This window comes from Microbacterium sp. LWO12-1.2 (assembly GCF_040675875.1).
GTDB lineage: Bacteria > Actinomycetota > Actinomycetes > Actinomycetales > Microbacteriaceae > Microbacterium.
On the sequence record NZ_JBEGII010000001.1, the window covers coordinates 1575365 to 1631719 of the forward strand.

Below are 56355 nucleotides of genomic sequence, written 5' to 3' on the forward strand. Positions count from 1 at the left end.
GGCGCTCAGCACGTCGGCGGCAAGGAGCTGGTGAGGCGACTGATCGCCTCAGGACTCAGGGTCCCCGCCCGCGACCGGCGCTGAGCTCTCGCCGTTCACCGACACCGGGGTTCCGGTGAGGGCAGCCGTGCTGACCCGACGACGTCCACGACCCTGACCGGGCGCCTTGGGCTCGGGGAGAGCATCCAGCACCGAGTCGAGCAGCTGTTCGGCGGGCGACTTCGGTCCGTTGCGGTCCGCTCCCCGCTTCTTGCGAGCCTTCTTGGGGCGCTCGGCCTTGGCCGGAGCCTCGGTCGCGACATCGGGGAGCTCGACCGCGACCTCAGCGACCTCGGCGTTCGGGGCGAGCGTCGAAGCGGCGATCTGCGCGAGCGCGGACTTCGCCCCCTCGGGGATGCTGTGCGTCACCGTCGCCGCGGGCGGGGCGCTCTGGTTCTGACCGCCGCCGTTGCCGTTCCCGGAGCCGCCGCGCTGGCGGCGTCCGCTCTGATTGTTCCCGTTGCCCTGGCTGCTGCCGTTGCTGCTCCCGTTGCCGTTGGAGCGGTGCTTCACGACGGGGTCGTGGTGCACGATCACACCGCGACCGGCGCAGACCTCGCAGGCCTCGCTGAAGGTCTCCAGAAGACCCAGTCCGAGCTTCTTGCGCGTCATCTGCACGAGGCCGAGCGAGGTGACCTCGGCGACCTGGTGCTTCGTGCGGTCCCGGCTGAGGCACTCGATCAGTCGACGCAGCACGAGGTCACGGTTCGACTCGAGCACCATGTCGATGAAGTCGACGACGATGATGCCGCCGATGTCGCGCAGACGCAGCTGGCGGACGATCTCCTCCGCAGCCTCGAGGTTGTTCTTGGTGACCGTCTCCTCCAGGTTGCCGCCGGAGCCGACGAACTTCCCGGTGTTGACGTCGACCACGGTCATCGCCTCGGTGCGGTCGATCACGAGCGAGCCGCCGGAGGGCAGCCAGACCTTGCGGTCGAGGGCCTTCTCGATCTGCTCGGTGATGCGGAACGCGTCGAAGGGGTCGGTCTCGTCCTCGTAGGAGTCGACACGCTCGAGCAGGTCGGGAGCGACGCTCTCGAGGTACGCGCGGATGGTGCGCTGAGCCTCTTCGCCCTGGATGAGCATCTTCGTGAAGTCCTCGTTGAAGACGTCACGGACGATCTTGACGAGCAGGTCAGGCTCGGCGTGCAGCAGCGCAGGGGCCTGCTGGTTCTCGACCTGCTTCTGGATGTGCTCCCACTGGCTGGTGAGACGCTGCACGTCGCGGGTGAGCTGGTCTTCGGTCGCGCCCTCGGCCGCGGTGCGGACGATCACGCCGGAGGACTCCGGCAGGACCTCCTTCAGGATGCGCTTGAGGCGGGCACGCTCGTTGTCGGGGAGCTTGCGGCTGATGCCGTTCATCGATCCGCCGGGCACGTACACGAGGTAGCGGCCGGGCAGCGAGATCTGACTCGTCAGACGCGCACCCTTGTGGCCGACGGGGTCCTTGGTGACCTGCACCAGCACGCGATCGCCGGGCTTCAGAGCCAGCTCGATACGGCGGGGCTGGTTGCCGGTCTCGACGCCGTCCCAGTCGACCTCGCCGGAGTACAGCACCGCGTTGCGGCCGCGACCGATGTCGACGAACGCGGCCTCCATGCTCGGCAGCACGTTCTGCACGCGACCGAGGTAGACGTTCCCGATGAGCGATGCGTCCTGGTTGCGGGCGACGTAGTGCTCGACGAGGACGCCGTCTTCCAGGACGCCGATCTGGGTGCGGCCGTTCTTGGAGCGGACGACCATCATGCGGTCGACGGACTCGCGACGGGCGAGGAACTCGGCCTCGGTCACGACCGGACGACGACGACCGGCATCGCGACCGTCACGGCGGCGCTGCTTCTTCGCCTCCAGACGCGTGGATCCCTTGATGGCCTTGGGCTCGGTGATGTACTCGACAACGCGCTGACGCGGGCGCGGCTCTTCGCGCTGGTCGTCTCCGTCGGAACCTCCGCGGCGGCGACGGCCGCGGCGAGCCGAGGTCGACTCCTCCTGCGGCTGCTCGCGATCGGCGATGCGGTCGAAGATGCGCTCGGAGCGCTCGGGGCGCGCAGGCAGCGGGACGATCGCCGGTGCGTAGAAGTGGAGCTGGGTGGAGACCTGCGAGACGAAGACCTCGGGCAGCAGACCCAGCGAGACCGCGGTGACCGGAGCAGGAGCGGCAGGCTCCTCCACCGGCGCGGGCGCCTCTGCGGCCGGAGCCTCTGCTGCCGGGATGTCCTCCGCAGGAGCCTCCTCCGCAGCGGGAGCTTCTTCAGCGGGAGCTTCTTCAGCAGGAGCTTCCTCAGCAGCAGGAGCTTCCTCCGCAGCGGGAGCGGCATTCTCCTCGACGGAGGCGCTCACCTCTTCGACGGTCGCGCCGGAATCCGCGGAGCTTTCCGCCGCTTCTTCTGACACGCCCTCGGCCTCGGGAGCCGTGGGCTCCGTCAGCTGTTCCGCGGCGTCAGCCGGGAAGTCGAGGGTAGGGGTGTTGTTGTCATTGTTCTCGTCGGCCATCTCTGGCTTGCTCCCTGCGCGGGCACTAGGTGCTCCGCGAAATCTCATGCGTCACCCGCGGGTGTCGCGAACTCATTCGGTCTGCGACCGGCTCATGGCTCTGATCGCTGGGGCATGGGGCCCCGAAGTCTGCGTCAATACGTGTGACGGCGGCGCCGCTCATCGCATCACAGGCCATTATCGCACCATGTGGCCGTGATCGTGGCATCTCGTCTCCGACTCGGTGTTTTCTCCGGTGCGTTCACGCCACATCCATAGCAGCCGCTGAGATAATCCACATATGAGCGAGCAGCGCACCCGCCCCGTCATCTATGCCGTCTGGCTGATCATCGCGAGTGTGATCGGCTGGTTCGCCGCCTTTCAACTCACGGTCGAGAAGTTCGCTCTCCTGGAGAACCCGCAAGAAGCCCTCTCCTGTGACCTGAGCCCGTTCATCCAGTGCAGCACCAACCTCCAGTCCTGGCAGGGCTCGGTGTTCGGATTCCCGAACCCGATCATGGGGCTCACCGGCTGGATGGCGCCACTGGTCGTCGGCGTCGCGATCCTGGCGGGCGCGCGCTTTCCGCGCTGGTTCTGGGCGGCATTCGGCGTGGGGATCACCTTCGCCTTCGGGCTGGTCTGCTGGCTGATCGGACAGAGCCTGTACGAGCTCTTCGTCCTGTGCCCGTGGTGCATGGTCACCTGGGCTGTGACGATCCCGACGTTCTTCGCGACGATCGTCCACCTGACCCGCAACGGCACATTCACGAGCAACGAGAGGGTGCGGGCAGGTGCCGACAAGCTCATGCCCTGGGTCCCGCTCGCGACGATCGTCGCCTATGCCTTCATCATTTTCCTCGCGCAGCTCCAGGGTCTCGACTTCCTCGGCGAGATGGCCAAGCTCCTGTTCTGATCCGCCCCTGAACGACGAAGGCCCGCCCACTTCGCAGTGGGCGGGCCTTCGTGTGAATGGGCTCAGTCGAACCAGATGCCGAGCTCGCGCGCGGCGGACTCGGGGCTGTCGGAGCCGTGCACCAGGTTCTGCTGCACCTTGAGGCCCCAGTCGCGACCGAAGTCGCCACGGATCGTTCCGGGTGCGGCGGTGGTCGGGTCGGTCGTGCCGGCGAGCGAACGGAAGCCCTCGATCACGCGGTTGCCCGCGAGACGGATGGCGACCGAGGGGCCGGACAGCATGAACTCGAGGAGAGGCTCGTAGAACGGCTTTCCCTCGTGCTCGGCGTAGTGCTCGGCGAGCAGGTCGCGATCCGGCTCCACGAGACGGATGTCGACGAGCGCATAGCCCTTCGCTTCGATGCGGGCGAGGATCGCGCCGGTCAGGCCGCGCGCGACGCCGTCGGGCTTGACGAGGACGAGGGTTTCTTCGGTGGCCATGTCATTCACTCTCTGTCTGAGTCTCTGTCGAGGGCTCGGCGGGACGTCGTGCGTCCAATCGGGCCCCTCCGATGGTGGCATACGCCCACATGCCGCCGAAAATCACGACGACAAGCAGGATGGCGGGAACGAGGATGGCGGAGAGGGCGACGATCACCTGGATCACCCATCCGGCGGTGATCGCCCAGGGTTTCGCCGCCATACCGGCGACGGCGATGCAGGCGAGCGCCAGGACGGCACCGCCCACGATCCCCCACCACTGCTCGATGCCTGCAGGCAGTGCCTTCAGGCCGAACACCGTGAGCCCGGCGAGGAACACGACGATCGCCTCGAAGCCGAGGACGATCGGCGCCAGCTTCTGCACGAGGGTGCGCGGCGGGCGAGGAGCCCGGGCGGGAGTCGCATCCGCGCTCATGCGCGCCACCCCGATTTCCAGTCCTCTTCCTCCGACAGCGCGATCGCCTCACCGGCGAGCACGACGGAGCCGGCGATGACGACCGCACGACGATCGGAGGATGCGGCCCACTCGCGGGCGGCATCCGCGGCCTCGGCCAGGGTGTGGTGCACGGTGGCGCGGCGGCCGGTCTGCTCGACGAGGTCGGCGATGGCATCCGCCTCGCTCGCCCGGTCCGAGTCAGGTGCCGTGGCGAACACGTGCGCGACGCCCGGCGCGAGCTGCGCGACGATGCCCGCCGCGTCCTTGTCGCTCAGGACGCCCAGCACCAGGCCCCACTCGTCGAAGTCGAAGCTGTCGTCCAGCGCCTGCGCGAGCGCGTGCGCACCGTGCGGGTTGTGGGCGGCATCCACGACCACCGTGGGAGCGATGCCGAGCAGCTGCAGACGTCCAGGGGACGTCGTCCCCTGCAGCCCGTCCGAGATGATGTCGCCTGCGATGCGCTGGGAGGCGCCACCGATGAGGGACTCGACCGCGGCCACCGCGAGTGCCGCGTTGTGGCCCTGATGCGCGCCGTACAGCGGCAGGTACTCCTCGGAGTACTCACCCGCGAGTCCGCGGATCGAGATGAGCTGACCGCCGACGGCGAGCTTCTGATCCGTGAGACCGAACTCCCCGCCCTCGAAGGCGATGGTCGCGTTGCGCTCGGCGGCGACGCGGCGCAGCACCTCTGCGGCCTCTGCAGGCTGCTGGGCGGAGACGACCGCCGCTCCCTCCTTGATGATCCCGGCCTTGACCTGCGCGATCTCGGTGATCGTGTCACCCAGGCGATCCGCATGGTCGATGTCGATCGGCGCGAACACCGCGACGTCGCCATCCGCGGTGTTCGTGGAGTCCCACTCCCCGCCCATGCCGACTTCGAGCACCAGCACGTCCACGGGCGCATCCGCGACCGCGACGAAGGCGAGCACCGTGAGCAACTCGAAGAACGTCAGCGGTTCTTCGCCGTCCGCCTCCAGCTCGGCGTCGACGATCCCGACGAACGGTTCGATCTCGTCCCAGGCGTCGGCGAACGCCGCATCGGCGATCGGCTCGCCGTCGATCAGGATGCGCTCAGTGAAGCGCTCCAGGTGCGGGCTCGTGAACAGTCCGGTGCGCAGCTCGTGCGCCCGCAGCAGGCTCTCGATCATGCGCGCGGTGGAGGTCTTGCCGTTCGTGCCGGTGATGTGCACGACGCGGTAGGTGCGCTGCGGATCGTCCAGATACGCCAGGATGCGCGCAGTGCGCTCCTTGCGCGGCTGCACCCACCGCTCCCCCGCGCGGCTCAGGAGAGTCTCGTAGACGGCATCCGCCCTGTCCTTGTCGCTCATGCTCCTGCTCCGATCCGGCTGACGGCGATCGTGAAGTCCTCGCGGTTGGCGTACGTCCCCTTGGGGATCACGGCCGTGAACTCGGCGAACGGCAGTTCCGCGTCGCCGCGCAGCAGCGAGTGCTCCAGGGCGAGCGTCTCCCCCGCGACCTCGGCGATCTCGAACGCGGCCGCGACGGCATCCGCATCCTCATCGCTCGCGAAGCGCAGGTCCAGACGGATGCGGTCGCTCACGTCGAAGTCCGCGTTCTTGCGGGTCTCCTGCACGGCACGGATGACGTCGCGCGCAAGGCCCTCGGCCTCCAGCTCTGGAGTCGTCTGCGTATCGAGCAGCACGAAACCGCCCGTCGGCACGATGGCGAGAGCCTCGCCCTCCGGCCGTCCGGTCGTCTCGAGCACCAGCTCGTACTCCGACGGCTCCAGCGTGATGCCCCCGGCTGTGACAACACCGTCGGTCTCGGACCAGTCGCCGGCCTTGGCCGCCTTGATCACGGTCTGCACGTTCTTACCCAGACGCGGACCTGCCGCGCGAGCGTTGACGCTCAGACGATGGTCGATGCCATACGACACCGCAGTGTCGTCGGCGAGCGGCACGAGCTCGACGGACTTCACGTTGAGCTCCTCGCGGAGGATGTCCTCGAACTGTCCGAGGGAGGCCGCGAGCGGCGAGACGACCGTGAACCGGGCGAGAGGAAGCCGCACGCGCAGCTTCTCCTTCTTGCGCAGCGCGTTGCCGACGCTCGACAGCTCGCGCACTGCATCCATCGCGTCGCGGATCTCGTCCGCTGCGGGGAACTGGGAGTCATCCGGCCAGTCCGTCAGGTGCACGCTGCGGCCACCGGTGAGTCCCTGCCAGACGCGCTCGCTGATCAGCGGTACGAGCGGCGCGGCGACACGGGTCAGCGTCTCGAGCACCGTGTACAGCGTGTCGAAGGCTTCACGGCTCTTCGGATCCTCGGTCACGCCGACCCAGAACCGATCGCGCGAGCGGCGGATGTACCAGTTCGTCAGCACCTCGGCGAAGTCACGCAGACGAGCCGCAGCGGTCGTCGAGTCGAGACCCTCGAGGTCGATGCGCACCTCGCGCACCAGATCGCCGAGCCGGGCGAGGATGTAGCGGTCGAGCACGTCGGTGGAGTCGGTGCGCCACTCGGCCTCATACCCGCCGCTGGGCTCGGTCCCTGAGCGTGTCGAAGGGTCCGACGCATTCGCATACGTCGCGAAGAAGTACCACGAGTTCCACAGCGGCAGCAGGAACTCCCGCACACCGGAGCGGATGCCCTCCTCGGTCACTGCCAGGTTGCCACCACGCAGCACCGAGCTCGACATCAGGAACCAGCGCATCGCGTCGGAACCGTCGCGGTCGAGCACCTCCGACACATCCGGATAGTTCCGCAGCGACTTCGACATCTTGTAGCCGTCACTGCCCAGGACGATGCCATGGCAGCTCACGCCCGTGAAAGCGGGGCGATCGAACAGCGCGGTCGACAGCACGTGCATCACGTAGAACCAGCCACGGGTCTGACCGATGTACTCGACGATGAAGTCGGCGGGCGCGTGCGTGTCGAACCACTCCTGGTTCTCGAACGGGTAGTGCACCTGGGCGTAGGGCATCGAACCCGAGTCGAACCACACGTCGAAGACATCTTCGATGCGACGCATCGTGCTCTTGCCCGTGGGGTCGTCGGGGTTCGGGCGCGTGAGGTCGTCGATGTACGGCCGATGCAGGTCGACCTCGCCCTCGGGGTTGCGGGGCAGCGTCCCGAAATCGCGCTCGAGGTCCTCCAGCGAGCCGTAGGCGTCGACGCGCGGGTACTCCGGGTCGTCGCTCTTCCAGATCGGGATCGGCGAACCCCAGTAGCGGTTGCGGCTGATCGACCAGTCGCGTGCGCCCTCGAGCCACTTGCCGAACTGCCCGTACTTGACGTTCTCCGGCACCCAGGTGATCTGCTCGTTGTTCGCGAGCATGTCGTCCTTGATGTCCGTCACACGGATGAACCAGCTCGACACGGCTTTGTAGATCAGAGGGTTCCGGCAGCGCCAGCAGTGCGGGTACGAGTGCTCGTAGCTCTGCAGGCGGATCAGACGTCCGTTCTCGCGGATCAGGCGCACGAGCGGAGTGTTCGCGTCCATCCAGAGCTCGCCGGCGACATCGGTGACGTTCGGGAGGAACCGTCCACCGTCGTCGAGCGACAGGATCGTGGGGATGCCTGCCGCACCCGCGACGCGCTGGTCATCCTCACCGTAGGCCGGAGCCTGGTGCACGATGCCGGTGCCGTCGCTGACCGTGACGTAGTCGTCGACCAGGATGCGCCAGGCGTTCTCGGTGCCGTAGGTCTCGGTGTCGGCGTAGTAGTCGAACAGGCGGTCGTATGTCACATCCTGCAGTTCCGCGCCACGGACCGTCGCATCGACCGCGGCGAGCGCGTCGTCGACACTCTCGTAGCCGAGGTCCTTGGAGTACCCGCCGAGCAGTTCGCGTGCGAGCAGGTAGCGGTGTGCCGATGCCTCGACCGCGGCATCCGTCGTCCCTGCCGCCTGGTGCACATCGGCCGCGCCGTTCGGACCGGCCGGCAGCACCACGTACTCGATCTCGGGCCCCACGGCGAGCGCGAGGTTGGTGGGGAGGGTCCACGGCGTGGTCGTCCACGCGAGGGCGCGCACTCCGGTGAGGCCGAGCGCCTCGGCCTTGGCCCCGGTGAGTGGGAAGGTGACCGTGACGGACGGGTCCTGGCGCATCTGGTAGACGTCGTCATCCATGCGCAGCTCGTGCGCGGACAGCGGAGTCTCGTCGCGCCAGCAGTACGGGAGCACCCTGTAGCCCTCGTAGGCGAGGCCCTTGTCGTACAGGGTCTTGAAGGCCCAGAGCACGCTCTCCATGTACCCGAGGTCGAGTGTCTTGTAGCCGCGCTCGAAGTCGACCCACCGCGCCTGGCGGGTGACGTAGTCCTGCCACTCGTGCGTGTAGGTGAGGACCGAGTCCTTGGCCTTCGCGTTGAAGACGTCGATGCCCATGGCCTCGATCTCGCTCTTCTCGGTGATGCCCAGCTGCTTCATCGCCTCGAGCTCGGCCGGAAGACCGTGGGTGTCCCACCCGAAGACCCGGTCGACCTTGTGGCCGGTCATGGTCTGGAAGCGCGGGAACACGTCCTTGGCGTACCCGGTGAGCAGGTGGCCGTAGTGGGGCAGACCGTTGGCGAAGGGAGGACCGTCGTAGAACACCCACTCGGGCGAGCCCTCGCGCTGCGCGATCGAGGCGCGGAAGGTGTCATCCTTCTCCCAGAACTCGAGCACCTCCTCCTCGATCTGGGGGAAGCGGGGGCTGGGCGCGACGGAAGCGGCGGCGGGGCCGAAGGAGGAGGTCCCTGAGCTGGCCGAAGGGCGGGGGTAGGTCATCGTGTCTCGCAGTGGTCGTCGTGGCGGATGCTCCTGCGAGGACGACCCTCGCGGACCGCGGTACCACCTCGCGTGCCACGCCTTGCGACGCGACCACTCTCACTGCGGCTGTGACGGGCCTGCCCCGCTCGGTTCTACTGGGTCCGTTTCCGGACTGTTCTTCCGAGAGCTCCCCGGTGATGCCGGATCGATGCTCGTGCTTCCAGTGTACGCGCGTGTCGCGCTTCGGAGTTCTGCCGCATTCAGGAAGGTTTCGCAGCCGGTGGTCCGAGATGCTGCAGAACTCCGAAGTCACGCCCGCGGCACGCGGTGGAGTCCTTGCGCGACAGCGTGCATGATCACGTCCTGCACGACGTGCCACTGCTCCATCACCTGCTGATACCCCACGCGGATGACGTGGTAGCCGAGCATCTTCAACTCGGCATCGTGGCGGATGTCTTCGGACCGCTGGGCGCCGACGTGAGTCGAGCCGTCGATCTGCAGCACCAGGCGATCGCCGATTAGGGCATCCACCCGATGCCCTGCTATCCACGTCTGGAAGTACAGAGGAATCCGCAACCAGCGCAATCGGAGGCGCACGTATGTCTCGAGTCCTGCGTCAGCGAAGGGCCAGGCATCTGCGAGCAGATCTCGAGCGACTGCCTTCAGCGGCAGCCTCTCGAAGGCGGCACGCTCCACCAGTCCTCTGTTGAACGCAGACTCCCACGTGGCGAGGGCGCGCTCTCTCCGCTCACAATCCGCGACGATGGCGAGTACGTTCTCGATGGAGTCGACGAGCGAATCCGGATCGCGCGGAATCAACGGCCGCGCCCAGTGAACGCGCACTCCATGGTCCTTGCGCACGGCGGCTCGGGGCGCCGCTCCGACATGGCAGAAGCCGTCGTCTTCGTGCACCCAGAGGCCCAGCCGGCGGGCCTGCGTGACGCAGGTGAGCACCACTCCTCGTCTTGCCGCCTCGATCAGCATCGGATCTGCCTGCGGAAGAGCAATCCAACCCTGTCGCACCGCGAACACCGCCGAACCGGCCACTGCATGCGCGATGTCGTATCGGCTGATTCCTCGCGCACGAAGCGCGGAGGTCTGGGCGACACCGCCCAGCTTCATGACCTCCTGGATGAGTCGGGGTGTTCGTGTCGGCATCCATCGACCATGCCGCGTCCTGATTCACCTCCCGTACCCGTATGCCGCACGTGGCACACCCGCAGCCCTAGCCGCTTTCTGTGCAGGACAAGTGATTCTCGGACTTCTGCCGTATCTCGGAGGACTTTGGGCGTGGCGGTCCGAGATGCTGCAGATCTCCGAACCCACGCAGCAGCTGCCCGTGTCGGCGGCGCCCCGTACGCTCGGAGCATGGCCCGCACCACCGAATCCCCCGCTGCACCGCGGGTCTCACCACCCGACCTTCCCGACGAGTTCACCCCGGCCCTCCCGGCCCGGAATGCCGACCTCATCGCAGCGGTACTCGACGTCAGCGGCACCGTCGACCTCGCCTATGCCTCCCTCGAACAGTGCAGGGTGACCGCGGATGCCGATGCCGTCGACCTGACCGGTGGCACGATCCTCGATGTCGAGCTCACTGACGCCCGAATCGCCTCACTCCGTCTGCGCGGCGCCGGTGTGCGTCGTCTGCGTATCGTGGGAGGACGCATCGGTACCCTCGATCTCAGCACGGCACGCATCTCCGAGCTCGAGCTGACGGGTGTGCGCATCGACTACCTCAACCTCGGAGCGGCACGCGCGGCCGACGTCGAGGTCTCGGACTGCCGTATCCGCACGCTCGACATCCCGCAGGCCGAGCTCACCCGCGTGCGCTTCACCCGCACCACATGCGACGAGGTGGATCCGCGAGGCATGCGCGCCACCGACGTCGACCTGCGCGGACTCGATGCCGTGTCATTCCTCGATGCGAACAGCCTCCGGGGCACCACCCTGACGGAGTTCCAGGTACAGCAGCTGGCCCCCGTGCTCGCGGCAGGCCTCGGCATCCAGATCAAGGGGTGACGAACGGGTCCGTTCCCGAAGGAGGGATGCCGACGCCGTTCGCGGCGAGCAGCTCTCGTGTGAACGGATGCCGGGGCGCGTCGAACACCTCGGCGATGCTGCCCTGCTCGACGATGCACCCGTCCTGCATCACGAGCACCTCATCCGCCACTGCCCTGACCACGTCGAGGTCATGCGAGACGAAGATCATCGTGAGCCGGCGTTCGCGTTGCAGACGCAGCAGCAGCTGCAGCACCCGCTCTCGCACCGACGGATCGAGCGCGGACACCGGTTCGTCCAGCACCAGCACGTCCGGATCAGCGGCGAGCGCTCGGGCGATCGCCGCGCGCTGGCGCTGACCGCCGGACAACGCGACCGGACGCCGTGCCGCGAGCGCTGGGTCGAGGTCGACCTCGGCGAGAAGCTCCTCGACGCGGCGCAGTCGCTCCACCCGCGGCACACCTCCCGCGGCGAGCGCCTCCCGCAGCGAGCGACCGATCGACCAGCGCGGGTCGAAGGCGCCAAGGGGGTTCTGATGCACGAGCTGCACCCGATGGCCGGGCTCCCAGCGCAACTCGCCCGCTTCGGGACGTTCGACGCCTACGATCATGCGCGCCAGAGTCGTCTTGCCGGAACCGGACTCCCCCACGATGCCCAGTGTGCGACCGTGCGGAACAGCGAACGAGGCATCGACAACAGCCGGAACACCGGCGAACGCCTTCGACACCGCGGACGCGGTCAGCACGGGCGCTGCCGGGGCGGGTTCCGAGATCCGCGGCTCGTGGATCGTGGCCGCGATGAGTTCCCGCGTGTACGGATGCTGCGGCGACTCCAGCACGTCCGCCACGGCACCGGACTCCACGACCTCACCCCGGCGCATCACCAGCACCCGGTCCGCGAGGCGCCGCACGGCTGCGAAGTCGTGACTCACGAACACGACCGCGGTCCCGGCATCCGCGATCTCTCGCAGCAGGTCGAGGATGCGGGCTTGTACGGTCGCATCGAGCGCGGTCGTGGGCTCATCCGCGACGAGCACTGCCGGCGCTGCGGCGAGCGCCGAGGCGATGAGTGCGCGTTGGCGGAGGCCCCCGGACAGCTCATGCGGGTATTGCCTCGAGCGGCGTTCCGGTTCCGGCATCCACACGCGCCTCAGGAGCGCCTGCACACGGTCGCCGATCGGCGCGCCGCCCAGGGCCGCAGGATGCAACCGCAACGGCTCCGCGATCTCTGAACCGATCCGCTGCAGGGGGTCGAGCGCGACGAGGGCATCCTGCGAGACCAGGGCGATCTCCGCGCCCCGGATCCGTCGCCATGCGGACTCCTTCCAGCCCCGCACATCCGTTCCCTCGACACTCAGACGATCCGCCTGCACGCTCGCGCTCGACGGAGTCAACCCGAGCAGGGCGCGCGCGGTCAGCGACTTGCCTGCCCCCGACTCCCCCACGATGGCGACGCATTCCCCCGCAGACACGGTGAACGAGACTCCGTCCACCACGGGTGGTGCGGTGTCGAAGCCGATGCGCAGGTTCTGCACGTCGAGCACGGGAAGTGAGATGTCGCTCATCGCGTCGTCCCTTCGGAGCGGGCCCGCAACATCCGCCCGACGATCGTCGCCGCCATCACGGTGAGCGTGATGGCGATGCCGGGGAACACCGAGATCCACCATGCCTGCCCCAGCACGTTCCGGCCGCCGGCGAGCATCAGCCCCCACTCGGGCGTCGGCTCCGCAGGCCCGAGTCCGAGGAAGCTCAGCCCAGAGGCGGCGAGGATGGCCGAGCCGATGCCGATGGTCGCGAGCACGCTCAACGAGCCGAGCACGCCCGGGAGAACATGCCGCACGAAGGCGGGTACCGCCGGCACGCCGAGGATCCTCGCGGCCTCGACGTGCTCGGCCACCCCGAGCGTGCGGGTCTGCACGCGCGCCAAGCGGATGTACACGGGCACGGCTGCCAACGTCACTGCGAGGGCCACGTTGATCGGCCCGGGGCCGAGGATCGCGATCACCACCAGCGCGACGAGGAACTCGGGGAAAGCCATCAGCACATCGTTGACGCGCATCAGGGTGACATCCACGCCCCTCGGCGCGATACCAGCGAGTGCTCCGACCGCGAGCCCGACGACGACGGCGATCACGGTCGCGAGCAGTCCCACGCCGACCGACCGCCCGGCGCCGTACACCACGCGGGAGTACACGTCCCGGCCGCTCTGGTCCGTGCCGAACAGGTGTCCGTCACCCGGAGGCAGCAGCGCGCCACGCACGTCGGTCTGCAGCGGGTCGTGCGTCGCGAGCACGCCGGGGAACGCCGCCGCGAACGCGATCAGCAGCAGCACGGCGATCGAGCACCACAGCAGCACGCGCTGCGCCCGCCTCATCGTCGTGCTCCCGAGACGGCCCGAGTGCGGCGCAGGCGCGGGTCGATGAGCGGATGCACGAGCTCGACGATCAGGTTCACGATCACGAACACGAGGGCGCTGAGCAGGATGATGCCGGAGATGACGGGGAGATCGCGGTCGCTGATGGCGGCGAGGGTGACGCGCCCCAGACCAGGGCGGGCGAACACCGTCTCGACCAGCACGGCGCCACCGAGCACCGATCCGGTGAGATACGCCGTGAGCGTCACCGCGCTGGACGCACCGTGCCTCAACCCGTGGCGCAGCGTGAACCACCCGCGACCGGCGCCGCGCGCACGTACGGTCTCGGCGAACGGCATCCGCTCCGCCTGGGTCAGCCCGTCGCGCAGCACCTGGCCGAGCAGCGCCGCCACGGGAAGGGCCAGCGTGACCGCCGGCAGCACGATCGTCGCCGGATTGCGGCTGCCCGACACCGGGAACCAGCCGAGACCGAAGGCGAAGACGCTCAGGAGCACCAGCCCGATCCAGAACACCGGCGACGACAGCACGATCAGCTCGATGCCGGCGGCCACCGCCCTGGCGACCTCGCCACGCGCGAGCAGCGCGACGGCGAGGGCGAGCACCACGGCGATCCCGAGCGCGAGCGCCGACAGCTGCAGCGTCGCGCCGAGCTGGCGGCCGATGACCTCGGTCACGGGCAGCCGCAGCTGGTACGACTCACCGAGGTCGCCGCGCATGAGCTGTCCGAGGTATGTCAGGTACTGCTCGAACGGTGGTCGGTCCAGGCCGAGATCGGCACGGATGCCGTCTTTGACGGCCTCGCTGACCTGAGCCTGCGGACCGAGCATGACCGACACCGGGTCGCCGGGGATCACCCGGAACGCGAGGAACGCGACCGTGGCTGCGCCCCACAGCACGACGACCACGGAGGCGACCAGCCCGGCGATCCGCAGGAGCACAGCTTTCACCGCTCCCCCTCCAGGCCGCGGAATCGCCCCGCGCTCAGCCGACCGTCACATCGTAGAACAGGGGTCGTCCGTACAGGTCGTAGTCGAGACCGTCGATGCGCTCGCCCACGGCCGTGATCGCAGACGGGCTGTACAGCGGCACGATCGCTGTGTACGTGGCGTTCCACTCCTGCAGCTGCGTGTACAGCGAGTTGCGCTCGTCCTGGTCGCTGGTTGCGACGGCCGTGTCGAGCAGCGTGTCCAGCTCGGGGTCGGACACCTGCGAGGCGTTTTGGAAGCCGTCCGTGTGCAGGTGGCTGCGCAGCAGATCCGGGTCGACGCCCGAGAAGCCCCAGTCCGTCAGGTCGAAGGTCTTGGGCTCGTACTGCTCGTTGTAGGCTCCCGGCTCGAGCACCTCGCGGACGACGTCGAAGCCGATGTCCTTGAGGTCGGACTGGATGGCGTTGGCCAGTGCCGCACGGTCGTCGGGTACCGGGGTCCAAGCGATCCAGCGCACCGAGAGACGCGTGCCGTCCTTGGTGCGGTATCCCTCGTCATCGCGTTCGGTCCAGCCCGCTTCGTCGAGGAGCGTGTTCGCGGCCTCGGGGTCGAACGCCCACGTGCCCTCGAGGGACGCGTCGTAGCCCGGAGTGGTCGATCCGAGCACGCTCCATGCGCGCGGGAACTGCCCGAAGAAGATCTCCTCGACGGCCGCGTCGATGTCGATGCCTCTGGCGAAAGCCTGACGCACCTTCTCGTCCGAGAAGACGCCGTACTTCTCGTTCAGGTACAGCGAGTACGGGAGGCCCGGGTACTCGATCGAGTCGACGGTGATCCCGTCACCGAGGTCCTTCGCGAGGTTCGGCGGGATGTTGCTGGCGAGGTCGGACTCCCCGCTCTCGATCACTCCCGCGCGCACCGAAGCCTCTGGCTGGATCTCGACCCGGAGCGTCTCGAACGCCGGAGCCGTCTCGCCGTGGGGGCCCCACGCGTAGTCGTCGTTGCGCGTGTACACGAGTTCCTGATCAGGCGTGTACTCGGTGAGCTCGAAGGGCCCGGTACCGACCGTGACACCGGGGCCGCCGGCCTTGAGCTTGTCAGCAGACTCCGCCAGCACGGCCGGCGAATAGAACCCGAGTTGCGGCGTGCTGGCCGCCTGCAGGAAGGGCGCGTACGGCTGAGAGAAGCTCACCTTCACGGTGTGGTCGTCGATGACCTCTGTGCCCTCGTAGAAGTCGGCGCCGAGCATGCTGGCCGCCTGCGCGGAGGCGGTCTCGGGGTCGACGATGCGGTCGAAGTTCGCCTTGACCGCCGCGGCGTCGAAGGGCTCTCCGTCGTGGAAGGTCACGCCGTCGCGGAGCGTGAAGGTGTACTCGGTGCTGTCATCCGAGATCTCCCACTCGGTCGCGAGCCAGGGCGAGAAGGTGCCGTCATCCTCCTGGAAGACGAGCGAGTCGAGCACTGCCCGCTGCACCATGCCGGACACGTCGAGCTGGCTGACCTGCGGGTCCATGTGACCGGCCGAGAGGTTCGCCCCTTCGATCGACCAGACGAGCTCGGCGTCGGAGTCTCCGCCGTTCTGCGCCGCCGGAGTGGCGCAGGCGCTCAGCACGAGCGCGGTGGTCGCGGCGAGCGCGGCGAAGGGCAGGAGACGACGCACGGATCTTGCGGGCATGGCGATTCCTCAGAAAGAACGGATCGGGATGCTCCCAGTCTAGGGCGGATTCTTGGACTCGGTCGAAGAGTGACGGCATCCGTCCGTGTCGGAGCCTCGATAGAATGAGGCGCACAACCCACACTCAGGCACGCTCACACAGTGCCGCATACATCGCTCAAGGAGACCCTCATGTCCGTGATTCCAGACAAGCCCGCACTCGAAGGTCTCGAAGCGAAGTGGGACACCACCTGGGCAGAGCAGGGAACGTACCTGTTCGACCGCCTTCGTGCCGCGCAGTCCGGCCGTGAAGGCGTGTACTCGATCGACACCCCGCCGCCGACCGCATCCGGCAGCCTCCACATCGGCCACGTGTTCTCGTACACGCACACCGACGTCAAGGCGCGCTTCGAGCGCATGCGCGGCAAGACCGTTTTCTACCCGATGGGATGGGACGACAACGGCCTGCCCACCGAGCGCCGCGTGCAGAACTACTACGGCGTGCGCTGCGACCCCACGCTCCCCTATACCGAGGACTTCACGCCGCCGTTCGAAGGCGGAGACAACAAGTCCAGCCGTGCCGCCGATCAGGTGCCGATCAGCCGCCGCAACTTCATCGAGCTGTGCGAGCGCCTCACGATCGAGGACGAGAAGCAGTTCGAGGCACTGTTCCGCCAGCTCGGGCTGAGTGTGGACTGGACCCAGACCTATCGCACGATCTCCGACGAGACGATCCGCCAGAGCCAGCTCGCGTTCCTGCGCAACATCGAGCGCGGCGAGGCCTACCAGGACCTCGCGCCCACCCTGTGGGACATCGATTTCCGCTCCGCGATCGCACAGGCCGAGCTCGAGGACCGCGACCAGCAGGCCGCCTACCACACCATCGAGTTCCCCTTCTCGGACGGTTCCGGATCGATCGCGATCGACACGACGCGTCCCGAGCTGCTGCCCGCGTGCATCGCGATCGTGACGCACCCCGAGGGTCCGCACAAGCACCTCATCGGCACGAAGGTGCGCACCCCGTTCTTCGGCGCCGAGATCGAGATCCACGGACACCACCTCGCACAGCCCGACAAGGGCACGGGAGCGGCGATGGTCTGCACCTTCGGTGACGTGACCGACATCGTGTGGTGGCGCGAGCTGCGCACCGTCGCCGACCAGCACCTCCCCAACATGACCACGATCGGGCTCGACGGTCGATTCCTGCCGACCGCGCCGGAATCCGTCGCGAACGCGGAGGCCATCGACTGGTACGTCGAGAACCTCGCAGGCAAGACGGTGTTCAGCGCGCGCAAGGCTCTGGTGGAGAAGCTGCAGGAGACCGGCGACATCACTGCGGTCGGCAAGCCGTTCAACCACGCCGTGAAGTTCTTCGAGAAGGGCGACCGGCCGCTCGAGATCGTGTCGACGCGCCAGTGGTACATCCGCAACGGCGCCCGCGACGTGGCGCTGCGCGATGAACTCATCGCCCGTGGACAGGAGCTCACGTGGCACCCCGACTTCATGCGCGTGCGCTACGAGAACTGGGTCGGCGGTCTCACCGGCGACTGGCTCGTATCACGCCAGCGCTTCTTCGGCGTGCCGATCCCCCTCTGGTACGGCCTCGACGAGAACGGCGAGCGCGACTACGACCGCGTGCTCACGCCCGACACCGCAACGCTGCCGATCGACCCAACGATCGACGTGCCGGCCGGGTACACCGAGGACCAGCGCGGCGTGGCCGGGGGCTTCGACGCAGAAGCCGACATCCTCGACACCTGGGCGACGTCGTCGCTGACCCCGCAGCTCGCGGGTGGGTGGCAGCGCGATGAGGAGCTGTGGCAGCTCACGGCGCCGTTCGACCTGCGCCCTCAGGGACAGGACATCATCCGCACCTGGCTGTTCTCCACCATGCTGCGCTCGACGCTCGAGGACAGCCGCGCCCCGTGGCGCAGCGCCGCGATCTCCGGCTTCATCGTCGACCCCGACCGCAAGAAGATGTCGAAGTCCAAGGGCAACGTGGTGACCCCGGCCGACATCCTGGACGCCCACGGTTCGGATGCCGTCCGCTACTGGTCGGCGTCGAGCCGCCTGGGCACGGACGCGGCCTTCGACCCGCAGAACCCCACGCAGGTGAAGATCGGCCGCCGCTTGGCGATCAAGGTCCTGAACGCCGCGAAGTTCGTGCTGTCGTTCCCGGTCCCCGAGGGCGCGCAGGTCACACATGCCCTCGACGCGTCGATGCTCGCATCGCTCGACGGCGTGATCGCCGACGCGACCGCCGCGTTCGAGAAGTATGACCAGGCCCGGGCGCTCGAGATCACCGAGGCGTTCTTCTGGACGTTCTGCGACGACTACCTCGAGCTCGTCAAGGAGCGCGCGTACAACCAGAACGACGTGGGACAGGCCTCGGCCGCACTCGCGCTGCGTCTCGCGCTGTCGACGCTGCTCCGACTGCTCGCTCCCGTGCTGTCGTTCGCGACCGAAGAGGCATGGTCCTGGTTCGAGGAGGGGTCGATCCACACCGCATCCTGGCCCGAGGCTCTCGGCATCGACGGCGACCCCGCTGTCCTCGCCGCAGCCAGCGAAGCTCTGATCGGCATCCGCCGCGCCAAGACCGAGGCCAAGGCCTCGCAAAAGACTCCGGTCTCGCGCGCGGCCATCGCGGCTCCTGCCGGCAAGCTCGACGCCCTGCGCGCCGCCGCCGACGATCTGCGCGCCGTCGGTCGCATCGCGGAACTCGAGTTCAGCGAGGCAGAAGCGTTCGCCGTCACGGCGATCGAGCTCGCCCCGGTCGAGGCATCCTGATGCAGTTGGGCACGCGCTGGGCGACCGGTACCGCGGCTCCGGCCTCGGTCCCCGCATCGCTGCGACCGGCGATCGCCGAAGTGGAGGGTCGCGGACTCGTCGGCCACTGGACGCTCACCTGGCTCGAAGGCCGGGCGATCGCCGAGCTCGATGCCGGCTGGGAGGTCCTCCAGTCGGCATCCGGCGAGATCATCGCCCGCCCGTTCGAAGACTGACCCCCACGGCTCTCCCGACGTCGAGACCCCCGTTGGTCGTCGAGACCCCCTCCTGCACACGTCGGCAGGAGGGGTCTCGACATCAGGCGGGGGTTTCGGCGTCAGGCGACCGACGCGCGCGCGGCGACGAACGCCGCGACGCAGCGTTCGACCTGCTCGGGCGTGTGCGCGGCCGAGAGCTGCACGCGGATGCGCGCCAAGCCTCGTGGCACCACCGGGAAGCTGAACGCGGTCACGTAGACGCCCTGCGCCTGCATCTCCCGAGCGATCCGCGCCGTGAGTGCGGCATCGCCAAACATCACCGGGACGATCGGATGCTCGCCCGGAAGCAGCTCGAACCCCTCCTCGGCCATCCGACGCCGGAAGAGAGCCGCGTTCTCGCGCAGTGCGGCTCGCAACTCGGCTGACCCCTCGACCAGGTCCAGCGCCGTCAGGGTGCCGGCGACGATCGCGGGAGCCAGCGTGTTCGAGAAGAGGTACGGGCGCGACCGCTGGCGCAGCAGCGCGACGATGTCGGTATGTGCGGCCACGTAGCCGCCTGAGGCGCCGCCCAATGCCTTGCCGAATGTCCCGGTGTAGATGTCGATCCGGTCAGCGACCCCGCAGAACTCCGGCGTCCCCCGGCCGTTGTCGCCGACGAAGCCGACCGCGTGGGAGTCGTCGACGAACACCAGCGCGTCATACCGCTCTGCCAGATCGCAGATGTCGGCGAGCGGCGCGATATAGCCGTCCATCGAGAACACTCCGTCCGTCACCACGACGCGGAAGCGGGCATCGGATGCCGCGCGCAGCTGCTCCTCGAGGTCGGCCATGTCACGGTTGCGGTACCGCAGCCGACGCGCCTTGGAGAGGCGGATGCCGTCGATGATCGACGCGTGGTTGAGCTCGTCCGAGATGATGGCGTCTTCCGCGCCGAAGAGTGTCTCGAACACTCCCCCGTTCGCGTCGAAGCAGGAGGAGTACAGGATGGCGTCGTCGGTGCCGAGGAAACCGGCCAACCGTCGTTCGAGCTCGAGGTGCTGCTCCTGCGTGCCGCAGATGAAGCGGACGCTGGCGAGGCCGTATCCCCACTCCTGCAGCGCGGTCGTCGCCGCGTCCAGGATCCGCGGGTCATCCGCCAGCCCGAGGTAGTTGTTGGCGCAGAAGTTCAGCACCTCCGCGCCGTCGGCGACGATCTCGGTGCTCTGCGGGCCACGGATGCCGCGCTCGTGCTTGGTGAGCCCCGCCTCCTCGATACCGGCGAGTTCTGCCTCCAAGTGCGTCTGAAAAGTCCCGTACATCACAGCTCCGTCCAATCGAGGATGATCTTGCCCGTGCCGGCGGACTCCGCCGCCGCGAATCCGCGCTCCCAGTCCCGTGCCGGAACGACCTCCGCGATGACGCGACTGATCGCCGACCGCAGCGTCTCGCTCGTCTGCAGCATCGCACCCATCGCGTTCCAGGTCTCGAACATCTCGCGACCGTAGATGCCCTTGATCGTGAGCATGTGCGTGACGAGCTTGCCCCAGTCGATGCTGAAGTCCGCGCTGGGCAGACCCAGCATCGCGATGCGACCGCCATGGTTCATGTTGTCGATCATCGACGGAAGCGCGGATGGCGCGCCGCTCATCTCGAAGCCGATGTCGAAGCCCTCGCGCATCCCGAGCGACTGCTGCGCATCACGGATGTCCCTGGCCGAGACATCCACCACCTCATCGGCCCCCATCTGGCGTGCCATCGCCAGCCGTGGCGCGCTCACATCGGTCGCCGCGATGAACCGGGCACCGGCGTGACGGGCCACGGCGATCGCCATCAGTCCGATCGGGCCGCATCCTGTGACCAGCACGTCCTCGCCGACGAGCGGGTAGGTCAGCGCCGTGTGCACGGCGTTGCCGAGCGGGTCGAAGATCGCTCCGAGCTCCGGTGAGACCTGGGCGTGATGCACCCACACGTTCGCCGCCGGCAGCGCGAGGTACTCCGCGAAGGCACCATCGCGCTGCAGGCCCAGTCCGATGGTGCGGATGCACATCTGGCGCCGACCGGCACGACAATTGCGACACGTGCCGCACACGATGTGTCCCTCACCGGATACCCGATCGCCCACGTTGATGTCGTGCACGAGGGCTCCGACCTCCACGACCTCGCCGTAGAACTCGTGGCCGGGGATGAGCGGTGCAGCGATCGCCGACGCCGCCCAGTCGTCCCATCGACGGATGTGCAGATCGGTGCCGCAGATACCGGTGCGCAGCACACGGATGACCACGTCGTCCGCACCGCCCACGGGATCGGGCCGGTCGACGAGGGCCAATCCGGCACCCGGTGCATCTTTGAACAGAGCCTTCATGTCTCGATCAGACCGCAGATCCGGGTGTAGAGCAATCACCACCATCTGCATGATCGATGAAGTTGTCCTTCATCTAGAATCGTCCGATGGAACTCCATCAGCTCCAGATCCTGCGCGAGCTCGGCGCATTGGGCAGCGTGACCGCAGTCGCCGAAGCGCTGCGGGTGACGCCGTCCGCCGTCTCTCAGCAGCTCGCCACGCTGCAGCGCGGTGTCGCCACCCCGCTCACCCGGCGCGCGGGGAGGACACTCGCGCTCACGCCGGCTGGCGAGATCCTCGCCGCCGCCGGCGCGGAGGCGATCGACGCCATGGCCGCCGCCCGAACCGCACTGGACGATTTCGAAGGCTCCCCCACCGGGGTCGTGAGCATCAGCGGGTTCCACAGCGTGGGTCAGGTGCTGTTCGGCACGCTGCTGCGCGAGCTCCAAGCACTCGAACACGCTCCGACCGTGCAGCTCACCGATGAGGATGTCGCCCAGAGCGACTTCCCCGCCCTGACCGCGCGCTACGACCTCGTGCTCGCCCACCGCATGGAGCACTCGCCGAAGTGGCCGACACAGGGCGTACGCAGTCTCACCCTGGTGCGCGAGCCCCTCGACGTCGCCGTCGCGTCCACCCATCCACTGGCGTCGCATCGATCGTTGACTCCCGATGACGTCGCCGGTGAGCTGTGGGTGACCAGCAGGATCGGCTACTCCCCCGACGACGTGCTGCGCGCGATCACCGCCGTCGCGAATCGTCCCGTCGACGTGCAGCATCGCATCAACGACTACGGAGCCGTCGCGGCGGTGGTCGCCGCCGCAGGTGGCGTGATCGGCATGCTCCCGCGGTTCACCTCGCGCAGCATCCAGGATCGAGACATCATCCGGCTCCCCTTGGAGGGCGTCAGCACGCATCGCATGATCGACGTCCTCGCGCGCCCTGAGAACCTCCGACGCCGCTCGGTGCGCGTCGTGGTGGATGCCCTGCAGCGGGTCATGACGCGCCTGAGCGAGTGAGTCTCATGCCGGCGGGCTCCGCCGATGGTTAGGCTCGGAGGATGACCGATACCGCGAACCCGCTGCTTCAGCCGTCGACCTTGCCGTACGGCATCCCCGACTATCGTGCGATCCGTCCCGAGCACTACATCCCCGCGTTCCGCGCCGCGTTCGAGGAGCACCTGCAGGAGATCTCCCGGATCACAATGGTGCGCTCCATGCCGACCTTCGAGAACACGATCGAGGCGCTGGAGCGCGCAGGAGAGACGCTCGATCGCGTGGCGCACGCGTTCTATACCGTCAGCTCGGCCGATGCGACGCCCGAGATCCAGGCAGTGGATGAGCAGCTCGCCCCGTTGATGGCCGCGCACACTGATGCCGTGTCGCTGAACGGCCCGCTCTACTGGCGCGTGCAGCAGGTGTTCGATCAGCTCGACTCCCTCGACCTCGACCCGGAGCAGCGCTACCTCGTCGAGCGCCATCACCGAGAGATGACACATGCAGGAGCCGCTCTCGATGACGAGGCGAAGGCCCACCTGACCCTGCTCAACCAACAGCTCTCGACGCTGAGCAACACCTTCGAGCGCAACCTCCTGAATGACACGAACGATCTGGCCGTCGTGTTCGACGCCGCCGAGCAGCTCGACGGATTGAGCGCCGGCGAGCTCTCCGCAGCCGCCCGCTCGGCCGCCGAGCGCGGGCTCGACGGACACTACCTCGTCTCGCTCACCCTGTTCACCGGGCACCCGTACCTGGCGCAGCTGCGCAACCGCAACTCCCGTCGCGACATCATGGCCGCGTCGCAGGTGCGCGGGTCCCGTGACAACGCGAACGACAACCGCCCGGTGCTGCGCGAGATCGTGCGCCTCCGCGCCGAGCGTGCGGCGCTTCTCGGATATGACTCGCACGCCGCCTACGTCACGGCCGATGAGACCGCCGGAAACCCCGGGGCCGTCGAGGACATGCTGCGCGCGCTGGCTGCACCGTCCGCCGTGAACGCACGCGCGGAACGGGAGGCGCTGCAGCTGATCGTGGACCGCACCGAGCCGGAGCCGTTCCCCGTCGAGGCGCATGACTGGGCGTTCTACACCGAGAAAGTCCGTGAGGCCCTGTACGACATCGACACGAGCGCGCTGCGCCCCTGGTTCGAGGCCGAACGGGTGCTGCAGGACGGCGTCTTCTTCGCGGCGACCAGCCTGTACGGCGTGACCTTCGCCGAGCGCCCCGACCTGGTCTCGTATCATCCCGGCGCGCGGGTCTTCGAGGTCAGCAACGCCGACGGCTCGCCCCTGGGCCTCTACATCCTCGACCTCTACACCCGCGATTCCAAGCGCGGCGGCGCGTGGATGAACCCGGTCGTGAGCCAGTCGCGCCTGCGCGGCACATCCCCCGTGGTGGTCAACAACCTCAACGTGCCGCTGCCCGGAGACGGCGAACCGACGCTGCTGACTCTCGACGAGGTCACGACGCTGTTCCACGAGTTCGGGCACGCCCTCCACGGACTCTTCGCGACCGTCACCTACCCGCATTTCGCAGGGACGAACGTGTTCCGCGACTTCGTCGAGTTCCCGAGCCAGGTGAACGAGATGTGGATCCTCTGGCCCGAGGTCCTCGACAACTACGCGCGGCATCACGAGACGGGCGAGGCGCTGGACCCCACGATCGTGGAGCGCCTCCGCGCCACCGAGACCTTCGACCAGGGCCACGCGACGAGCGAGTACCTTGCTGCAGCATGGCTCGATCAGGCCTGGCATCGCGTCGGGACGGATGCCGAGATCGACGATATCGCCGGTTTCGAGGCTGCGGCACTGGCCGACATCGGCTTGAACGATCCGGTGGTGCCGACCCGGTACTCCTCGACTTACTTCGCCCACGTCTTCTCGGGCGGGTACAGCGCCGGGTACTACTCCTACATCTGGAGCGAGGTGCTCGACGCCGACACCGTCGACTGGTTCCGCGAGAACGGCGGGCTCACGCGCGAGAACGGCGATCGGTTCCGGCAGCTGCTACTCGGCGTCGGCGGATCGAAGGACCCGCTCGAGGCGTACCACGACTTCCGTGGACGTGTCGCCGACATCGCGCCGCTGCTCAAGCGCCGCGGGCTCGAGGCCTGAGCGACGTCAGCCGACGAGTCTTGCCTGTGCCTTGAACCAGGTGAGCTGGTGAAAGCTCTGCGCGAGCTGCTCGCCGAGCTCGACGAGAGGCAGGATGCGCACGTCGATGGTCTCGCCGGCGTCGAGCTCCTGGGGGCGTTCGTGTCGGCATCCGCGGGCGAGGAAATGGTGAACCCTGTTGTCCTGATTGCCCCAGTTCGCCCAAGTCCAGCCGAGGTCGATCATCTCGGCGGCGACGTAACCGGTCTCCTCCATCAGCTCTCGTAGCGCCGCATCTCGGGGAATCTCGGACGCATCGACCGCGCCGCCGGGCAGCCCCACACCGACCACCTCTGCGCCGTGGTGGTACTCCTCTATCGCGACGGCCGAACCGTCGTCGGTGAGCGCCAGGATCGAGACCCATTCGGTCTGCTCCAGCACGTAATACGGCGCGATGATCCGTCCAGTGGCATCGACGCAGTCGTCCGCGCGCAGTCGGATCCAACGGTCCTCCACGACCATCGACCGCGCAGTGGTCCGCCAGGCATCAGGAGCCATGGTCGTCCCGTGTCAGGCGCTCTTGCGCTTGCGCTCCAGAACGATCGTGGGAGGCGCACCTTCGTCGACCGCTGCGCGGGTGATGATCACCTTCGCGACGTCGTCTGCCGAGGGGATCTCGAACATGATCGGGCCGAGCACGTCTTCCAGGATCGCGCGGAGCCCCCGCGCACCGGTCTTGCGCTCCACGGCCAGGTCCGCGATCGAGCGCAGCGCGTCCTCATCGAATTCGAGCTGCACGCCGTCGATCTCGAACATGCGCTGGTACTGCTTCACGAGCGCGTTGCGCGGACCCGTGAGGATGTCGATGAGCGCGGCCTGATCGAGCGGCGACACCGAGGTCACCACGGGCAGACGCCCGATGAACTCGGGGATCAGGCCGAACTTGTGCAGGTCCTCCGGCAGCACCTCGCTGAACAGATCGAGGTCCTTGCCCTTGTCGTGGAGCGGGGCGCCGAAGCCGATCCCGTGCTTTCCCACACGGGCCGAGACGATGTCCTCGAGCCCGGCGAACGCGCCGGCCACGATGAACAGCACGTTCGAGGTGTCGATCTGCAGGAACTCCTGATGCGGGTGCTTGCGTCCGCCCTGCGGCGGTACCGAGGCGACCGTGCCCTCGATGATCTTCAGCAGCGCCTGCTGCACTCCCTCGCCGGAGACGTCGCGCGTGATCGAGGGGTTCTCGGCCTTGCGGGCGATCTTGTCGACCTCGTCGATGTAGATGATGCCCTGCTCGGCGCGCTTGACGTCGTAGTCGGCGGCCTGGATCAGCTTGAGGAGGATGTTCTCGACGTCTTCACCGACGTAGCCGGCCTCGGTCAGCGCGGTGGCGTCGGCCACGGCGAACGGGACGTTCAGCTGCTTCGCGAGCGTCTGCGCGAGATAGGTCTTTCCGCAACCGGTCGGGCCGATGAGCAGGATGTTGCTCTTCGCGATCTCGACCTCGTCGGCCTTCTGCTCGGCGGTCTGGAGCGTGCCGCGTGCACGGATGCGCTTGTAGTGGTTGTAGACGGCCACGGCGAGGGCGCGCTTCGCGGGCTCCTGGCCGACGACGTACTCCTCGAGGAACGAGAAGATCTCTCGCGGCTTGGGCAGATCGAACTCGGCGACACCGTCGGCGGAAGACTCCGCCATGCGCTCCTCGATGATCTCGTTGCACAGCTCGACGCACTCGTCGCAGATGTACACACCGGGGCCAGCGATGAGCTGCTGCACCTGCTTCTGGCTCTTTCCACAGAATGAGCACTTGAACAGGTCAGCGCTTTCACCGATACGGGCCATGCGCGTCCTCCTAGGGGATCCAGAGATCGTCTTCCGAGCCTAACCTCTGCATCCGACACCGGGACGCATTGGCGCGTACTCTCCTCAACCGAGTCCGAGACGATACGGAAGGACCCGCAGCGCATCCTGCGCGCTGCGGGTCCCTGTCCTTGTGAGCCGATCAGACCATGCTCTTCGTGTGCCACACCGTCTTGATCTCGGTGAAGGCACCGATCCGCTCCGGCGAGGCCACGACCTCTCCCGGCGGGAGCACGCGCGTGAGCGTCTCGGCGGCGGCGATCTGCAGGTCGATCCAGTCGATGTCGCCGGCGCCGGCGAGGTCGAGGGCGTTCACGTCCTGGTGGGAGGCGAGCCACGGCGCGATCTCGGCCGGCGACCCGGTGAGCACATTGACGACTCCCCCGGGTACGTCGCTCGTCGCGAGGACTTCGGCGAGGCTGATCGCCGAGAGCGGGTGCCGCTCGCTGGCGATCACGACGACCGTGTTGCCCGCGACCAGGGCCGGAGCGACGACCGAGACGAAGCCCAGCAGCGCCGAACTCTGCGGCGCGACGATCGCAACCACCCCGGTCGACTCAGGGACCGAGATGTTGAAGTACGGACCGGAGACCGGGTTCGCGTTGCCCGCGACCTGCGCGTACTTGTCGCACCATCCGGCGTACCAGACCCAGAGGTCGATCGCGTCGTCCACCTGGGAGCCCGCGACCGCAGGCGACACGCCCTCCTGTGCGACGATCTCGTCGATGAACTGGGCACGGCGTCCTTCCAGGACCTCCGCGACGCGGTAGAGCACCTGTCCGCGGTTGTACGCGGTGGCGCCCGACCACCCCTTCACAGCGGCGCGGGCCGCCACGACGGCGTCGCGAGCGTCCTTGCGCGATCCCTGCGCGGCGTTCGCGAGGAACGCACCCTTCGCCGAGAGCACTTCGTAGGTGCGGCCGGACTCGCTTCGCGGGAAGGCCCCGCCGATCGCCAGCTTGTACGTCTTCGGCACGCTCAGTCGCTTGCTCACGAGGAGGCTCCCTTCAGGTACGCGGTGAGACCCTGTCGTCCGCCTTCGCGGCCGTATCCGGACTCCTTGTAACCGCCGAACGGGCTCGACGGATCGAAACGGTTGAACGTGTTCGCCCAGATGACACCGGCGCGCAGGCGGTCGGCGACGGCGAGGATCCGCGATCCCTTGTCCGACCAGATGCCGGCCGAGAGACCGTAGGGCGTGTTGTTCGCCTTGGCGATCGCCTCGGCCGGGGTGCGGAAGGTGAGCACCGACAGCACAGGTCCGAACACCTCGTCGCGGGCGATGCGGTGCGAGGCCTCGACACCGGTGAAGATCGTCGGCGCGAACCAGAAGCCCTTCTCCGGGATCGCGCAGTCGGCGGTCCAGCGCTCAGCGCCCTCGGCCTCTCCGATATCGCTGAGCTCGCGGATGCGCGCCAGCTGGGCGGCCGAGTTGATGGCGCCGATGTCGGTGTTCTTGTCCAGCGGGTCACCCAGACGCAGCGTCGACAGGCGGTTCTTCAGCCGATCGATGACCTCGTCGTGGATCGACTCCTGCACGAGCAGACGGCTGCCGGCGCAGCACACATGCCCCTGGTTGAAGAAGATGCCGTTGACGATGCCCTCGACGGCCTGGTCGATGGGAGCGTCGTCGAACACGATGTTCGCGGCCTTTCCCCCGAGCTCGAGCGTCAGCTTCTTGGGCGTGCCGGCGACGGCGCGGGCGATGTCGCGCCCGACGCCTGTGGAGCCGGTGAAGGCGACCTTGTCGACGTCCGGGTGACGGACGAGGGACGCGCCCGTCGAACCGGCACCCGTGATGATGTTCACGACACCGGCGGGGAGATCGGCCTGCTGCAGGATCTCGGCGAAGATCAGGGCCGTCAGCGGCGTGGTCTCGGCGGGCTTGAGCACGACCGTGTTGCCGGCCGCGAGAGCGGGAGCGACCTTCCACGCGAGCATGAGCAGCGGGAAGTTCCACGGGATGATCTGCCCGGCGACGCCGAGCGCACGGGGGTTCGCACCGAGTCCGGCGTGATCGAGCTTGTCGGCCCATCCCGCGTAGTAGAAGAACCAGGAGGCGACGAGGGGCACGTCGACGTCGCGGCTCTCCTTGATCGGCTTGCCGTTGTCGAGGCTCTCGGCGACGGCGAGCTCGCGAGCGCGTTCCTGCACCAGGCGAGCGATGCGGAACAGGTACTTCCCGCGGTCGCGGCCGCTCATCTTCGACCAGGTCTTGTCGTAGGCACGGCGGGCTGCGGCGACGGCGCGGTCGACGTCCTCATCGCTCGCCGAGGCGATCTCCGCGATGCGCTTCTCGCTCGACGGCGAGATCGTGGTGAAGCTGGAGCCGGTGCCGTCGACGAACTCGCCGTCGATGAACAGGCCGTAGCTGTCCTTGAGGTTCAGGACCGCCGTGGACTCGGGGGCCGGAGCGTATTCCAGGAAAGACATATGAGGGTTCCTAGTCGATCGTGACGTAGTCGGGGCCGGAGTAGTGGCCGGTTGTGAGCTTCTGGCGCTGCAGCAGCACGTCGTTCAGAAGGCTCGAAGCGCCGAAGCGGAACAGGTGCGGCTGAAGCCACTCCTCGCCGACCGTCTCGGCGACCGTGACGAGGTACTTCACCGCGTCCTTGGAGGTGCGGATGCCGCCGGCCGGCTTCACGCCGATCTTCTCGCCCGTGCCCTGGTGCCAGTCGCGCACCGTCTCGAGCATCAGCAGCGTGGTGGGAAGGGTCGCAGCCGGCTGCACCTTTCCGGTCGACGTCTTGATGAAGTCGCCGCCGGCGAGGATGCCGAGCCACGACGCCCGCTTGATGTTGTCGTACGTGTTCAGCTCACCCGTCTCGAGGATGACCTTGAGCGAGGCGTAGGAGCCGTCCGCGCGGCGGCAGGCGTCCTTGACCTGAGAGATCTGGTCGAACACCAGTCCGTACCGTCCGGAGAGGAACGCCCCGCGATCGATCACCATGTCGATCTCGTCTGCACCCGCGGCGACCGCCTCGGCGGTGTCGGCGAGCTTGATCGCGAGGGAGGAGCGACCGCTGGGGAAGGCGGTGGCGACGGCGGCGACCGAGATCAGGCCGTCGTCGGGGTCGCCGTGCAGTGCGCCGAGGGCGGCGACCGCATCCGGCACCATGTCGCCGTAGACGCAGACGGCGGCGACCTTGGGTGTCGATGGATCGGCGGCATCGGGGTTCTTCGCCTTGGCGACGAGCGAGCGCACCTTGCCGGGGGTGTCTGATCCTTCGAGCGTGGTCAGGTCGATCAGCGTGATGATCTTGTCGAGGGCCCAGGCCTTCGACGTCGTCTTGATCGAGCGCGTGCCGAGCCCGGCGGCGCGCTGCTCCAGGCCGACGGCGTCGACGCCAGGAAGGCCGTGCAGGAAGCGACGGAGCGTGGCGTCATCCGGCTCACCGCCGAGGACATCCACCGCCGTCCTGCGGCTGAGTTCTGTGGTCGTCACTGTTCCTCCAACAATGCTCGTGCTGTGGTCTCATCGGTCACCAGAACGCTGCACAGGCCACTGGTGACCACTGTGCGCGCGATGTCGTGCTTGGCGCGGCCGGCGGTCACGAAGATCGCCCGCTCCGCGCCACGAAGTCGGTCCAGCGCGACGCCCACGGTGCGGGCGTCGAGCTGGGAGTCGACGATGTTGCCCTCGGCGTCGACGTAGCGACCGAGCACATCTCCGACGGCTCCTCGTCGCGCGAGCTCTTCGACATCCTCTGCACTGAGGTAGCCGTTCTCGACGTGAGCGGATGTCGCGTCGCACGGGCCCGCCGTGAAGAGGAACGCCTGCGCTTCCGCCGCCTCTTCGAGAATCGCAGCCACGGTGCGGTCCGACTCGATGGCCTGCTTGGTCTCGACGCGCTCCAGGATCGCGGGGCTCGGCAGCAGTGAGACGTGTCCGGACGCGCGCTGCGCGATCGTCACGGCAAGGCCGGCGGCTCCCCCGGATCGACGGTTGAGGCTGACGCCTCCGTTGAGCTGCACGACGGTCACCCCGCTGGCCCACCCGTCCGGCAGCGCTTCGGCGACCGCGCGCAACGTACGACCCCAGCTCACGCCAAGGGTCCGAGGCACGGGGCGCAGCGCCGTGAGGTAGTCCGCCGCGGCCTGCGCCACGCGCTCGAGCGTGCCGTCGTCGCCGTCCGGCGCGGGCACCACAACGGCTTCGGCGAGGCCGTGGCGCTCGACGAGGAGCCTCTCCAGACCCAGACGCCGAGCGCGCGGGTGCACGATCTCGATGCGGACGATGCCGCGTTCCCGCGCCTGGGTCAGCAGACGCCCGACCTTCCAGCGCGACACCTTGAGGAGGGCGCCGATCTCGTCCTGGGTCTTGTCCTCGTCGTAATACAGCTCGGCGATGCGGACCATGAGCAGTTCGTCTTCCACGGCAACCTCCTTCCGTGTACAGCGTACGGCTGTTCCCCCGGAGGTGCACGTCTTTGCTCATATGAGCATCCCGCCCACGGGGCCCTGCGCATCTGCCGCTCAGACACACAGAAGGGGCGGCAGTCGCGATGACTGCCGCCCCTTCTGGGTGATCGCTACGCGCGCTTGCGCGAAGTGAGCACCTGGTCGACGATGCCGTACTCGAGCGCCTGCGCGGCCGAGAGGATGTTGTCGCGGTCGATGTCGCGGTTGATCTGCTCGGCCGGCTTGCCCGTGTGCTTGGCCATGGTCTCTTCGAGCCAGGTGCGCATACGGAGGATCTCCGCCGCCTGGATCTCGATGTCGGACGCCTGTCCCTGGCCCGCCTCGCCCATGGCGGGCTGGTGGATCAGAACGCGTGCGTTCGGCAGGGCGAGACGCTTTCCGGGAGCGCCGGCCGCGAGCAGCACGGACGCGGCGGAGGCCGCCTGGCCGAGCACGACGGTCTGGATCTGCGGCGCGACGTACTGCATCGTGTCGTAGATCGCCGTCATCGCGGTGAACGAGCCACCGGGCGAGTTGATGTACATCGTGATGTCACGCTCGGCGTCCTGGCTCTCCAGCACGAGGAGCTGCGCCATCACGTCGTCCGCCGATGCATCGTCGACCTGGACGCCCAGGAAGATGACGCGGTCTTCGAACAGCTTGTTGTACGGGTCCTGGCGCTTGAAGCCGTAAGCCGTGCGCTCCTCGAACTGCGGGAGCACGTAGCGGCTGGAAGGGAGGTTCCCTGCGGATTGGAAAGTGGGGGTGTACATGGTGTCCTTTCGAATCCGGGTTACTCTGCGGCGTCCGCAGTGCCGCCGCCACCGGCGACATCGCTGGCGTGCTCGCGGATGTGGTCCACGAAGCCGTAGGCGAGCGCCTCTTCCGCCGTGAACCAGCGGTCGCGATCGCCGTCTTCGTTGATCTGCTCGACAGACTTTCCGGTCTGTCCTGCCGTGATCTCCGCCAGACGCTTCTTCATCGAAAGGATGAGCTGCGCCTGGGTCTGGATGTCGCTCGAGGTGCCGCCGAAGCCACCGTGGGGCTGGTGCAGCAGCACGCGCGCGTTCGGCGTGATGTAGCGCTTGCCCTTGGTGCCGCTGGTCAGCAGCAGCTGACCCATCGATGCGGCCATGCCGATGCCGACCGTGACGATGTCGTTCGGCACGAACTGCATCGTGTCGTAGATCGCCATGCCGGCGGTGATCGATCCACCGGGCGAGTTGATGTAGAGGTAGATGTCCTTCTCAGAGTCCTCTGCGGCGAGAAGAAGAATCTTCGCGCAGATCTCGTTGGCATTCTGGTCTCGCACCTCTGAGCCCAGCCAGATGATGCGATCTTTCAGCAGTCTGTCGAAGACGCTCGTTGCGACGAGGGGTTCTGCAGCCATGTCAGCTCCTGATTCCGTGTTTCAGTGATTCGAATCTACCGGCGACAACGCAGGCCCCAGGCCGTGTTCGCCGTCGGCATATCAGCGTGGCGGAGCGGTCAGCTCGCGGGCATAGGCGGAGACGGAGCGCGTGTACCGGGGCAGGTGCGGTGCCAGCGCTTCGAGCGCCACCGCAGCGCCCGCGCGCGCATCGCCCTGCGAGACCAGCGCCAAGGCGTAGAACGCGGATGCCGCATCGGCGAATGCCCCTCCGCGCTCGCGCTCGGCGCGCAGCATCTCGACGGCCTCATCGATGCGACCGAGGTTGCGCAATGTGCTGGCCAGCTGAATCACTGCCTGAGGACGGTGCTCATCGTCCAGGCCGGCCCTCAACGCCTCCCGGTACAACGACTCGGCCTCCGCTTCGAGCCCCGCGGAATCACGCGCGCCCGCTCGCTCGAACAGGGCGCGCGCGTCGGCAGCCGGCCGCTCGCGCGCCAGATCGTCGATGCGTTCGATACGTTCGGCGTCCGTCAGAGCGCCGTCCTCCCAGACCGCGTCGATCCGTGCGTCCCAGGTGTCCATGATGGTCCTTCGTCTGACGAGAGAAGGGGCGGATGCCGCAGCATCCGCCCCTTCTGGTGATTCGATCCGCGATCACTCCGCCTTGTCGGCGGCCTTCTTCGCGGGGGCCTTCTTCGCAGCCGGCTTCTTGGCCGCAGGCTTCTTCTCGGCGGGCTCCTTCTCGGAGTCCTCAGCCTCGTCAGCCTTCTTGGCCGGAGCCTTCTTCGCGGCCGGCTTCTTGGCCGGAGCCTTCTTGGCCGGAGCCTTCTTGGCCGGCTTCTCCTCGGCCTCGGCGTCAGCTGCCTCGTCGTCGACGACGATGAAGTCGGACAGGTCGACGGTCTTGCCGTTGCTGTCGACGACGTTCACCTTGCCGAGAGCGATCGCGAGCGCCTTGTTGCGCGCGACCTCTCCGACGAGCGCGGGCAGCTGGTTGGAGGACTGGAGCGCCTCGACGAACTCCTGGGGAGCCATGCCGTACTGCGCAGCGGACTGCACGAGGTACTGGCTGAGTTCCTCCTGCGAGACCTGCACGTCGGCCTGCTCGGCGATCGTGTCGAGCAGCACCTGCGTGCGGAACTGCTTCTCGCTCGCCTCGGTGACCTCGGCGCGGTGCACATCGTCCTCGAGACGACCTTCGCCCTCGAGGTGGTTGTGCACCTCGTCCTCGATGAGCTTCGGCGGAACCGGGATCTCGATCTGCTCGAGCAGCACCTCGACGAGCTTGTCGCGAGCGGCGGAGCCCTGGGTGAAGACGCCCTGCTGTGCCACACGCTCTGCGAGGCTGTCGCGGAGCTCGGCGATCGTGTCGAACTCGCTCGCGATCTGCGCGAAGTCGTCGTCGGCAGCAGGAAGCTCGCGCTCCTTGACAGCCTTGACGCTCACGGAGACCTCGGCCTCGGAACCGGCGTGGTCGCCGCCCACGAGTGCGGAGCGGAACGTGGTGTCCTCACCGGCGGTGAGCGACTCGATCGCGTCGTCGATGCCTTCGAGCAGCTCGCCGGAGCCGATCTCGTAGGAGACGCCCTCGGCGCGATCGATCTCGGCGCCGTCGATCGTGGCGACGAGGTCGAGCTCGACGAAGTCACCCTTCGCGGCGGGACGGTCGACCGGGATGAGCGTGCCGAATCGTGCGCGCATGTTGTCGAGCTCGGCGTCGAGCGCAGCCTCATCGGCTTCGACGGCGTCGACGGTCACGGTGATGCCGTCGAACGAGGGAAGCTCGATCTCGGGGCGCACGTCCACCTCGATGTCGACGAGCAGGTCTCCCGTGAAGTCCTTCTCGTTCGGCCACTGCGTAATGTCGGCAGCCGGACGTCCGACGACGCGCAGCTTGTGCTCGACCGTGGCCTCACGGAAGAACTTGTCGAGACCCTCGTTGACGGCGTGCTCGATGACCGCGCCGCGACCGATGCGCTGATCGATGATCGGAGCAGGGACCTTGCCCTTGCGGAATCCGGGGATCTGGACGTCCTGAGCGATGTGCTCATACGCGTGAGCGATGCTCGGCTTGAGGTCGTCCGGGGTGACCGTGATGCTGAGCTTGACCCGGGTCGGGGTCAGCTTCTCGACGGTGCTGTTCGCCATGCTGGTGTGTTCTCCTTGTGGTTTCCGCGCTGACACGCGGCTTGAAGGCTTGTCGAGCCGTGTCGGGGCGACAGGAGTTGAACCTGCGACCTCCCGCTCCCAAAGCGGGCGCTCTACCAAACTGAGCTACGCCCCGGGGAATCCTCACGCAGATTCAGCCCCACCGAGTCTAACGGACAGGAAGACCCTCGACAGTCCGCTATGATCGACATGTCGGTTCGTGATCTTCGAGATCGTCCGACATCGGGGCTGTAGCTTAGTGGTAAAGCCTCTGTCTTCCAAACAGATGATGCGAGTTCGATTCTCGTCAGCCCCTCCACACGAAATCCCGGTCAGACCAGAAAAGGTCGGGCCGGGATTTCTGCGTCAGCGCCGGCGGAGCCCCGACAGCATGCTGGCGAACCGCCCGCGAGCTGCACCGACCGACAGGCTCTCGCCCGCCGCGAACAGCGGAATCGGCGCTGGACGTTCGGTGCCGTCGGCGAGCCGTCGGATCACGCTCCCGGCCCGAGCCGCGGTGTCGAGCGCGATCGCGTTGTGGACGATGTCGCCGAGCAGCGCGACCAGGGCAGGCCGGGCGAGTCGCGGGTCTGCCTCACGGACTGCGCGCAGGATGCTGGCCTCGTCGACCGGCACGAATGCGCCTGCAGGCGCCGTGGCGGGGATGCACGCACTGAAGTCGATGCCACGCGCGCGTTCCAGGGCGAGCGTGCGCCTCTCCCCTGGGCCCGCGCTCGGCAAGAGAATCTCCACGCCCTGGCTCTCCCACCGGAGCGCGTTGATCATCGCGCAGAGCGCCCAGACCAGGTAGGGGGCGAGGTGTTCGGCAGGCACACCGTGCTCGACGAGGTCCGCGGCGAGTGCACCATGCTCGAGCGCTTCCGCCTGCTCGTCCGCGTCGAGCGCGGCCGCAGTGACGGTACCGAAGTCCGCGACGAGCATGTCCTGGAAATCGACCACGTTGGCGACCGGACGTCCGCTCCAGTGGCCGCGGCGCACACGGAAGTCGGGGAAACCGGCGTCGTGGAGGATGTCGAGGACGCGATCCAGAGGATGCGCGATCACGAGTTCGGGGTTGTCACGGTTCTCGACCCGACTCTCCCCGACCTGCCACGCGAGCTGGTACTCGGAGCGCCCGTCGGCGATCAACCTGTCGACCTCCCGGTCAAGGAGGAAGATCGTGGCGACGAGGCGCCCGGTGTCGGGCTTGAGGACCCGGGCCGACTCCTCCAGATAGTTGCGCACCGTCGCGAGGTCGACGTGCGTCAGCACCGAGATCATGAAGACACGATCGAGGCTGTCGTCCTCGAACGGGAAACGGAAGCGCGCGCCATCCACTTCACCGTCGGGGTTGTAGGGCCGGCTCAGCACATCGATGAGGTCGAACTGGAAGTTCGGTCGCCCCTTACCGATGTTCTCCCTCGCCCACCCGATGGCCTCGGCATGAGGGTCGAGTCCGAAGTACTCCTGGTCGTCAGACAGCCGCCCCGCCAGGTCCAGGGCCACTCTGCCGTACCCGCACCCGAGGTCCAGGACGCGGGCACCGCTGGGCAGCGCACGGTCCCTTGTGCTCACATCGGCGTAGTGCGCCCCGATATGGGCTTCGGTGCCGCCGTTGAGCGCGCGCTGAAGACTCTCCGGCGCGACCGCTTCGTCGGCGACACTCCGACGAGAGCCGGAGGCGAGGCCGGATGTCAGGTCGAAGAGAGCGCTGGCAATCGCTGTCTCGGCGGCGTCGGGTGCAGACATGAGCTCACCCTTGCGGCGCCCCTTCCGAGAATCGCTGACTAAACTCGTCGCAACGTCTGCGCCCTCGCGCAGCCGGGAGGGACGCCGTGAGCGACGCGATTTCGACCGACCATCGAGAGACTGCGCTGTCCGGCGGACACGCGCTCCCCCCTCGGTTCTCGGCGATGTCGATGCGGGAGCCCCGCGCCAGGAAGAGACGTCCGGGCCTCGTGCTCGGCCTCGCGAGCGCGATCGCCGTCATCGCGACCATCACCACGCTGCAGCTGACGGCGAACGCAAGCTATGACACCGCCGAGGAGCAGTTCCGCGATGCCGCGCGCACGACGACCGCCGCACGTCTGGCACTCGATGCGGCCAACGCGGAGCTTCACGACGTCGAGGGCTCTGCAGCACTTCTCCTGGAGAGCGACACGGGCATTCTGGTCGACTCCGCAGCCAAGGACAGCGTCACGAACGCGGTGGCGATAGCGACGGACGCCATGACCGCGGCCGATGCCCTCCTCGCGGAAGACATCCCCGCCATCGGAATCAAGCCGGCCTGGTTCTGGGAGCTGTACGCCGGGGCAGGTGCGCTCGACGAGGAGCGTCAGAGCATCGAGCGCCTGGACGAGCGGCTGCAGGACGAGGTCGAGGCGATCGATACGGCCAGCGACGCGCTGACGGAATCCGGTATCGCCCTGTTGACGACGACGGCCTCGGCCGCGACCGCCCATGAGGCGGCCCACGTCTCTGCGCGCAATGACGATGTCATCGCTCTTCGCAAGGCGGCGACGATGGCATCCGCCATCACGACGATCGACGGTGACGCGGTCACGGCATTCACGTCGTTGCAGTCAGCAGCCGCTCAGCTGGTCGGCTCCGAGCAGGCGGAACTGGCGGAGAAGTCCGGCCCGTTGATGGGCGCCCGGCTGGAGATCGAGGCGTTCGCCCGCTCCATCGCCCCCGGCGTCCTGCTGGAGTTCGACTGGGCGCCGATCGTCAACGGCGTCGGATACAACGGCAGCATGGGCGGCTACACGACCTGGTGGTGGGACGAACCCGGTCGCGCCACGATCCAGCTGTCGAACTCCGTCGCCGAGCAGTGGCCGGCCGATCGAAGCAAGGCGTTGGTCGTCCACGAAGTCGGCCATGCGATCAGCGTGAAGTGCGCGGACATGTACGACGCCTCCACCCAGGACAGCATCGAGAAATGGGCGACCGCCTGGGCGATCAGCATGGGCTATACGGATGATGCGAACGGCGTCTGGGCGTACGGATACCCGCCCCAGAACTACATCGATGCAGCGGCGGGGTGCCGCTGACGAAAATGACGAAGCCGCCGCGATCGCTCGCGGCGGCTTCGTCTTTCGTCAGAAGGAGATCACTGTCCCCGACGCTCGCGCAGCTGAGTCAGAGCGTCGTCGAGAAGCTGAACGGCCTCTTCGTCCGTGCGGCGCTCCTTCACATAGGCGAGGTGCGTCTTGTACGGCTCCGCCTTCGCGAGCGCAGGAGGGTTCTCCTTGTCGCGACCGGCGGGGAGCCCGGACTGCGGGTGATCGATCGTCTCCGGGATCTCCTCTTCAGGGAGACCGGCGGCGAAGTAGCGCACCGTCTCGTTGCCGAGGCCATCCCAGTAGGAGACCGCGATACGGTCCGCATGGTAGCCGTGGTCCTGCTCCCCCATGGGGCCGGAACCGACACGTGTACCGCGAATGGCGTTACCACCGGTAGCCATCAGATCACCTCAAACTTTGTGATGAGGCCCAGCGCGACGATCGCCACGAACCAGGTCAGGGCCAGAACGACAGTGAAGCGGTTCAGGTTCCGCTCCGCGAGACCGGAGGATCCCACCGCTGAGGTCATGCCCCCGCCGAACATGTCGGAGAGGCCACCACCGCGACCCTTGTGCAGAAGGATGAGGAGGGTCAGCAGGACGCTGGTGATACCCAGCACGACCTGCAGGACGAACTCGAGAATTGCCACGAGAAAGAGCCTTTCGCTGGGGCAGGAGCGCCCCCGTAACGGTCAAGTATACGGTGCAGCGGGGCCGAAGCCCCGCCGCACTCACACGCCGACGTGCTTCTCGAAGCGGATGATCGCGGCGAACTCGTCGACGACGAGGCTCGCTCCGCCGACCAGGGCACCGTCGACATCGGGCTCACGCATGTAGCTCGCGATGTTCGCGGACTTCACCGATCCGCCGTAGAGCACACGCGTCCGAGCGGCCGCGTCCTCGCCGAGGACCTTCGCGATCACGCCGCGGAGCGTGGCACAGACGTCCTGCGCCTGCTGCGGCGTGGCGGCCTGTCCCGAGCCGATGGCCCAGACGGGCTCGTACGCGACGACGATGTCCGCCGTCGGTGCGACACCCTGCAGCGCAGCCTCGAGCTGGCCCACGGGAACGGCGCTGGCACCGAACTTCTCCAGGTCCTCCGCCGTCTCACCCACGCAGATCACCGGCACGAGTCCGTGCTTCAGCGATGCCTGCACCTTGGCAGCCACCACGTCGTCACCCTCGGCGTGGTACTCACGTCGCTCCGAGTGGCCGATGATGACGTACTTCGCGTCGAGCTTCGCGAGGAACGCCCCCGACACCTCACCGGTGTACGCACCGGAGTCGTGTGCCGAGACATCCTGTGCGCCGAGCGAGAACGGGATCTTGTCCGCATCGATGAGCGTCTGCACGCTGCGGATGTCGGTGAACGGCGGGAAGACCGCCACCTCGACCGAGCCGTCCTCGTGCTTGGCATCCTTGAGCGTCCAGTGCAGCTTCTGCACGAAAGCGACCGCCTGCAGGTGGTCCAGGTTCATCTTCCAGTTGCCCGCGATCAGCGGGGTACGAGCTGCTATGCCCATCCGAGCACCTCCAGGCCGGGTAGTTTCTTGCCCTCGAGGAACTCGAGGCTTGCGCCGCCGCCGGTCGAGATGTGACCGAACTGGTCGTCGGTGAAGCCGAGCTGACGCACGGCAGCAGCGGAATCGCCACCGCCGACCACGCTGAGGCCGTCGACCTCGGTGAGCGCCTGCGCGACGGTCTTGGTGCCGGCCGCGAAGGCCGGGAACTCGAACACACCCATCGGGCCGTTCCAGAACACGGTCTTGGATTCGCGGATGACCTGCGCGAATCGTGCCGCCGTCTCCGGTCCGATGTCGAGGCCGATGCCCGAGGCGCCGAACGGGGTCGCCTCGATCGCGTCTGCCGAGGCGACCTCATGTGCCGCATCGGCACCGAAGGATGCCGCGACGACGACGTCGGTCGGGAGCACGATCTCCACACCACGCTCTGCCGCTTCCGCGAGGTACCCGCGAACGGTCTCGAGCTGATCCTCTTCCAGCAGGCTCGAGGCCACAGCGTGCCCCTGCGCCTTGAGGAAGGTGAAGAGCATGCCGCCGCCGACCAGGATCTTGTCGACCCGGGGAAGCAGATGCGAGATCACGCCGAGCTTGTCGCTCACCTTCGATCCTCCGAGCACGACCGCGTACGGGCGCTCGGGGTTCTCGGTGAGGCGGTCGAGCACGTCGAGCTCGGCCGCGATCAGCAGACCGGCGGCAGAAGGCAGGAGCTCCGCGAGTTCGTAGACGCTCGCCTGCTTGCGGTGGACAACGCCGAAGCCGTCCGACACCAGCACGTCGCCGAGTGCAGCCAGCTCCGCGGCGAACGCCGCACGGGTGGCGTCATCCTTCGCGGTCTCGCCGGCGTTGAAGCGGAGGTTCTCGATGACGACGACTCCGCCGTCTTCGAGCGATGCCACCGCTTCCTGCGCCGACTCGCCGACCGTGTCGCGAGCGAACGCGACCGGCTTGCCGAGCAGCTCCGACAGTCGCTGTGCGACCGGCTCGAGGCTGTACTGAGGGTCGGGCGCGCCATCGGGGCGTCCGAGGTGGGAGCACACGACGACGCGGGCACCCGCGTTGATCAGTGCATTGAGAGTCGGCAACGAGGCGCGGACACGGCCATCGTCCGTGATGATCCCATCCCGCAGGGGGACATTGAGATCACAACGGACGATGACGCGCTTGCCCTCGAGCGACCCCAGCGTATCCAGGGTGCGCAGAGTCATGTTTCTGAGCTTAGAGGCGCTCGGCCACGTACTCGGTCAGGTCGACGAGACGGTTGGAGTAGCCCCACTCGTTGTCGTACCAGCTGGAGACCTTGACAAGGTTGCCGCTGACGTTGGTCAGCGTCGCGTCGAAGATCGAGGAGTGCGGGTTGTGCACGATGTCGCTCGAGACGATCTGGTCCTCGTTGTACTGGAGGAAACCGGCGAGACGACCCTCGGCAGCGGCCTTCTTGTACGCCTCGTTGACCTCTTCGACCGTGAGGTTCTCGCGGTCGGTGATCAGCGTCAGGTCGACGATCGAGCCGGTGGGAACCGGAACACGGTACGACGAACCGCTCAGCTTGCCCTGGAGCTCAGGGAGCACCTCTCCGATGGCCTTGGCTGCACCGGTCGAGGCCGGGGTGATGTTGATCGCCGCGGCACGGGCGCGACGGAGGTCGCTGTGCGGGCCGTCCTGCAGGTTCTGGTCCGCGGTGTAGGCGTGCGCGGTCATCATGAATCCGCGGTCGATGCCGAACGCGTCGTTGAAGACCTGCGCGAGCGGCGCGAGGCAGTTGGTGGTGCACGACGCGTTGGAGATGATGTGATCCGTCTCCGCGTTGTAGGTGTCCTCGTTCACGCCCATCACGAACGTGCCGTCGACGCCGGTGCCCGGTGCCGAGATGAGGACCTTCTTCGCGCCGGCGTCGATGTGCTTGCGCGCGAGCTCGGCCTTGGTGAAGAAGCCGGTCGACTCGATGACGATGTCGACGCCCAGCTCGCCCCACGGGAGGTTGGCGGGGTCGCGCTCGGCGAACGCCTTGATCTGCTTGCCGTTGACCGTGATGCTGTCGTCGTCGAAGCTGATCTCAGCGTCGAGGACGCCGCCGACCGAATCGTACTTCAGCAAGTGGGCAAGGGTCTTGTTGTCGGTGAGGTCGTTGACCGCGACGATCTCAAGGTCCGCTCCCTGCGCGAGAGCCGCGCGGAAGTAGTTGCGTCCGATACGGCCGAAGCCGTTGATACCGATCTTGACAGACACTCAGGTCTCCCTGTTTCTCGTGCGCTGACGCAGCATTCCTGCTTGCGCGAAGCGCGGGGGGTTTTTGGCTGAGATGGCGTCCCGACGAGCCAGACCCGCCGGGACGCGACCCGATTACGACAGTACCAGCAGGCCGTTCGTCTGCTTACGGGCGACCTCGAAGCGCTGGGCGACGTTCTCCCAGTTGGCGATGTTCCACGCCGCCTTGACGTAGTCGGCCTTGACGTTCAGGTAGTCCAGGTAGAAGGCGTGCTCCCACATGTCCAGCTGGAAGAGCGGGATGGTGCCCTGCGCGGTGTTCGACTGCTGGTCGAACAGCTGCTGGATGATGAGGCGCGAACCGATCGAGTCCCAGCTCAGAACCGCCCAGCCGGAGCCCTGGATACCCGTGGCCGCGGCGGTGAAGTGCGCCTGGAACTTCTCGAAGGAGCCGAAGTACTCGTCGATGGCGGCCTGGAGCTCGCCTTCAGGCTGCCCCCCGCCGTTCGGCGAGAGGTTGGTCCAGAAGATCGAGTGGTTGACGTGTCCGCCGAGGTTGAATGCGAGATCCTTCTCGAGCTTGTTCACGTTGGCGAGATTGCCGCTGTCACGGGCCTCGGCGAGCTGGTCGAGTGCCGTGTTGGCACCGGCGACATAGGCCGCATGGTGCTTGTCATGGTGGAGTTCCATGATCTTGCCGCTGATGTGCGGCTCGAGAGCTGCGAAGTCGTAGGGAAGGTCAGGGAGCGTGTAAGTCGCCATGTCGCTTTCATCCAATCCGCGCCGCGCCGCGGCGCTTGCCGATCCTCCGCGCCACCGATGTGCGGCGTAGAGCGGACGTAACTCATCCTACTGACGACAACGCGGGTCTGTCCCGGAACCTTCCGCCGTGTGACGCTTTGCTTTGATCAGCGCCCGGCGTTGACCGCTCAGGTCCAGAGAGCCGTCGCCCGGATGCCCAGGGCGAACGCGCTGAGCGTCAGCGTTCGACGCTCGACAGTGAAGCTCGACGCCATCCGGAGCTCCGCTGGTGTGCGCGCCCCCGTCCCCGATATCTGTGTCAACAGATACGCGGCTGCCTCCGTCGAGCCCTCCGCCGTCGCCGGGAAGGCGAGACGATTCGCGAGTGCCTTCTCGCCCACAGGCATCACCCGGATGTCTCCGCTGCCCGCCTTGCGCAGGAGCGTCAGCGATGTCGTCCTCCGCGCCGCCCACCGGTCGGCTTCGGCGAGAGCATCGTGCGCGGGGTCGGCGTGCCACAGGTGCAGTTGCATCTCGCTTCTGCCCGCCGCCGCGCCCATGGTCACCGTCGCTGCGCACAGCGTGACGACCGTGTCCGTCAGTGCGGGAGCGAGCGCCGCGAAATCGTCGACATCACGCTCCCCGGGGAGCGATGTCCCGTTCGGGAGCAGAGCCAGGTCATCTGCACGCCACCGGTAAGGGAGAGCGGAGTCGGGCAACGCCTCGAAGTCTCGGTACTCCTCGTCCGCCGCCACACCAGCGGGCTCGACGGCGACGTGCGCCGCATCCGAACCCGCAGGGCTGAGAACGATCTGCCGTTCGCCGTCGTACCAGCGAACAACCGGACCTTCGATGATCGTCGGCGCCTGGCCCAGAATCTTCGTCGCCTCCCGCAGGAGATCACCGAACGGTGTCTCCACGGTCGTGGATCCGAATTCTGCGCCGCGCCAATCGAAGTCGCTCATACGGCCAGCTTCTCAGACGTCGAGACCTGCCGGCACGGCGGCTTCGGTACCGGGGATGCCCTCCTGCTGTGCACGCTTGTCCGCCATGGCGAGCAGGCGACGGATGCGACCGGCGACGGCATCCTTGGTCAGAGGCGGGTCAGCATGGTGGCCGAGTTCGTCGAGGCTCGCGTCGCGATGCGCCAGACGCAGCTCCCCCGCCACCTTGAGGTGGTCAGGGACTTCATCGGCGAGGATCTCGAGTGCACGCTCCACGCGCGCGCAGGCAGCCACGGCGGCCTGCGCCGAACGCCGAAGGTTCGCGTCGTCGAAGTTCACCAGGCGGTTGACGCCGGCGCGCACCTCGCGGCGCTGACGAAGCTCTTCCCAGGCGATGGCGGTCTTCTGCGCGCCCATCTCGCTGAGCACCGTGCGGATCGCTTCGCCTTCGCGGACGACCACTCGCGGCATCCCGCGGACTTCTCGGGCCTTCGCGGCGACACCTAGGCGGTGCGCCGCCCCGACCAGGGCCATGGCGGCTTCGGACGAGGGGCAGGCGACCTCGAGCATTGCGGAGCGACCGGGCTCACTGAGCGTGCCGGCTGCGAGGAACGCACCACGCCACAGCCCCGCGATCTCGGCGCGCGATCCCGTGGTCAGTCGGTTCGGCAGCCCGCGGACGGGGCGACGACGCTGGTCCAGCAGACCGGTCTGACGAGCGAGGGTCTCCCCCGCGCCGATCACGCGCACGGCCCAGCGTGCGCCCTCGTTCGCGGTGCTCGACTGCACCTGCGCGATCTCGGGCCGAACGCCGTAGATCTCTGCGAGATCGCGGGCGACGCGGCGTGCGAGCGTCTCCGCATCCACCTCCGCCTCGACGGCCACCCGGCCGGCGATGGAGTGCAGCCCACCGGCGAACCGGAGGATAGCGGTCACCTCCGCGACGCGCACCGTCGGGGGTGCGTTACGGATGCTGACCAGCTCAGCCTTGACGTCGGTGGTTAGTGCCACGAGGCTCCTCTACGTTCACGCGCCGGATCGCGACGCAAACGTCCAGCTTACCCGGCTGGGCGCGCTTCTCACTCCCTGCCGAGGTCCCTGTGACGCACATTGACGGCGACACCGGGGATCGCGGCGATCCTCCGAGCGAGCTCTTCCGACATCGCCACGGAGCGATGCTTCCCACCCGTGCAGCCGATGGCGACCGTCGAGTGGCTCTTGTTCTCGCGCTGATAGCCCTCCAGCACCGGCACGAGCGCGGCGGCGTAGGCGTCCAGGAACTCCTTCGCGCCCTCGCGGGTGAGCACATAGTCCCGCACGGGCTCGTCCTGACCGGTGAGTCCGCGGAGCTCCTCGTTCCAGAACGGGTTGGGCAGGAAGCGCATGTCGGCCACGAGGTCGACGTCGGTGGGCAGTCCGTACTTGAACCCGAAGCTCAGCAGTGTCACGCGGTGCCGGGCCTCGCCCTCCTCGGAGAAGAGATCGGAGACCTGAGTGGCCAACTGGTGGATGTTCAATGACGATGTGTCGATCACGAGATCAGCTGCCTCGCGGATCGGTGCGAGTCGGTTGCGTTCGATCCGGATGCCGTCGAGCAGCGTCCCATCGCCCTGCAGCGGTTGCGGTCGGCGCACAGCTTCGAAGCGGCGCACGAGCACGTCGTCGGCGGCATCTAGGAACAGCACCCGTACGGAACCGCGGGAGCGCAGGGCTCTGGCCACTCCGGGGAAGTCGTCGAAGAGGTTACCTCCGCGCACGTCGACCACGGCGGCGACCTTGGGCAATGCCTTGCCGCCCATGTCCGTGAGGTCCAGCAACGGGCGGAGGATCTGCGGAGGGAGGTTGTCGACCACGTACCATCCGAGGTCTTCCAGCGCGTTGGCCACGGTCGTCCGGCCGGCGCCGGACATACCCGTGACAATGAGGAACTCGCCCTTGTCCCCGTCAGCCATGGTTCACTACTCCTTCTCCCCCTCGCTTCCCAGACTAGCGAGTGGAGAGATGGGTGTGGATATTCTGCGCGAGCACGGGACCGATGCCCTGGACTTCTTCGATCGCTCCCGGTGGCGCGGCACGCAGCGCGGTGACGGATCCGAAGTGCTTGAGCAGCACCTTGATGCGAGATGCTCCCAGCCCCGGCACCTCAGCGAGCACCGACGTGATGTCGTTCTTGCGCTTCTTGCGCTGGTGGATGATCGCGAATCGATGCGCCTCGTCACGCAGCCGTTGCAGCAGATAGAGCGCCTCGCTCGTACGCGGCAGGATCACCGGGAAGTCCTCGCCCGGAAGCCACACCTCCTCGAGCCGCTTGGCGATGCCGCACACAGCGATCTCGGTGTGATTGGCGTCGCGCAATGCACGGGCCGCCGCCTCGACCTGGGGCTTGCCACCATCGACCAGCAGAAGCTGGGGCGGGTACGCGAACCGAGGTTTCCGCTTGCCGACGGCTTCGCCGTCTTCACCGACGACCTCGTCGGAGGTCGGGTCGATGGTGACGATGGGTTCCGGCCTGTCCAGGTACGCCAGCCGGCGACGCAGCACCTGGTACATGGAGTCGGTGTCGTCCGTCGTCTCGGCGATGCCGAACGAGCGGTACTGGTCTTTGCGGGGCAAGCCGTCCTCGAAGACCACCATCGAGGCCACGACGTTGGTGCCGCCGAGGTGCGAGATGTCGAAGCACTCGATGCGCAGCGGGGCCTCGGTCATCCCCAGTGCGTCCTGCAGATCGGTGAGAGCCTGCGTGCGCGCGATGTAGTCGCTGGTGCGGCGGGTCTTGTGCCGGATCAGCGCCTGTTGCGCGTTGAGCGTGGCGGTGCGCATCAGGTCGGCGCGCTGCCCACGTTGCGCGACCGCGAGCTCCACCTTGCGTCCGCGTCTGGTGCGGAGCCACTCCTCGAGTTCGAGGGCGTCGTCGGGGAGCGTGGGCACCAGGATCCGGCGCGGCACGTCCTGCGCCTCCCCGTAGGCGCGCTGCAGCACCTGGTCGACGAGTTCGCCACGGGAGATGTCGATCTCCTTCTCGATGGTCATCGCCCGCACGCCACGCACGCGCCCCTTGCGGATCACGAAGTGCTGCACAGCGGCAGAGAGTTCGTCCTCGGCGATGCCGAACAGGTCGGCGTCTTCGTCGGAAGGCAGCACCAACGCGCTCTTTCCGAGCACCGCCTCGATTGCCGAAAGCTTGTCGCGGTATTTCGCTGCGGCTTCGTAGTCCATCGCTGCGGAGGCGGACAGCATCCGCTTCGTCAGCTCGCGAGTGAATCGCTCGTCTCCGCCGGCCATGAACGCGACGAAGTCGTCGACCATGGCACGGTGCTCTTCGATCGTCACGGTCATGGAGCAGGGGCCGCCGCATTTGCCGATCTGTCCGGGGAAGCAGGGACGCCCCGTCTGCATCGCCCGCTTGTAGCTCGCGTCGCTGCAGGTGCGGATGGGGAAAGCCTTGACCATCAGGTCGATCGTCTCGTGCACGGCCCACACCTTGGGGTACGGCCCGAAGTAGCGCGCACCGGGGATCTTGCGGTTCCTCGTGACGATCACCCTGGGTGCCTCATCCGCGAGAGTGACAGCCATGAACGGATACGACTTGTCGTCCTTGTAGCGCACGTTGAACGGCGGATCGAACTCCTTGATCCACATGTACTCCAGCTGGAGGGAGTCGACGTCGGTCGGCACGACGGTCCACTCGACCGACGACGCCGTCGTGACCATCCTCCGCGTGCGCTCATGCAGGGTGCGCAGGGGCGCGAAGTAGTTCGACAGTCGCTGACGGAGATTCTTGGCCTTGCCCACGTAGAGCACCCGCCCGTCGGCGTCGCGGAAGCGATAGACCCCCGGATCGGTCGGGATCTCCCCCGCCCTCGGCTTGTACGGCAGCACGTCGGCCATCAGCTGGCCTTCCGCGCGGCGCGCCCTTCCCCGAGGATCTCTGCGAGGAATTGCCCGGTGTGGCTGCCCTCGGCGCGAGCGATCTGTTCAGGGGTTCCGGTCGCGATGATCTGGCCACCGCCGGATCCGCCCTCGGGCCCCAGGTCGATGACCCAGTCCGCGGACTTGATCACGTCGAGGTTGTGCTCGATGACGATCACCGTGTTGCCCTTGTCGACCAGCCCGTTGAGCACTTCGAGGAGCTTGCGCACGTCTTCGAAGTGCAGACCGGTGGTCGGCTCGTCGAGAACGTAGATGCTGCGTCCGTTGCTGCGGCGCTGGAGCTCGGTGGCGAGCTTGACGCGCTGCGCCTCGCCGCCGGAGAGCGTGGTCGCGGACTGACCGAGGCGGACGTAGCCGAGGCCGACGTCGACGAGCGTCTTCATGTACCGGTGGATGGCCTGGATCGGCTCGAAGAAGTCTGCCGCTTCCTCGATCGGCATCTCGAGCACCTCGGCGATGTTCTTGCCCTTGTAGTGCACAGCGAGCGTGTCGCGGTTGTAGCGCTTGCCGTGGCAGACCTCGCAGTCCACGTACACGTCGGGCAGGAAGTTCATCTCGATCTTGATCGTGCCGTCGCCAGAGCATGCCTCGCACCGGCCGCCCTTGACATTGAAGCTGAACCGGCCCGGCTGGTAGCCGCGCACCTTCGCCTCGGGCGTCTCGCTGAACAGCGAGCGGATGCGGTCGAACACACCGGTGTACGTCGCCGGGTTCGATCGCGGAGTGCGGCCGATCGGCGCCTGGTCGACGTGCACGACCTTGTCGAGATTGTCGAGACCGGTGACCCGGGTGTGCTTGCCGGGAACCGTGCGCGCACCGTTGAGGCGTGAGGCGAGCACCTGATACAGGATGTCATTCACGAGTGACGACTTGCCCGAACCGCTGACTCCGGTGACCGCCGTAAGCACACCCAGCGGGAAGTCCGCCGTGACGTTCTGCAGGTTGTTCGCCCGGGCTCCGACCACGCTGAGCAGACGCTTCTTGTCGATCTTGCGCCGCTTTGCGGGCATCGGGATCTCGCGGCGTCCGGAGAGGTACTCCCCCGTCATCGACGCACTGTCGTCGAGCAGCGCGGCGTATGGACCGGAGTGCACGACCTCTCCACCGTTAACACCCGCGCCGGGGCCGATGTCGACGACCCAGTCGGCCGCCTCGATCGTCTCTTCGTCGTGCTCCACCACGATCAGCGTGTTGCCGAGATCGCGCAACGCCAACAGCGTCTCGATCAGGCGCCGGTTGTCGCGCTGGTGCAGGCCGATCGAAGGCTCGTCCAGCACGTACAGAACGCCCGTGAGGCCGGAGCCGATCTGGGTCGCGAGACGGATGCGCTGGGCCTCGCCACCGGACAGCGAACCTGCGGATCGACTCAGGTTGAGGTAGGACAGACCGACCTGCAGGAGGAAGTCGAGGCGGAGACGGATCTCGCGCAGCACCTGAGCGGCGATCTGGGCCTCGCGGTCGGTGAGTACCAGGGTCTCCATGAATGCTCTCGCGTCGGCAAGGCTGAGGTGCGAGACCTCTGCGATGGAGTGCCCGTGCACCTGCACCGCCAGCACCTCCGGCTTCAGACGGTTGCCGTCGCACACCGGACAAGGGACTTCGCGGAGGTACTCACCCCATCGATTGCGCTGGTTGTCAGATTCCGCCTGCAGGTACTGGCGCTCGATGTACGGCACCACTCCCTCGAACCCTGAGGCGTAGCGCATCTCGCGCCCGTAGCGGTTCTTCCACTTGACCGTGACCTTGTAGTTCTCACCACGGAGTATGGCGTCCTGCACATCAGAGTGCAGCTCGCGCCAGGGGGTGTCGAGCGAGAAGTCCAGGTCACGAGACAGACCTTCGAGCAGTCTCTCGTAGTACTGGAACAGCCCCTTCCCCTGGGTCGTCCAGGGGATGATGACGCCTTCGCGGATAGAGAGGTCTTCATCGCCGAGCATCAGGTCGACATCGACAGACATGCGGGTTCCGAGGCCGGAGCATGCCGGGCAGGCTCCGAACGGAGCATTGAACGAGAACGTACGGGGCTCGATCTCGGTGAGCGTGAGCGCATGTCCGTTCGGGCACGCGAGCTTCTCGGAGAAGGACTGCCAAGCGGCGTCGCCCTCTTCGTCGACGAAGTTGACCTGGACGACACCGCCGGCGAGGCCGATCGCCGTCTCGACCGAATCCGTCACACGGCCGAGGATGTCGTCGGCCGCCACGAGACGGTCGACGACGACCGCGATGTCGTGCTTGTAGCTCTTCTTGAGCGTCGGGGGCTCGGCGAGCTGCACCAGCTCGCCGTCGACGATCGCGCGCGAGTATCCCTTCGCACCGAGCTCGCGGAACAGGTCGACGAACTCACCCTTCTTCTGGGAGACGATCGGGGCGACGATCTGATACCGCGTACGCTCCGGCAGCTCCATGAGCTGATCGGCGATCTGCTGCACGGTCTGGCGCTGGATGCGCTCACCGCACTCGGGGCAGTGCGGGATGCCGATGCGCGCCCAGAGCAGACGCATGTAGTCGTAGATCTCGGTGATCGTGCCCACGGTAGAGCGCGGGTTGCGGTTCGTCGACTTCTGGTCGATCGAGACGGCCGGGCTCAATCCTTCGATGAAGTCGACATCCGGACGATCGACCTGGCCGAGGAACTGGCGCGCGTACGCGCTCAGCGATTCGACATACCGGCGCTGGCCTTCCGCGAAGATCGTGTCGAACGCGAGGCTGGACTTTCCCGAGCCGGACAGACCGGTGAACACGACGAGAGAGTCGCGGGGAATGTCGATGTCGACGTTCTTGAGGTTGTGGACGCGGGCACCGCGGACACTCAGTTTTCCTGGCGAAACTACAGGGACGATAGGCACCGGACAAGTCTACGAGGGGCCACGGACATTGGCTCCGCGTACGCTGCGAGCGTCAATGGGAATCGGCGCGCCGCCCGACGAACGGACCCAATCCGTCGCGCAGCGCGGAGATCTCCCCCACATTCATCCCGACGGCCGCCATCACCTGCTGCGGAACATCCACCGCGCGTTCACGGAGGGCTCGCCCCGCATCCGTCAGGGTGATGTCGAGTCGTCGCTCGTCCTCGCTGCTGCGCAGGCGGGCGATCAGGCCTTCGGTCTCCAGCCGCTTGACGAGCGGAGACGCGGTGGCCGGCTCCAGCGCGAGCTCGGCGGCGAGGTCGTTGAGCGTGCGCGGATCGCGCTCCCAGAGAGCCAGCATCACGAGGTACTGCGGGTGCGTGAGTCCGAGCGGCTCCAGGATAGGCCGATAGATCGCGACCACGTTGCGCGCGGCGGTCACCAGAGCGAAGCAGAGCTGGTTCTCCAGCCGGAGCAGGTCATCGGATGCCGTCACGAGGGCAACTATACATCTGCACTAATCATTAGTACACTAAGCAACATGGCACATGACCAGGATCGCCCACCACTCCGCACACGCATACGCGAGGCCGGAGGGCTGTACGCCTGGGTGAATCGCAACCTCATCCGGTACGCCGGACCCGCATCGGTGGGCCCCTACGAGAAGACGCCTCCCCCCAGCGCCGCTGAGCGCGCCGAGCGCGCGTGCCCGCTGTGCGGTGCGCCGATGACCGAGCATGAGATCGACCGCACAGGCGTCAAGACGCTGGTGCACTGCCCCTGACGGCGCGCCCCGGAGCGAAGGCTCGGCGATGCCAGCCTGTCAGCCCGGCTGCTGGGCGTTCTCCCGCGCCACGTCCACCCAGAACATCAGCTCGCCGTCGTCTATCAGGACGCTGTTCGCGACATCGAGCCAGCCGGTGCCCATGGTCCGCGTGCCCATGACCGCGAGCGCAACGCCGGCCCGTGTGGCCAGGGTGACACCGCTCTCTTCCTCGACGCGGACCAGCAGCGTCCCACCCGGTCGTGCACCGACGAGGATGCGCCCATCGAGGAGAAACGCCCGCGTACCGAACATTCGCCGCTCCTCGAGGCCGTCCGCCCCGCTCAGCAGCGCGCGGACTCGATCAGCCAGCTCCTCGCCCGCAGCATCCATCGCACACTCCGACTGCGCGCTCAGGCGTGGCCGGCACGCTCCATCGCCCGCAGCTCCTTCTTGAGGTCCTGGACCTCGTCGCGCAGGCGACCCGCGAGCTCGAACTTGAGCTCCGCCGCCGCCGCGAGCATCTGATCGGACAGATCCTGGATCGTCGCCTCGAGCTGCTGCGCTCCCTCGGCGGCGATGCCGGTCCGACGAAGGTTCGGCGTCGGGGACTTGCCCTTGCCGCTGGCGCGACCGCGCCCCGACATCAGCTCCGCTGTGTCAGCACCTTCGCGTGCCAGCACTTCGGTGATGTCGGCGATCCGCTTGCGCAGCGGCTGCGGGTCGATGCCGTGCTCCTTGTTGTAGGCGACCTGCTTCTCGCGTCGACGATCGGTCTCTTCGATCGCCTTCGCCATCGAGTCGGTGATCTTGTCGGCGTACATGTGCACTTCACCCGACACGTTTCGGGCCGCGCGACCGATCGTCTGGATCAGCGAGGTTCCCGAACGCAGGAACCCTTCCTTGTCCGCGTCGAGGATCGCCACCAGCGACACCTCCGGAAGGTCGAGACCTTCGCGGAGGAGGTTGATGCCCACGAGCACGTCGTAGACGCCTGCACGGAGTTCGCTCAGCAGCTCGACGCGACGGAGCGTATCGACATCCGAGTGCAGGTAGCGCACGCGCACGCCATGCTCTCCGAGGAAATCGGTGAGCTCCTCCGACATCTTCTTCGTGAGTGTCGTGACGAGCACGCGCTCGTTGCGTTCCACACGCAGCCGGATCTCTTCGAGCAGGTCGTCGATCTGCCCCTTGGACGGCTTCACGATGATGTGCGGGTCGACCAGACCGGTGGGGCGGATGATCTGCTCCACCACGCCGTCGGCGATACCCATCTCGTACTTGCCCGGTGTCGCCGAGAGGTACACGGTCTGACCGATCCGGTTCTTGAACTCGTCCCATCGCAACGGACGGTTGTCCATCGCGCTCGGAAGGCGGAACCCATGGTCGACCAGGGTGCGCTTGCGCGAGGCGTCGCCCTCGTACATGGCCCCGATCTGGGGCACGGCCACGTGCGATTCATCGATCACGAGCAGGAAGTCGTCAGGGAAGAAGTCGAGCAGCGTGTGAGGAGGTTCACCGGGCTCACGGCCGTCCATGTGTCGCGAGTAGTTCTCGATACCGGAGCAGAACCCGAGCTGCTGGAGCATCTCGAGATCGAAGCTCGTGCGCATGCGGAGACGCTGCGCCTCGAGGAGCTTGCCCTGACGCTCGAACTCCGCGAGCCGATCCTCGAGTTCCTTCTCGATCGTGCCGATCGAGCGCTGGATCACATCCGTCCCGGCGACGTAGTGGGACGCCGGGAAGATCGGCACCGAGGCGAGCTTTTCGATGACCTCACCGGTGAGGGGGTGCAGCGAATAGAGCGCCTCGATCTCGTCGCCGAAAAGTTCGATCCGGATCGCGTGCTCCTCGTAGACCGGGATGATCTCGATCGTGTCTCCGCGTACGCGGAAGTTGCCGCGGGAGAAGTCGACGTCGTTGCGGTTGTACTGCATCGCGATGAACTGACGGATCAACGCATCGCGGTCATAGCGCTCCCCCACCTGCAGCGCCACCATCGCGCGCAGGTACTCCTCGGGTGCCCCGAGTCCGTAGATGCAGGAGACGGTCGACACCACGATCACGTCACGCCGGCTGAGCAGCGAGTTCGTCGTCGAGTGACGAAGCCGCTCGACCTCGGCGTTGATCGAGGAATCCTTCTCGATGAAGGTGTCCGTCTGCGGAACGTAGGCCTCTGGCTGGTAGTAGTCGTAGTACGACACGAAGTACTCGACGGCGTTGTTGGGCATGAGCTCGCGGAACTCATTCGCGAGCTGCGCGGCGAGGGTCTTGTTGTGAGCGAGCACAAGCGTAGGTCGCTGCACCTGCTCGATCAGCCACGCGGTCGTCGCCGACTTGCCTGTACCCGTGGCTCCGAGCAGCACGACATCGGTCTCGCCCGCGTTGATGCGCGACGCGAGCTCGGCGATCGCCTGCGGCTGGTCGCCGGCCGGGGCGTACTCGCTGATGACCTCGAAAGGGCGGACGCTACGCGTGGTTTGCATACTCCCAGCGTAGGCCGCCCTTCCGACATCCGGGCCGGTCAGGCCACCAACGACACTGTCTGCGAGGAACTCTCCGATGCCCAGGTCGTGGTGCCGCCGTTGATCAGGCTCATCGTCGCCGTCGATCTCAGAGCGCCGGGGTCGGAGCCGATCACGTTGAACGTCAACCCGTCTCCGACGCTCGGCGGCGTCTTCGTGAAGACGAAAGTCGTACCGGTGCTTCCAGCGGCGGGATCCGGTGTCCACGATCCGAAGGACGATGCTCCGTCAAGCGTCACCGGCGAATCGAAGGCCACGACGACGACGACGAGCGACGCACCAGCCGGAGGATTCACCCACGGGGTCGCGCGGTAGCCGATCTGCGTGCTGAACGTGATCCATGCCCCACTCCCCATGGCGCGGAACAACCTCCCTCAGCAGGCTCTCCGCTGGTGCGTCCCCACGCCCAACCGGAATATCGATCGCACCTCCACCTAAGGTGGGAGCGTGATCGAGTTCATCGTCGGCTCCAGCCTCGCCGCGGCCGCCGGTCTCAACGCCTGGATGCCACTCTTCCTGCTCGGACTGGCAGACCGCTTCCTCCCCGCCGTGGAGCTGCCCAGCAGCTGGTCCTGGCTTTCCAGCGACCTGGCACTCTGGATCGTCGGCGCCCTGCTGCTGCTCGAGATCGTGGCCGACAAGATCCCCGCGCTCGACTCGGTCAACGACCTCATCCAGAGCATCATCCGCCCTGCCGCCGGTGGCGTGGCGTTCGGCGCGGGAGCCAGCGCGCAGACGGTCGCCGTCGACGACCCCGCATCCTTCTTCTCGAGCGGCTCGTGGATTCCGATCGTCACCGGAATCGCGATCGCGCTGGTGGTGCACGTGGTGAAGGCGACGGCCCGCGTCGCCGCGAACGCCACGACCGGCGGGCTGGCGGCACCGGTGCTGAGCACTGCAGAGGACGGTGCGTCGTTCCTGCTCGCTGCCGCAGCGATCATCGTCCCCGTCGTGGCCGCCGTCCTCCTCACCGGTCTCATCGTCGCTGCCGTCGTGATGCTGAGACGGCGTGCGCGAAAGCGCCGGGGCGACGTTCCGTCAGACGGCGGCGTCCACACGTAGCGCGTGGTGGTCGACACCGCGACGAGACCGGCCCGCTCCAGGATCGGTCGCGGGAACTCCGTCGAGTCCGGGTTCAGATACTTCCTCCCCGCACGCTGACAGACGTCGGGAAAGAGTGCGCGCGGGGTCAGGGCCGACCGGTGCGGGCCGCGCGGAGTCCGAGCACCGCGATCGCGGCCGATGTCGCGCACATCCCGACGATCAACAGCACGAACCACATCCAGCTCGCCCCTCCGAAGACCAGTCCGAGGCACCAGCCGAACAGGCTCGATCCCGCGTAGTAGCCGAAGTAGTACAGCGACGATGCCTGGGCGCGGGTGTTCGGCGTGGCAGCAACCGGGGTCCATCCCGACGCCACCGCGTGCGCCGCGAAGAAGCCGGCGGTGAACAGGAGCAGTCCTCCCATCACCAGTGGGGCGTTCGGTATCAACATCAACAGCGCTCCGCCGGCCGTGACGAGGATCGACACCAACAGCACAGGAAAGCGCCCGAAGCGTGAAGCAAGCGCTCCCGCCCAGGGCGATGACAGGGTTCCGGCGAAGTAGGCCAGGAACAGTAGGGTGACGACCCACGCGGGGAGGAGGAAGGGTGCTTCCGAGAGATGGAATCCCAGGTAGTTGTACACGGCGACGAATGCGCCCATGAGGAGGAACCCCTGGGCGTAGAGCGCGAGCAACTGCGGAGAGCGCAGAGACGCGGCGAGCCGGGCGAGAATGCCTGGGCCCTGCTCGTCGAAGCGTCGCGGCATGAACCCCTGCGCCCGAGGAGCGAGCAGGAGAAACAGCGCTGCAGCGAAAGCGCAGATGACGGCGACCGTCCAGATCCCGATCCGCCATCCTGCGGACTCCCCGACCATGCCCGCCACGATGCGCCCCAGTAACCCGCCGACCGTCGTGCCGGCGATGTAGCTTCCGGCCGCCGCAGCGGCGTAGCGCGGACGCACCTCCTCGCTGAGGTACGCCAGCGCCACAGCCGGCACGGCCCCCAGCGCGATCCCCTCGGCCACACGCAGCACCAGGAACAGTCCGATCTCTCCACTCAGCGGAGCGACCAGACCGAGCACCGTGGCCGCGATCACGCCGATGGCCATCGCCGGAACCCTGCCGATGCGGTCCGCCACGATCGACCATGGGACCACTGCCGCGGCGAGTCCGAGCGTCGTCGCGGAAACGGTGAGTGCGGCGGTGGCTGGCGCGACGGTGAGGTCGGCAGCGATCTGGGGCAGCACCGCCTGCGTCGAGTAGAGCTGCGCGAATGTCGCGATGCCTGCGCAGAAGAGTCCGGTGATCAGACGCCGGTAGAGAGGAGACCCCGGGGCATGACCGGTGAACGGCTCCGCGTTCACTGCGGGCGGATCCGCTCCCAGAGCGCGTCCGTCTGCGCGATCGTGTCGGCGAGTGTGCCCGTGGTGTCGATCACGACGTCGGCGATCGCGAGGCGCTTCTCGTCGGAGACCTGGGCATCGATGCGCGCCTGCGCCGCGGACTCGTCCAGACCGCGCAGCTCGACGAGCCGACGCCGCCGCACCTCGGCGGGCGCGTGCGCCACGACGATCGTGTCCCAGGGATCGTCCACACGGGCCTCGACCAACAGGGGCACATCGTAGACGATGACCGCAGACGGGTCCTCGGCGAGTGCGGACTCGAACCGGTGCTGCGATTCGGCGCGGACGGCGGGGTGGACGATGGCGTTCAGCCGCTGAAGCAGTTCGGGAGCGCCGAACACCTTGGCGCCGAGTGCTGCGCGATCGAGCGCACCCTCCGCGGTGATCACGTCGGGTCCGAACGTCTCGGCGATCTGTCGCAGCACGGGAGTTCCCGGAGCCTGCACGTCGCGGACTATCTGGTCTGCGTCGACGATGACGGCGCCGTGCTCTGCGAGGCGCTGGGCGATGGTCGACTTCCCGGATGCGATGCCGCCGGTGAGTGCGATGAGAGGCATGGTGTCCATCCTGGCACGCACCGGTTCGGTGCGGCGTCGAGCGCTGCCCGGAGACGCGAAACGGGCCGCCACCCGAAGGTGACGGCCCGTTCCAGAGCGTGATGCTTAAGCGTTGCCGCCCGAGAGCTTCTCGCGGAGAGCCGCGAGTGCCTCGTCGTCCGCCAGCGTGCCCGCACCAGCGGTCTCGCTGGAGAAGGTCTGACCGCCGCCGAAGTCCTCGCCGGCTGCCGCCTCGGCCTCGGCCGCCTTGGTGACCTGAGCCTTGTGCGCCTCCCAGCGAGCCTGGGCTGCAGCGTACTCCTGCTCCCATGCCTCGCGCTGGGCGTCGAAGCCTTCCTTCCACGCACCGGTCTCGGCGTCGAAGCCCTCCGGGTACTTGTACTCGCCGTTCTCGTCGTACTCCGCGACCATGCCGTAGAGGGCCGGGTCGAACTCGGTGCCGTTGGGGTCGACCGACTCGTTGGCCTGCTTGAGCGACAGCGAGATGCGGCGACGCTCCAGGTCGATGTCGATGACCTTGACGAAGACCTCTTCGCCGACGGAGACGACCTGCTCGGCCAGCTCGACGTGCTTGCTGGAGAGCTCGGAGATGTGGACGAGGCCCTCGATGCCGTCTGCGACGCGAACGAACGCACCGAACGGGACG

At 67.3% G+C, this 56355-nt stretch carries 51 protein-coding genes and 2 tRNA genes (2 of these 53 only partly in view); 11 read left to right on the forward strand and 42 right to left on the reverse strand.

The features are described from left to right. Positions 1–84: the 3' end of a DUF4031 domain-containing protein gene (locus MRBLWO12_RS07530; RefSeq protein ID WP_363554185.1), read on the forward strand. 183 nt of this gene lie to the left of the window's left edge; the window shows 84 of its 267 coding nt (coding positions 184–267); the start codon falls outside the window, past its left edge; its stop codon occupies positions 82–84. On the opposite strand, the gene MRBLWO12_RS07535 is transcribed toward MRBLWO12_RS07530, so the two are convergent. Continuing rightward, positions 49–2532 carry an Rne/Rng family ribonuclease gene (locus MRBLWO12_RS07535; protein WP_363554187.1) on the reverse strand — a complete coding sequence of 828 codons (2484 nt, stop codon included), beginning with the start codon at positions 2530–2532 and terminating at the stop codon, positions 49–51. The two genes, MRBLWO12_RS07530 and MRBLWO12_RS07535, sit on opposite strands and share 36 nt — an antisense overlap. A gap of 280 nt (positions 2533–2812) precedes the next feature. On the opposite strand from MRBLWO12_RS07535, the gene MRBLWO12_RS07540 reads away from it, so the two are divergent. After that, positions 2813–3424, forward strand: a complete 612-nt coding sequence (locus tag MRBLWO12_RS07540) for a vitamin K epoxide reductase family protein (protein ID WP_363554189.1) — start codon at positions 2813–2815, stop codon at positions 3422–3424. Positions 3425–3486: 62 nt separating this feature from the next. Here the strand turns inward: MRBLWO12_RS07540 and ndk are convergent, their stop codons facing one another. The 5 genes from ndk to MRBLWO12_RS07565 all read right to left on the reverse strand — a co-directional run bounded on the left by ndk (position 3487) and on the right by MRBLWO12_RS07565 (position 10202). Then, a complete protein-coding gene (gene ndk / locus MRBLWO12_RS07545) occupies positions 3487–3903 on the reverse strand; it encodes a nucleoside-diphosphate kinase (protein ID WP_017830321.1) in 417 nt (138 codons plus the stop codon). Between the two features lies 1 nt (position 3904). Further along, positions 3905–4318, reverse strand: a complete 414-nt coding sequence (locus MRBLWO12_RS07550; RefSeq protein ID WP_363554191.1) for a DUF4233 domain-containing protein — start codon at positions 4316–4318, stop codon at positions 3905–3907. Beyond that, positions 4315–5667, reverse strand: a complete 1353-nt coding sequence (locus tag MRBLWO12_RS07555) for a bifunctional folylpolyglutamate synthase/dihydrofolate synthase (protein ID WP_363554193.1) — start codon at positions 5665–5667, stop codon at positions 4315–4317. The genes MRBLWO12_RS07550 and MRBLWO12_RS07555 overlap by 4 nt, the downstream gene beginning before the upstream one ends. Then, the gene (gene ileS / locus MRBLWO12_RS07560) at positions 5664–9062 is read right to left on the reverse strand and encodes an isoleucine--tRNA ligase (RefSeq protein ID WP_363554195.1); all 3399 of its coding nucleotides are present in this window, start codon (positions 9060–9062) and stop codon (positions 5664–5666) included. Before ileS ends, MRBLWO12_RS07555 begins: the two co-directional genes overlap by 4 nt. Positions 9063–9353: 291 nt before the next feature. After that, entirely contained in the window at positions 9354–10202 is an 849-nt protein-coding gene (locus MRBLWO12_RS07565; protein ID WP_363554197.1) for an endonuclease domain-containing protein, read from the reverse strand. 210 nt (positions 10203–10412) lie between these two features. Between MRBLWO12_RS07565 and MRBLWO12_RS07570 the strand changes: the two genes are divergently transcribed. Then, positions 10413–11063 (forward strand): pentapeptide repeat-containing protein, encoded by a 651-nt coding sequence (locus MRBLWO12_RS07570; RefSeq protein ID WP_363554199.1) that lies wholly within the window; start codon positions 10413–10415, stop codon positions 11061–11063. Here MRBLWO12_RS07570 and MRBLWO12_RS07575 read toward each other — a convergent pair. The 4 genes from MRBLWO12_RS07575 to MRBLWO12_RS07590 are packed head-to-tail and all read right to left on the reverse strand — an operon-like array spanning position 11053 to position 16016. Then, positions 11053–12606: an ABC transporter ATP-binding protein gene (locus MRBLWO12_RS07575; RefSeq protein WP_363554201.1), complete on the reverse strand. Its 1554-nt coding sequence runs from the start codon at positions 12604–12606 to the stop codon at positions 11053–11055. The two genes, MRBLWO12_RS07570 and MRBLWO12_RS07575, sit on opposite strands and share 11 nt — an antisense overlap. Beyond that, complete coding sequence (locus MRBLWO12_RS07580) at positions 12603–13415, reverse strand: ABC transporter permease (RefSeq protein WP_363554203.1); 813 nt, start codon at positions 13413–13415, stop codon at positions 12603–12605. The genes MRBLWO12_RS07575 and MRBLWO12_RS07580 overlap by 4 nt, the downstream gene beginning before the upstream one ends. Beyond that, a complete protein-coding gene (locus tag MRBLWO12_RS07585) occupies positions 13412–14362 on the reverse strand; it encodes an ABC transporter permease (RefSeq protein WP_363554205.1) in 951 nt (316 codons plus the stop codon). Before MRBLWO12_RS07585 ends, MRBLWO12_RS07580 begins: the two co-directional genes overlap by 4 nt. A gap of 34 nt (positions 14363–14396) precedes the next feature. Further along, positions 14397–16016, reverse strand: a complete 1620-nt coding sequence (locus tag MRBLWO12_RS07590) for an ABC transporter substrate-binding protein (protein WP_363554207.1) — start codon at positions 16014–16016, stop codon at positions 14397–14399. Positions 16017–16187: 171 nt separating this feature from the next. On the opposite strand from MRBLWO12_RS07590, the gene valS reads away from it, so the two are divergent. Together valS and MRBLWO12_RS07600 are read left to right on the forward strand one after the other, a co-directional pair. After that, entirely contained in the window at positions 16188–18782 is a 2595-nt protein-coding gene (gene valS, locus MRBLWO12_RS07595; RefSeq protein ID WP_363554209.1) for a valine--tRNA ligase, read from the forward strand. Then, a complete protein-coding gene (locus MRBLWO12_RS07600; protein ID WP_141871709.1) occupies positions 18782–18997 on the forward strand; it encodes a hypothetical protein in 216 nt (71 codons plus the stop codon). Before valS ends, MRBLWO12_RS07600 begins: the two co-directional genes overlap by 1 nt. 101 nt (positions 18998–19098) lie before the next feature. On the opposite strand, the gene MRBLWO12_RS07605 is transcribed toward MRBLWO12_RS07600, so the two are convergent. Both MRBLWO12_RS07605 and tdh read right to left on the reverse strand, forming a co-directional pair. Further along, on the reverse strand, positions 19099–20277 hold the full coding sequence (locus MRBLWO12_RS07605) for a glycine C-acetyltransferase (protein WP_363554211.1): 1179 nt from the start codon (positions 20275–20277) through the stop codon (positions 19099–19101). Then, positions 20277–21320, reverse strand: a complete 1044-nt coding sequence (gene tdh, locus MRBLWO12_RS07610; RefSeq protein WP_363554213.1) for an L-threonine 3-dehydrogenase — start codon at positions 21318–21320, stop codon at positions 20277–20279. The genes MRBLWO12_RS07605 and tdh overlap by 1 nt, the downstream gene beginning before the upstream one ends. An 86-nt stretch (positions 21321–21406) precedes the next feature. On the opposite strand from tdh, the gene MRBLWO12_RS07615 reads away from it, so the two are divergent. After that, positions 21407–22318: a LysR family transcriptional regulator gene (locus MRBLWO12_RS07615; protein WP_363554215.1), complete on the forward strand. Its 912-nt coding sequence runs from the start codon at positions 21407–21409 to the stop codon at positions 22316–22318. Between the two features lie 41 nt (positions 22319–22359). Continuing rightward, a complete protein-coding gene (locus MRBLWO12_RS07620) occupies positions 22360–24411 on the forward strand; it encodes a M3 family metallopeptidase (protein ID WP_363554217.1) in 2052 nt (683 codons plus the stop codon). Between the two features lie 6 nt (positions 24412–24417). Here the strand turns inward: MRBLWO12_RS07620 and MRBLWO12_RS07625 are convergent, their stop codons facing one another. From MRBLWO12_RS07625 to MRBLWO12_RS07675, 11 genes are all read right to left on the reverse strand, one after another. Next, a complete protein-coding gene (locus MRBLWO12_RS07625) occupies positions 24418–24948 on the reverse strand; it encodes an NUDIX hydrolase (RefSeq protein ID WP_363554219.1) in 531 nt (176 codons plus the stop codon). Between the two features lie 12 nt (positions 24949–24960). Further along, complete coding sequence (gene clpX / locus MRBLWO12_RS07630) at positions 24961–26229, reverse strand: ATP-dependent Clp protease ATP-binding subunit ClpX (RefSeq protein ID WP_141871703.1); 1269 nt, start codon at positions 26227–26229, stop codon at positions 24961–24963. Positions 26230–26389: 160 nt separating this feature from the next. After that, on the reverse strand, positions 26390–27241 hold the full coding sequence (locus MRBLWO12_RS07635; RefSeq protein WP_363554221.1) for an aldehyde dehydrogenase family protein: 852 nt from the start codon (positions 27239–27241) through the stop codon (positions 26390–26392). Further along, positions 27238–28680: an aldehyde dehydrogenase family protein gene (locus tag MRBLWO12_RS07640; protein WP_363554223.1), complete on the reverse strand. Its 1443-nt coding sequence runs from the start codon at positions 28678–28680 to the stop codon at positions 27238–27240. Before MRBLWO12_RS07640 ends, MRBLWO12_RS07635 begins: the two co-directional genes overlap by 4 nt. A 10-nt stretch (positions 28681–28690) precedes the next feature. Beyond that, entirely contained in the window at positions 28691–29692 is a 1002-nt protein-coding gene (gene deoC / locus MRBLWO12_RS07645; protein ID WP_363554225.1) for a deoxyribose-phosphate aldolase, read from the reverse strand. Next, positions 29689–30624: a sugar-binding transcriptional regulator gene (locus tag MRBLWO12_RS07650; RefSeq protein WP_363554227.1), complete on the reverse strand. Its 936-nt coding sequence runs from the start codon at positions 30622–30624 to the stop codon at positions 29689–29691. Before MRBLWO12_RS07650 ends, deoC begins: the two co-directional genes overlap by 4 nt. A 155-nt stretch (positions 30625–30779) precedes the next feature. Next, positions 30780–31421, reverse strand: a complete 642-nt coding sequence (locus MRBLWO12_RS07655) for an ATP-dependent Clp protease proteolytic subunit (protein ID WP_363554229.1) — start codon at positions 31419–31421, stop codon at positions 30780–30782. Between the two features lie 20 nt (positions 31422–31441). After that, the gene (locus MRBLWO12_RS07660; protein WP_141871698.1) at positions 31442–32038 is read right to left on the reverse strand and encodes an ATP-dependent Clp protease proteolytic subunit; all 597 of its coding nucleotides are present in this window, start codon (positions 32036–32038) and stop codon (positions 31442–31444) included. Between the two features lie 81 nt (positions 32039–32119). Then, positions 32120–32602, reverse strand: a complete 483-nt coding sequence (locus MRBLWO12_RS07665; RefSeq protein ID WP_363554231.1) for a tetratricopeptide repeat protein — start codon at positions 32600–32602, stop codon at positions 32120–32122. Positions 32603–32674: 72 nt separating this feature from the next. Further along, positions 32675–34168, reverse strand: a complete 1494-nt coding sequence (gene tig, locus MRBLWO12_RS07670) for a trigger factor (protein ID WP_363554233.1) — start codon at positions 34166–34168, stop codon at positions 32675–32677. Positions 34169–34230: 62 nt separating this feature from the next. Then, positions 34231–34304 (reverse strand) — tRNA-Pro (locus tag MRBLWO12_RS07675). 109 nt (positions 34305–34413) lie between these two features. On the opposite strand from MRBLWO12_RS07675, the gene MRBLWO12_RS07680 reads away from it, so the two are divergent. After that, a tRNA-Gly gene (locus tag MRBLWO12_RS07680) sits at positions 34414–34487 on the forward strand. A gap of 47 nt (positions 34488–34534) precedes the next feature. Here MRBLWO12_RS07680 and MRBLWO12_RS07685 read toward each other — a convergent pair. Beyond that, positions 34535–35917, reverse strand: a complete 1383-nt coding sequence (locus tag MRBLWO12_RS07685; RefSeq protein WP_363554235.1) for a class I SAM-dependent methyltransferase — start codon at positions 35915–35917, stop codon at positions 34535–34537. Positions 35918–36003: 86 nt separating this feature from the next. Here MRBLWO12_RS07685 and MRBLWO12_RS07690 point away from each other — a divergent pair, with 86 nt between their 5' ends. After that, positions 36004–37218, forward strand: coding sequence for a hypothetical protein (locus MRBLWO12_RS07690; RefSeq protein WP_363554237.1), 1215 nt, complete (start codon positions 36004–36006; stop codon positions 37216–37218). Positions 37219–37277: 59 nt separating this feature from the next. Here the strand turns inward: MRBLWO12_RS07690 and MRBLWO12_RS07695 are convergent, their stop codons facing one another. The 12 genes from MRBLWO12_RS07695 to MRBLWO12_RS07750 all read right to left on the reverse strand — a co-directional run bounded on the left by MRBLWO12_RS07695 (position 37278) and on the right by MRBLWO12_RS07750 (position 49914). Continuing rightward, positions 37278–37631, reverse strand: coding sequence for an RNA polymerase-binding protein RbpA (locus MRBLWO12_RS07695; RefSeq protein WP_017830291.1), 354 nt, complete (start codon positions 37629–37631; stop codon positions 37278–37280). Beyond that, a complete protein-coding gene (gene secG, locus MRBLWO12_RS07700) occupies positions 37631–37879 on the reverse strand; it encodes a preprotein translocase subunit SecG (protein ID WP_029261623.1) in 249 nt (82 codons plus the stop codon). Before secG ends, MRBLWO12_RS07695 begins: the two co-directional genes overlap by 1 nt. Positions 37880–37960: 81 nt before the next feature. Continuing rightward, the gene (gene tpiA, locus MRBLWO12_RS07705; RefSeq protein WP_363554239.1) at positions 37961–38752 is read right to left on the reverse strand and encodes a triose-phosphate isomerase; all 792 of its coding nucleotides are present in this window, start codon (positions 38750–38752) and stop codon (positions 37961–37963) included. After that, entirely contained in the window at positions 38743–39957 is a 1215-nt protein-coding gene (locus tag MRBLWO12_RS07710) for a phosphoglycerate kinase (protein ID WP_363554241.1), read from the reverse strand. The genes tpiA and MRBLWO12_RS07710 overlap by 10 nt, the downstream gene beginning before the upstream one ends. Positions 39958–39967: 10 nt before the next feature. After that, entirely contained in the window at positions 39968–40978 is a 1011-nt protein-coding gene (gap, locus tag MRBLWO12_RS07715) for a type I glyceraldehyde-3-phosphate dehydrogenase (RefSeq protein WP_141871689.1), read from the reverse strand. Between the two features lie 114 nt (positions 40979–41092). Continuing rightward, on the reverse strand, positions 41093–41719 hold the full coding sequence (locus MRBLWO12_RS07720; protein WP_141871688.1) for a superoxide dismutase: 627 nt from the start codon (positions 41717–41719) through the stop codon (positions 41093–41095). 167 nt (positions 41720–41886) lie between these two features. Then, a complete protein-coding gene (locus MRBLWO12_RS07725) occupies positions 41887–42663 on the reverse strand; it encodes a hypothetical protein (protein ID WP_363554244.1) in 777 nt (258 codons plus the stop codon). A 12-nt stretch (positions 42664–42675) separates the two neighbouring features. Continuing rightward, entirely contained in the window at positions 42676–43653 is a 978-nt protein-coding gene (gene whiA / locus MRBLWO12_RS07730) for a DNA-binding protein WhiA (protein ID WP_141871686.1), read from the reverse strand. Between the two features lie 68 nt (positions 43654–43721). After that, positions 43722–44594: an RNase adapter RapZ gene (gene rapZ / locus MRBLWO12_RS07735; RefSeq protein WP_141871685.1), complete on the reverse strand. Its 873-nt coding sequence runs from the start codon at positions 44592–44594 to the stop codon at positions 43722–43724. A 34-nt stretch (positions 44595–44628) separates the two neighbouring features. Beyond that, positions 44629–46530 (reverse strand): excinuclease ABC subunit UvrC, encoded by a 1902-nt coding sequence (gene uvrC, locus MRBLWO12_RS07740; protein ID WP_363554246.1) that lies wholly within the window; start codon positions 46528–46530, stop codon positions 44629–44631. Then, a complete protein-coding gene (gene uvrA, locus MRBLWO12_RS07745; RefSeq protein ID WP_363554248.1) occupies positions 46530–49418 on the reverse strand; it encodes an excinuclease ABC subunit UvrA in 2889 nt (962 codons plus the stop codon). Before uvrA ends, uvrC begins: the two co-directional genes overlap by 1 nt. A 52-nt stretch (positions 49419–49470) precedes the next feature. Next, positions 49471–49914, reverse strand: coding sequence for a MarR family winged helix-turn-helix transcriptional regulator (locus MRBLWO12_RS07750; RefSeq protein WP_363554250.1), 444 nt, complete (start codon positions 49912–49914; stop codon positions 49471–49473). Between the two features lie 45 nt (positions 49915–49959). On the opposite strand from MRBLWO12_RS07750, the gene MRBLWO12_RS07755 reads away from it, so the two are divergent. Further along, positions 49960–50202, forward strand: coding sequence for a hypothetical protein (locus MRBLWO12_RS07755; protein WP_363554252.1), 243 nt, complete (start codon positions 49960–49962; stop codon positions 50200–50202). Between the two features lie 39 nt (positions 50203–50241). Here the strand turns inward: MRBLWO12_RS07755 and MRBLWO12_RS07760 are convergent, their stop codons facing one another. Genes MRBLWO12_RS07760 through MRBLWO12_RS07770 form a run of 3 tightly spaced genes read right to left on the reverse strand, consistent with a single transcriptional unit; the run spans position 50242 to position 53062 of the window. Beyond that, positions 50242–50574, reverse strand: a complete 333-nt coding sequence (locus MRBLWO12_RS07760; RefSeq protein ID WP_363554254.1) for a TfoX/Sxy family protein — start codon at positions 50572–50574, stop codon at positions 50242–50244. 20 nt (positions 50575–50594) lie between these two features. Beyond that, entirely contained in the window at positions 50595–52667 is a 2073-nt protein-coding gene (uvrB, locus tag MRBLWO12_RS07765; protein ID WP_363554256.1) for an excinuclease ABC subunit UvrB, read from the reverse strand. Positions 52668–52705: 38 nt separating this feature from the next. Further along, positions 52706–53062 carry a hypothetical protein gene (locus MRBLWO12_RS07770; RefSeq protein ID WP_363554258.1) on the reverse strand — a complete coding sequence of 119 codons (357 nt, stop codon included), beginning with the start codon at positions 53060–53062 and terminating at the stop codon, positions 52706–52708. Between the two features lie 91 nt (positions 53063–53153). Between MRBLWO12_RS07770 and MRBLWO12_RS07775 the strand changes: the two genes are divergently transcribed. After that, positions 53154–53768 (forward strand): DUF4126 domain-containing protein, encoded by a 615-nt coding sequence (locus MRBLWO12_RS07775; protein WP_363554260.1) that lies wholly within the window; start codon positions 53154–53156, stop codon positions 53766–53768. Between the two features lie 127 nt (positions 53769–53895). Here MRBLWO12_RS07775 and MRBLWO12_RS07785 read toward each other — a convergent pair whose 3' ends face one another. The 3 genes from MRBLWO12_RS07785 to rpsA form a co-directional block, all read right to left on the reverse strand. Then, entirely contained in the window at positions 53896–55113 is a 1218-nt protein-coding gene (locus tag MRBLWO12_RS07785; protein ID WP_363554262.1) for an MFS transporter, read from the reverse strand. Further along, positions 55110–55709: a dephospho-CoA kinase gene (gene coaE, locus MRBLWO12_RS07790; protein ID WP_363554264.1), complete on the reverse strand. Its 600-nt coding sequence runs from the start codon at positions 55707–55709 to the stop codon at positions 55110–55112. The genes MRBLWO12_RS07785 and coaE overlap by 4 nt, the downstream gene beginning before the upstream one ends. Before the next feature lie 105 nt (positions 55710–55814). Next, positions 55815–56355, reverse strand: partial view of a 30S ribosomal protein S1 gene (gene rpsA / locus MRBLWO12_RS07795; RefSeq protein ID WP_141871675.1) — the end only. It continues 917 nt past the right edge of the window; only the last 541 of its 1458 coding nucleotides appear in the window; its start codon lies beyond the right edge, outside the window; it ends in the stop codon at positions 55815–55817.

What these genes read in the sequence shown, in the direction of transcription:
- MRBLWO12_RS07695 (WP_017830291.1), bottom strand. Translation starts at nt 37,631, where the DNA reads ATGGCTACCGGTGGTAACGCCATTCGCGGTACACGTGTCGGTTCCGGC.
- ileS (WP_363554195.1), bottom strand. Translation starts at nt 9,062, where the DNA reads ATGACCTACCCCCGCCCTTCGGCCAGCTCAGGGACCTCCTCCTTCGGC.
- MRBLWO12_RS07755 (WP_363554252.1), top strand. Translation starts at nt 49,960, where the DNA reads ATGGCACATGACCAGGATCGCCCACCACTCCGCACACGCATACGCGAG.
- MRBLWO12_RS07770 (WP_363554258.1), bottom strand. Translation starts at nt 53,062, where the DNA reads ATGGGGAGTGGGGCATGGATCACGTTCAGCACGCAGATCGGCTACCGC.
- MRBLWO12_RS07570 (WP_363554199.1), top strand. Translation starts at nt 10,413, where the DNA reads ATGGCCCGCACCACCGAATCCCCCGCTGCACCGCGGGTCTCACCACCC.
- MRBLWO12_RS07580 (WP_363554203.1), bottom strand. Translation starts at nt 13,415, where the DNA reads ATGAGGCGGGCGCAGCGCGTGCTGCTGTGGTGCTCGATCGCCGTGCTG.
- MRBLWO12_RS07710 (WP_363554241.1), bottom strand. Translation starts at nt 39,957, where the DNA reads ATGACTCTGCGCACCCTGGATACGCTGGGGTCGCTCGAGGGCAAGCGC.
- MRBLWO12_RS07725 (WP_363554244.1), bottom strand. Translation starts at nt 42,663, where the DNA reads ATGAGCGACTTCGATTGGCGCGGCGCAGAATTCGGATCCACGACCGTG.
- MRBLWO12_RS07620 (WP_363554217.1), top strand. Translation starts at nt 22,360, where the DNA reads ATGACCGATACCGCGAACCCGCTGCTTCAGCCGTCGACCTTGCCGTAC.
- ndk (WP_017830321.1), bottom strand. Translation starts at nt 3,903, where the DNA reads ATGGCCACCGAAGAAACCCTCGTCCTCGTCAAGCCCGACGGCGTCGCG.
- MRBLWO12_RS07565 (WP_363554197.1), bottom strand. Translation starts at nt 10,202, where the DNA reads ATGCCGACACGAACACCCCGACTCATCCAGGAGGTCATGAAGCTGGGC.
- MRBLWO12_RS07685 (WP_363554235.1), bottom strand. Translation starts at nt 35,917, where the DNA reads ATGTCTGCACCCGACGCCGCCGAGACAGCGATTGCCAGCGCTCTCTTC.
- MRBLWO12_RS07550 (WP_363554191.1), bottom strand. Translation starts at nt 4,318, where the DNA reads ATGAGCGCGGATGCGACTCCCGCCCGGGCTCCTCGCCCGCCGCGCACC.
- uvrC (WP_363554246.1), bottom strand. Translation starts at nt 46,530, where the DNA reads ATGGCCGACGTGCTGCCGTACAAGCCGAGGGCGGGGGAGATCCCGACC.
- rapZ (WP_141871685.1), bottom strand. Translation starts at nt 44,594, where the DNA reads ATGGCTGACGGGGACAAGGGCGAGTTCCTCATTGTCACGGGTATGTCC.
- MRBLWO12_RS07625 (WP_363554219.1), bottom strand. Translation starts at nt 24,948, where the DNA reads ATGGCTCCTGATGCCTGGCGGACCACTGCGCGGTCGATGGTCGTGGAG.
- tpiA (WP_363554239.1), bottom strand. Translation starts at nt 38,752, where the DNA reads ATGGGCATAGCAGCTCGTACCCCGCTGATCGCGGGCAACTGGAAGATG.
- valS (WP_363554209.1), top strand. Translation starts at nt 16,188, where the DNA reads ATGTCCGTGATTCCAGACAAGCCCGCACTCGAAGGTCTCGAAGCGAAG.
- tdh (WP_363554213.1), bottom strand. Translation starts at nt 21,320, where the DNA reads ATGAAGGCTCTGTTCAAAGATGCACCGGGTGCCGGATTGGCCCTCGTC.
- MRBLWO12_RS07600 (WP_141871709.1), top strand. Translation starts at nt 18,782, where the DNA reads ATGCAGTTGGGCACGCGCTGGGCGACCGGTACCGCGGCTCCGGCCTCG.
- MRBLWO12_RS07555 (WP_363554193.1), bottom strand. Translation starts at nt 5,667, where the DNA reads ATGAGCGACAAGGACAGGGCGGATGCCGTCTACGAGACTCTCCTGAGC.
- MRBLWO12_RS07540 (WP_363554189.1), top strand. Translation starts at nt 2,813, where the DNA reads ATGAGCGAGCAGCGCACCCGCCCCGTCATCTATGCCGTCTGGCTGATC.
- MRBLWO12_RS07655 (WP_363554229.1), bottom strand. Translation starts at nt 31,421, where the DNA reads ATGTACACCCCCACTTTCCAATCCGCAGGGAACCTCCCTTCCAGCCGC.
- MRBLWO12_RS07760 (WP_363554254.1), bottom strand. Translation starts at nt 50,574, where the DNA reads ATGGATGCTGCGGGCGAGGAGCTGGCTGATCGAGTCCGCGCGCTGCTG.
- MRBLWO12_RS07615 (WP_363554215.1), top strand. Translation starts at nt 21,407, where the DNA reads ATGGAACTCCATCAGCTCCAGATCCTGCGCGAGCTCGGCGCATTGGGC.
- coaE (WP_363554264.1), bottom strand. Translation starts at nt 55,709, where the DNA reads ATGCCTCTCATCGCACTCACCGGCGGCATCGCATCCGGGAAGTCGACC.
- MRBLWO12_RS07640 (WP_363554223.1), bottom strand. Translation starts at nt 28,680, where the DNA reads ATGTCTTTCCTGGAATACGCTCCGGCCCCCGAGTCCACGGCGGTCCTG.
- MRBLWO12_RS07660 (WP_141871698.1), bottom strand. Translation starts at nt 32,038, where the DNA reads ATGGCTGCAGAACCCCTCGTCGCAACGAGCGTCTTCGACAGACTGCTG.
- MRBLWO12_RS07535 (WP_363554187.1), bottom strand. Translation starts at nt 2,532, where the DNA reads ATGGCCGACGAGAACAATGACAACAACACCCCTACCCTCGACTTCCCG.
- MRBLWO12_RS07720 (WP_141871688.1), bottom strand. Translation starts at nt 41,719, where the DNA reads ATGGCGACTTACACGCTCCCTGACCTTCCCTACGACTTCGCAGCTCTC.
- clpX (WP_141871703.1), bottom strand. Translation starts at nt 26,229, where the DNA reads ATGGCCCGTATCGGTGAAAGCGCTGACCTGTTCAAGTGCTCATTCTGT.
- MRBLWO12_RS07575 (WP_363554201.1), bottom strand. Translation starts at nt 12,606, where the DNA reads ATGAGCGACATCTCACTTCCCGTGCTCGACGTGCAGAACCTGCGCATC.
- MRBLWO12_RS07590 (WP_363554207.1), bottom strand. Translation starts at nt 16,016, where the DNA reads ATGCCCGCAAGATCCGTGCGTCGTCTCCTGCCCTTCGCCGCGCTCGCC.
- MRBLWO12_RS07605 (WP_363554211.1), bottom strand. Translation starts at nt 20,277, where the DNA reads ATGTACGGGACTTTTCAGACGCACTTGGAGGCAGAACTCGCCGGTATC.
- tig (WP_363554233.1), bottom strand. Translation starts at nt 34,168, where the DNA reads ATGGCGAACAGCACCGTCGAGAAGCTGACCCCGACCCGGGTCAAGCTC.
- uvrB (WP_363554256.1), bottom strand. Translation starts at nt 52,667, where the DNA reads ATGCAAACCACGCGTAGCGTCCGCCCTTTCGAGGTCATCAGCGAGTAC.
- MRBLWO12_RS07665 (WP_363554231.1), bottom strand. Translation starts at nt 32,602, where the DNA reads ATGGACACCTGGGACGCACGGATCGACGCGGTCTGGGAGGACGGCGCT.